Genomic DNA, 43,679 nt, shown 5'->3' on the forward strand with positions numbered 1-43,679 from the left:
CAGATGCGCTGATCCTCCGAGGGCGCCAGATAGCCGCGCCACTTCCCGGAATGCGCCAGCGAGCCGACCAGCAGGTGCGCGGTCTTGCCCCAGCCCCACGACTGCGGTGGATCGGGCAATTCCAGCCAGTCCCATTGGGTTTCATCCCCGGGCTCGTGCGGGATCACCGCGTTCGGGCGCTGCGTGGCGGTCCGGCAAGCCTCACAGACCGGGCGCAGGCTGCGGGCGCGGATGTTGCGGGTCAGGCTCTGATACGACAACCCGAACCCCAGGTCCTCCAGTTCGTCGAACAGGGTGCGGGCCCACAGGTGCGGGTCCTCGGTCAGCCTCGCGGTGATGTAGTCGACGAACGGATCGAATGGATCCGGGTCGGGCCGGGCGCGGACCCCGGGCGTGCCGTCACCGGCCAGATACTTGCGGACCGTCTTGCGGTCGAAGCCGGTGTGGCGGGCGATCGCCGAGATCGTCCAACCACGTTTGTGCAGGGCATGTACTTCCACATCGTCCTCCCATGTGAGCATGAGAAAGCGGGCCTCCTTCGATGGAGCAACTGGCGTCAGACACCAGCAGCTTCGAGGGAGGCCCGCCCTTCTCGGCGGAGCCACACGGGTGGGGAATTTCGATGAGCGTCAGTGGGGAAATTCAGTGAGCGCGGTCACTGAAGGGCGTGCGCAGCAGTGTGTTTGGCGCCGCGCCGGGCCACATGCATGTCGGTGTGGGGGGCGCTGTGTTCGTGGTCAGCTTCGCCGCTGGCTCGGGTGTAGAGGTAGGCGTGGTTGGTCTGGCGGCCGCGGCTGAGCCCGACGTAGGCCTGGGTGCGGGAGGCGGTCTCGCCGAGCACGGTATGGGCGGTGTCAACGGTGACACCTTGAGCGGCGTGCACGGTGACCGCATATCCAAGGTGGACATGCTGGCGCAGATAGTCACCCTCGAACAGGACGCGGGCTTTGTCGGTGAGCCGTTCAGCAGCGACACGGTTGGTGGTTTCGTCGACGCCGGCCACCCGCCACCGGTTGCCGTTGCGCACCTGATCCACCGCCTGGCCCTCACGGTGGTGGGGGCCGGGGTGCACGGTGATGGTGGGGTCGTTGTCGCGGCTGACGATGATGTCACCGACCCGCACCGTCTGGTCGCGGGCCACCTGCGCAGCGGGTCCCTGAGTGCTGAGGGTGTCGTGGAGGCGCTGGTTGAGGGCATCAGCGATGTCCCAGGTATCGCAGACGAGCAGGGTGTTCTTTCCGGCGGCGCGGTCGTCGAGGTAGGCCGCGAGTGCGTCGGCGGCCATGCTGACCTGATCGCCGGTGTGCAGACGGTCGTGGCTGCGGTACCAGCCGACTGCTCTGCGGAGTCGGTTGCCGCGCCCGTTGCGGATCGCTAGCGAGGCGTCGCGTTCGGCCGGATCGCGCATGCGCCACACCTGCGAGAGGCGCTGAGTCCAGGGCAGCTCGGTGCACAGTTGGTCGAACATGCCGCCGCGGGCTTTGACCGGGGCAAGCTGGTAGGGGTCCCCGACCAGCACGGTTTTCGCCCGGGCGGCGGTGGTGGCCTCCAACAGTTGGCCCAGCTTGGGGGTGGCCACCATGGAGGCTTCATCGACGACCACCACGGTGCGCTGATCGAGTTGCAGGGTGCCGTTGTCGAGCTGGTGCAGCGCTTTGTCGAGGGTCATCCCGTGATCGCCGGCACCGTCAGCGAGTGCTTGGTCGACCGCCGTCCCGGTGGGAGCGAGGACCAGCACCTCTTTGTGGACTCGGTGGGCGGCGGCGCGCAGGGCTTGCAGGGAGTGCGTTTTCCCCGCACCCGCGGGTGCGGACAGCGGATTGACCAACCACTGCGACATGCCGATCGCGGTCACCGCGCGCGCCTGATCCGGTGACAGCGCGGCCAGGTCGCTCGAGCGCACACCCAGGCGCGCACGCGCATCGGTGACACCCGCGGCCTCGAGGACGCGCATCTCCTCCTTGAGGATCGCGGTCAGCGTGTATTTCTCGTGTCCTTCGCGCTCATGTGCGGCGCGCGGTGCGCTCACCCGCAGGCCGATGCGCGCGGCGAGGTCCTCGATGCGCGCCCGCACATCCCGGCCCTCACCAGGATCTTCGTCATACGGCATGACCGCGCCGATCAGCTCGACGACATCGGCGCGCGTGAACGCGGCCTTATCGATGTGCGCTAGCGCGGCAGCGATACGCGCCCGCCCGGGGATGCGCGCTTGTGCGCGCCGCTCAGCGCGCGCGGCGAAGTGCGCATCGCGGTCCAAGTCCAGACCGCGCGCATCAGCGCGCCACGTTGCTTTGAGTTCTTCCCAGGCGAGCTGCTCGGGTTTGGAGGGCCGCGTCGCTTTCTGCGCGGTGGCCAACTGCGCGGCGGTGGGTTCACCGTCGACGACGACGAGGTTGTCTTTGGCCCATTCCCGCAGTCGGGTCGACCGCTGCGACCACGCCTTGATGCTCGCCGCGGTGACGCCGGCGATCTCGGCCATGCCGGAATGCTCATCGACGCGCTGCCATTCGAAGCCGCGCTCGGCGTGCAGCTCGTGACGCAGGGTGGCTTGGTAGATGATCCCGGCGGCCTTGGCTTCGTGATACAGCGACTTGGAGTCGATCGACACCAACCGGCCATCGGCCCTGGCCTGGCGGTTGGGCACGATGACGTGGGTGTGTAGGTGCGGGTCCCCGCACCGGCTCGTCTCATGCTGGTAGGCGATCGCCACCAGCCCGGGCAGCCGTTGGAGGTCTTTGTTGCTGGTCAGCGGGTTGTGCACCCGCGTGTAGCCGGCGTGCTCGTGCAGGTAGGTCATCGCGGCTTCGACGGCTTTGACGTGGGCGTTCTGCATGACCTTCTCGGACACGTCGTCAGTCAGCGACCGCAGCAGCGACACACTCTTGGGCGCGGCGAACATCAGGTCAAACCCGTGCACCCCGTTGGTCCCGAACGCCCGCCCCGCCTCCCCGCTGGGCGTCACGCCGTCGTCGAGCCACCGTGCCGCTACCTCGGTGTCAGCAAACCCGCCGTCGAGGGCAGCCCCGTCCAGTCCGGTGGCCTCACCGACGGTGGCCTTGTCGCCGACCACGACCCAGGTCGGGACCCGGGTATCGCCTTCGGAGTAGTACTCGCCCAGGCCGCCGCCGGCGGCCTGACGGTCCATCGACGCTTGCCGGGCCTGATTGGCGGTGTCGTTGTAGTAGCCGATGCTCCAGCGCGACAACCGCGAGATCGTCAGGTCAAGTCCAGGGACGTGGTGTACGACGTCGTCGTGTGATTCTTCGAGGTAGTTGGGTCAGGCGGTCAGTGCCGCTGGGGTGGCCTCCTGTTCTGTCGGTGTGTCGTTGACGGTGCGTGATTTGCTGAGGACGTCGAGGCCGAGGTAGCGCCGCGATTCTGCCCATTCGTCGTGTTGTTCGGCCAGGACGGCGCCGACGAGGCGGATCAGAGCGTTTCGGTCGGGGAAGATGCCGACGACGTCGGTGCGTCGGCGGATCTCCTTGTTGAGGCGTTCCTGGGGGTTGCTCCAGATCTGGCGCCAGATCTGCTTGGGAAACGCAGTGAACGCCAGCAGGTCCGCCCGGGCTTCTTCCAGGTGGTCGGCGACCTTGGGGAGCTTGTCCGCGAGGGCCTCGATGATCCGATCATATTGCGCAGCAACCGATTCAGCGTCTGGTTGATCGAACACCGGAATGCAACAATGTCCGACCCACGGCCCACGACGGACTTGGGAGTGACGGCCATCAGGTGGTCGTGTAATGCGTTCTGCACCGCTGCCAGGCCGCCCCGGGCAGCGTCGCCCCAATGGCCGCTACCAGCCCGGCATGGGCGTCGCTGGTGACCAATTTGACCCCGGACAGGCCGCGGGCGGTCAGCGACCGCCAGAACGTCAACCAGCCCGCTCCGTCCTCGGCGGTACTGACGTCAATACCCAGGATTTCGCGATGGCCCTCGGCGTTGACCCCGACCGCGATCAGGGCGTGCACGTTGACCACCCGCCCGCCCTCGCGGACCTTGAGCACCAGGGCGTCGGCGGCCACGAACGTGTACGGGCCGGCGTCCAAGGGCCGGGTGCGGAAGGCTTCGACGGCGGCGTCGAGTTCCTTAGCCATCACGCTGACCTGGGACTTCGACAGCGACGTGATCCCCAGGGTCTCCACCAGCTTGTCCATCCGCCGCGTCGAGACCCCCAGCAGGTAGCAGGTCGCGACTACCGTGGTCAGAGCCCGTTCGGCGCGTTTGCGGCGTTCCAGCAGCCAGTCCGGGAAGTAGGAGCCGTGGCGCAGCTTCGGGATCGCGAGATCCAATGAGCCTGCGCGGGTGTCGAATTGGCGGTGCCGGTAGCCGTTGCGGGAGTTGGTGCGCTCGGTGCTGCGTTCGCCGTATCCGGCGCCGCACAGGGCGTCGGCCTCAGCGCCCATCAGGGTGTGGATGAATGTGGCGAGCAGCTCGCGCAGCACGTCGGGATGGGCGGTGGTGAGTCGTTCGGCCAGCACGGTGGGCAGGTCGATATTGTGGGCAGTGGTCATCGCGTCGGTTCCTTTGCTCGAGAAACTTTGGTCGGTCTCTCGAAGAATCACGCGATGACCTTCAATCATTCGGCTACGACACGCCGGTACCGCTGATCAGGTCCGACTCGTACACCACCTTGGTGGACGCAACCGATCGTCAGCACGGTCGCACCGCCACCAGACCACCTCACCAAGCCGGACAGGCCGCCGCCAGGCGGCCGGGGTTCGGGCGCGCCAGCGCCCGAAGCCGAGTATTGCACAACTTGTGCCAATGTGCCGTGATTGTAGTTGTGTGGAAGAGGGAGGGAGTGGCCGGGTGAGGCGTTGGTTGCTGGTGATGGGCGGTGGGGAAGTTGCGGAGGGGTAGCAGTGGAGATGGAGTTGAAAGGGCTGGTGCGGGTTGGGTGATGCGGAGGAACGTGGAGAGGCGGCTGCTAGAGCTGTTGGTGCGCCGCGATAGCGGCGCCTCAGAACAGGTCCTCGCTTGGCTTGTGGACGGCGATTTACCCCCGGCGATGGGGCGCGATATCGCATGGCTCGACGTGCCGACCGAGTAGCGAAGGCCCCGAGCCAGATGCCTGATCAATGTTTGGGGAGCAAACAGCTACATCGGGTAGCGGCGGGCGTGAAACGCCCGCACGGCCCGCTTCGGTAGAAGTCGTTAGCGCAGCGCGGCGGGCGCGGCGTGCGTGGGTGATGAGCTCGTCGCGGCGGCTTGTTCGGCGGCGGCCGCGACGGTGCGCCGGTGTGCGGCGCGTTGCCGCGCTGTGGCCAGCGCCTCAAACGCCGCGGCGCGGCCCGGTCCGGTGGCGGCGGCTTTCCGCGCGCTCGGCCTTCAGCGTGTTCACGGCGGGCCTGTTCGGCGGCCGCGGCGCGCGCTTGTTCGGCGGCACGTGCCTGAGCTTCGCGGGCTTCGTCGAGCGCGGCGGGTCGGTCGCTCAGGCTGTTGTGGCTGGTGTGCCAGGCCAGCAGTGTTCCAAGCAGGGCGATAGGCCGGGCCGGCGCGTCGGGAATCCAATGTCCGGTGCCGAGCAGTCGGCCACCAACGCGGTCAGGTCAGCCGGTGTCCAGCCGGCGGCCGCCGGCGCGGCCAGCATCCCCGCCCAGCTGCCGGTGGTGTACATCCGTGCCCACGGCGGGTATCCGGTCAGCGCGCCACCTGGCGGCCAGCCGACGTCCCTGCTCGTCGGGGGCTCGGCGGCGCGCAGCGCCGTGGTGCCGGGCGGCGTGCGCCCGTGCGGGTAGTAACCGGATCTCTAAAACAGGGGGAGGTGGTGGTTACTGGGGACCGTTCCAGATGGGGTGACAAGCTGTGGATTACTCGGTTGATCTGGGGGTTTATCGTGCAGCGCCCACACCGAAGCCAGCCGCGGTGCCGGTCGCCCATCCGCCAGGAGGCCATCCGCTCGATGTAGGTGCGTTGGCGGCCGCGCAGAAGCCTCGTGGCCACGCCGAGCAGGCGTAGGCACTCGTGGGCCCGCTGGATGGTGCGCTCACAGAACCCGGTGGCGGCCGCCAGTTGGTCATTGGTGGGTCGGCAGTTTGCGGCCGGTGCTCCAGTCGGCGTAGCGCGCCATGGCCGCAGCGATCACGATGAGCGTCTTTTTCCGATCCCGCCGTCACACACATGCGGCGGCGCACCTCGGTGGCCGTAGTGCGCAGCTCGTACGCCACCGCGACGGTGGTGTGCGCCCAGTAGGACGGTCCCCCGCTCCAGCACGGCACACCGGCATAGGCGTCAGCATCAAGCTCCAAGCCGACGAACACACTCGGCGCCGGCATGTCCCGGCCCGAAAAGCCGGCGGCCGCGGCGGATCGCCAGGACCTCGGCGGTTGCCGGTGGTGCGGATAACACCGCGCCGGCGCACGACCGGGTACACCCCACGATACGTCGGCGGTGGTGCGGTGACCGGACCGCCGCCTCGAAAACGGCCGGTAATGGTTGCTATCTGATAAACCACGGTGCGCGTCATCTAGAACTGCAGACGGGTGTGCGCTACCGTGAGACCTGTCCAGCAAGACAGTCCCTTCGGGGATGGTGCGAAAGCACCGCAGAGTCGAGACTCCCAACTCGACTCGACGCGGCCCCTGGTTCCAGCCGGGGGCTTTCGTCGTTTAGCGGGTCATCCGCGCGTTATTGAGATGTGCGTAAGGTGGCTAGACCGCCCTCCCACTGCGGTCTGGCGCTGTATCTCAGATCGCTAGCGGCAGGACCTCCTTCTCAGATTTCGTGTCGAGTTCGCGGACAAGATGGGGGAAACCCATGTGTCGGCAGATGATGTCGGCCAGGTAGGGTGGACCGCTGCATTCCGAGTCGCTGATGGTCGCGCTCGACGAGCTCGGCTATTGGCAGCGGCAGACGCACTTTTGCGTGCGGGCCGATGACATCGTCGGCATGCGCCATGGTGGGCTGCGTTTCGAATAACAGCTGCTGCGGTAAGTGGCGCATCAGATCAGGCCGGCCGTAGTGGAAGCACACGATGTCAGTCAGCACAGCTGACCGGTCGACGCCGTAATCGGCCGCGGCTGCGGTCGCGGTGGTGAGAACGGTGACGGGAAGGGTTTGCGGTCATGACGGCTCGCTCCCCCAAGGACGGGCGGCCTCGACGAGTTGGTCCGGTCATATGCGCGATCCTGCCCGTAGCTTTGCCGGAAACGGCGCAGGCGCGCCGGTCCGCGCGGGCGGATTTCCGGCAAAACCAACCTCCCCACCCAGCGCGGTTATCGGGCCTCCTTCGCGGCATGTCCTTCCTCGTAGTGGCCGGGTTCGTGCGTGTGGGGGTGGCTGTCAAGGCTCGACCGGAGTTCGACCGCGTAGCGGCGTGGCCTTGACAGCCACCCCCACACGTTCACCACAAATCTGCGGCGAGGAAGGAGTTGCTGCGCTCTCCCCCACCCAGGCGCTTCTGACCTGCGCGTTTATAGCAGTCAGTGGTTTAGCCGCCGGGCTTCTGCACGGTGCCCCTGTAGAACGTGGCCTGCCATCCCTTAAGGGGTGAAGGCATGTTTCTACGAGCAATAGGGGCAATTGTGGCACCACAAAAGAAGGACCCGCCGCCACTGCTGACGGTGCGCAGCACCGTCGTGTTCTCGGGCGGCCGCCGTGGCCGCCTGGGGCTAGCGGGATCGGAACGTACATCGGCACCCGTGAGCCGCTAACGGCAGCAGTGACAGGCGGAGGGGTCTTCTTTCGCGGCGGCTGCCTGGCTGAATAAGCACGTTGGCACTTAGGCTGCCCCGTTCATCGGGCACGTTCAACGTAAAGACGCAATTCCGTCATTGCGTTGTTACGTTCTAACGTAGTTATGTTATTACGTCATGACGTAAGGTCTCGTATATGCCGATTCTTTCGTTGGTTCACACCAAAGGTGGTGTCGCCAAGACCACCAGCGCGATGTATCTCGCGACGGGCCGGCGTCTCGCGCGGTCTGGACGTGGTGCTCATTGACGCCGATCCCCAGGGCTCGGCGTTGGAATGGGCAGCCGATGCCAGCGCCGACGGTCCGATGCCGTTCCCGGTGGTGCCGGCCAGTCGAACCACTGACGGCGGAACGCGATCGAGATTTGACGATCGTTGACACCCCGCCTGGAACAGCGCAGGTGATTCAGGAGGCTATTGACGTTGCGGATCTGGTCGTCGTGCCGACTGGGGCGTCCCCCGCTGGACGTTCGCCGTGTCTGGCCGACTCTGGAGATCACCGCTCACCGGCCCACTGCTGTGCTGCTGACCAGTGTGGATCTACGCACCCGTCTTGCCGATGAAGTCCGTGCACTCTTGGAAGCGGAGGGCGTGCCGGTCATCGGGACCCCGATCCTGCGGCGCGAGGACGTGCGCCGCGCCTATGGCGCCACCCCTACTCGTTTGCACGGCTATGACGATGTACTGACCGAACTCCTGGAAGCGATGGGCCCATGTCTGATCTGACCTCGAAGATGGCCGCCCGTGTGCGCACTGAGCCCGCAAAGCGGGCGGCCGAAGCGTTCCGGTCGCCGGCAGATGACATGCAGCGGGCGACGGTCTACCTGCCCCGTTCCACTGTTCGCCGTCTCAGCAAGCCGCCCTCGATGGCGACACCAGCATGAGCAAGATCCTTACCGATTTGGCTGATCGGTGGCTTGCTGACAACGTAAAGACGTAATTACGTCTTTACGTCTAAAGCGTCTTGCACAACTTATGAAGTAGACCGGACTCGGGACGCCCTCGATCCGGCAAAAAGAAGATGGCTCCAACTCCGAAGAGTTGAAGCCATCTCCATGTAAATCGTGTGTCGACGGGGGGAGGCTTTACAGCCAGCGAGTCCCGAAGCGCGTGATAGATAGGCTACATGCCGGGACCGACCTACGCAATGACCGAGGCTGATGCGCAGAAGATCACCAGCTGCCTACAACTCCGCGGATGACCACCTATCGCCAGGTAGTCACGCACAAGCCGCAGCATGAGCAGACCCTCGCAGCCCTCGCGCTGTACCGCTGGAAACGTGGAGGTCTCGGCAGCGTTCATGGCGCCAATACATCTATGCGAGGTCGTGGTAAGGAATGCCGCCTCGGACGCGCTGACAGCCGTCCTACGGTCCACGGTGGGTGTGGGACCCCAGTTTCACCGGAGCGTTACCCGACCCTCCAAGACCCGTCTACAGCCCCAAACGGGACCTCATTCAGGTCAGACAGCATCACGCCACGGTGGGCAAGGTCATCCCGGAACTCAAATTTGTGTTCTGGGAAAATCTGTTCACGCGCAGACACGACGGCCGGCTGTGGAACCGCCATCTCCGTACCGTGCTGCCCAACCTCGATGCGAGCCAACCAACGAAACGTTCTTAGAAACACCGTTCGCTCGGAGATCGAGACCCGTACGCCACATCAGACATCGCGTCGCGCACCACGAGCCGATCTTCGCCCGCAACCTCCCAGGTGAATTGCAAAGCATGCAACGGCTGGTTCAGTGGCGATCTGCCGAAGCCGCGGCCTGGTTCAACGACATGGAAAAAAGTCACTGACCTGCTCAATGCCCGCCCCTAACTCCGTTAGCGCACCAAGACGCATTGACGCAATTACGTTAAGACGTAATTGCGTCAATGCGGTAGTACGTCATAACGTCATAACGTCATCTCGTTATCTCAGACGCTTGCCTACGTTTGTGGCTGGAAGCGTTTTGACCAGGCTGGGTAGCTGCCGAGGCTTCGAAGCAGCGGAAGCAGTGAGGGCCGCGGCGACCTGGCCGGGTCGTTGTCGAGGTCCTCTAGCGAAGCTTCAGTGACCCGCTCATAGATGTTCTCGGTGTAGGTCGGCCCTCGGTCCCCAAAATGCTGGTCAGTGAGGGTCCCATGACACCGCGTCGCGAAGGCCGTTCATCGAGAGTGCGAACCGCCAACTGCCGGTGTATCCCCAATGGTGCGAGACCGCCGCGGACAGTCGGGCTAGCAAGCTGACGTGACCGATGATCAACGCCTCGAACACCACGGTGGAGTCGGGTGGGGGGGGTAGACGTTGCTGAACGATCGTGTGGTCACGGCTCGCTCAGATGCTAGAACGAGTCGCCCGGATTCGGCGAAGACGATTTCGGCGGCGCGGTCGTTGCCCGTAAAACGTTGTCCGTCGTGCATGCCGGTGGTGAGTGCGACGCCGCCGGGTCGCCGGGCGAATCCGCTGGCCTGGACCAGTGTTGGTGCGTACGTCTGGTGTTGAGCGTCCGCAGCTGAGTGCACCAGTTGAAGCACTGTTTCTTGCCACGTCGATGATTCAGACAAGGCGACGAGCATGTCCTTCACGGGCGCCGAGCGGATCGGCCACCGCTACGAACAGGCGTTGGTCCTGGCCTGCGAGGTCGGTGCGGATGGTGCGCGCCTCTGCTCGCAGGTCGCGCCGATCAGCCAGTCGCCGGTCCAGGAGCCGCACGACCTCGGTGTTGGAGAGCATTCGATTGGTTTTGTCCCCGCCGGCCGTAATAGCGACCATCGACCATGTGCGGCGCTCGAACTGACTGCCGGAACGTGAACGACGAGGTAACCGAGGGTGGGATCGCCGGCGGAGTTTATGACGGTAGTGCGGATCTGTACCGCCTCGTCAACCCTCATTCGTGCAATCTGCTCGATGCGTTCGGCGAGTCCGTCGACAGGAACGGGCCACAGACCGGGCGGAGTGGTGTCCCTCGTCGACGCCGATCAGGATCGTTCCACCATCCAGAGCGAACGCAGCGATGTCTTTGGCTAGGTCTTTGTTCGCGGCGTTTCCGGATCCCAGCTCGCGCTTGAGGTCCAACCAGTGGGTTTCTTCCAGCAAGCCATTCAACGCTAACCGCTGCAGTTCTTCCTCCGTACGGGCGGGGATCGCATTCATGGGGTTCCTCGAACGGTCGGTCGCGACTAGCGGCTGAGCAGTTCGCGTAGGCGCTTCGCCCCGCGGTCAGACACCGACTGCGACGACAGGACGTAGGCGGCGGCCTGATCGGGAGTGAGCCGGCCGCCGCTGACGTGGGCGTTGAGAAATCGCCGTGCTTGGGCTTTGTCATCTGCTCCGGTCCAGCCGTTGCGACCGCCGTAGAAAATGACGGAATCAAGGTCTTTGCGCACGTCATCGCCCATCTCGGAGGTGGCGGCCTCTCCTGTCAGCAGGTTGATGGCGGCCGCGCCAGCAGCCCAGTCGGCCAAGGGTGTGGAACCCTCGACGACAGCAAGCGAATGACCGCGCGCGAGGCCCATCGCGAAGTGCAATGACCGTTCATCTGGCACGAAGGCGAGGACCGGTCCACGATCGGGCCGGCTGCGGCTTTGCGGAGTGGTGTGCCCACCCGCTCGGATGATCTCGTCGAGGTCGGCATAACCGAAGCTCCCGGCATTTTGAGCGTTGCTCACCAGCAGCGGGACGAGATCCTCGTCCTGGCTGCGTTCCCAGATCCAATCGGCGGCCAGGGCGATGGCGTCCTCATAAGGCCGATCTTCGACGTCATCGGGGACCCAGGCCGCGGCTCGCAGATGAGTCGACGGGTGCAGATCGGCGCTGGTCATGAGGCGGCTCCTGATGGCGAACTGAGTTTGGCCAGGTAGCGGTACGCCGTGGCGCGACTGATCCCGAATGCTTGAGCGAGTTCAGGGACTGGTTCGCCGGTTGCGGCGAGCCGGCGCAGCTGTTCTTGGCGTTCCGGGGTTAGCTTGGCCGGCTTGGTGGCGGGCAGTTGGCGAACGCGGCGGGAGTCACGCGAGGCGGCGCGGCGCTCGCGACCGAGCTCGAGCTCGAGTTCGGCGAGCGTCGCCATTATGGTGGCCACCGCGCGCCCTGTCGGTGTGCCGGTGTCGACGCCTTCGCGTAAGGCGCGCAATAGAATTCGGCGCTGGCCGAGATCGGCGATGGTGCGGGTTATTTCTACGACAGATCGGCCTAGTCGATCGATGGCGGTGACGACTACGGTGTCACCTTCGCGGGCGTAGTGAAGCAAGCCCGTCAGGCCTGGCCGATCGGTGTTCACTGCGCCGGAGATTTTGTCGGTGAAGACATGGTCCGATTCGACCCCCTCGGCGGCGAGCGCGGCGAGCTGCGCATCGAGGTCTTGGCCCAGAGTGCTCACCCGCGCGTACCCGAGGATCGTTGTCACAGCATCTACGGTCTCATTGCCCTCCGACAATGAGGATCTGAGACACGCGGTGTGAGACGAGAAATGAGATTGCACGACCAGCGGTTATGCGGCAGGGGAGGAGCGTCCGACGGGCTGTCTCGATTCTTTAGATACGAGACGGACGTCTATCCGCGCGCCAGAGCCTGGTCAAGGGCCGTGGTGAGGTCTTCGTAGCTGCGTGGCTGGATGCGTTCCCCGTTGAGGAAGAAGGTGGGCGTTCCTGAACACCCAGTGCGGTGCCGTCGGCGATGTCGAGCTGGATGCGTTCCAGGGTGGCCGGGTCGTTGTAGGTGGCGTCGAAGGCGCTCATGTCGAGGTCGAGTTGCTGGGCAAAGCCGCGGAACACGTCATCGGCGGCAGTCTGCTGCTCGCCCCATTCTGTTTGTGTGTCGTACATTTTGCGGTACATGGGTTCGAGTTGGCCTTGCTGGGCGGCGGCTTCCACCGCGCGGGCGGCGCGCTCGGCGTTGAAGTGCGAGCGCAGCGGGAAGTAGCGCAGCACGAAGTTCACCCGGGTGCCGTATTCGGCGCGGAGCTGCTCGATGGCGGGATACACCGCGCGGCAGCCCTCGCACTCGAAGTCGAGGAACTCGACGAAGTAGATATCGCTGTCGGGCACCGAGTTGAGCCGGTGGCTGTTCTCTCTGACCGTCTGACCGGCTGGTGACCCGTCAAGTGCAATGTCGGAAGTTGAGCCCGCGTCGCGGACGGAGAGAAACACCACGGTCCCCACGGTGGCCACCGCGATGACGAAAAGCGTGAGGAGCACGCGGGTGTTGGCCAGGATCGAGCCGAGGCCTTTCATCTTCATATCAACGTATTTTAGTATATGAATATGGCCGAGCCGCTCGATACCTGCGATCTTCTGTGTTTGGACCTGCTCCACGCGGAGGAGATCCGCGCCGCGGTGCCCGACAGCGCCACTGTGCAGGCCGCCGCTGCAGCTGCGCGTGGGTTGGGGGATGGCACTCGGCTGTCCATTGCGGCCGCGTTGGCCACTGGCGAGGAGTTGTGTGTCTGTGACATGGCCTGGGTGGTCGGGTTGTCTCAAGGTCTGGTGTCACACCATCTGCGCCAGCTCAAGAATGCGTCCCTGGTGTCCTCGCGGCGCCAGGGGAAGTTGGTCATGTATCGGCTGACCGAGCGGGGTCGCCAGTTGACGGCTTCGGTGCTGACCGGCGTGGCCGCGGTTGCTGAAGGAAGTCCGTTGTCGACTTCCAGGCGGAACGTGAAAAGCGTTGGCCAGCAACGCAATGCAACTGGTCTCGGTGGCAGTGTTGCTGTCGGTGACCGATCTCCGACCGCAGGACAGGAGCCAGTGTGATGCCAAGGATCAGTGCGCAGGCCCGGCTGGTGTATCGACGCGAGATGGAGGCGGCCAGGAAGGCCGACGATGCGCTGGTGCGGTGGCGACATCTGGAGCGGGCTCATATCGTGTCGCAGCCAGATCCGTGGCTGCACACCTGCAACCACGCCGCGATGCTGGTGTTGGCCGTGCGTCAGCGCGATCGCCGCGAAGCACTTGGGCAGGTGCTGCGCCTCATTGTCGCCGCCCCCGGGTCGATGAGCGGTCGGTATCCCGTCGGCAACACCGGCCGCGTCACGGCAGGGTTGATGACGCCGATGCCCATTCCCGACGATCTCGCCGCAGCCGTCACCAGTAGATGAGCGCCGCCACGGCGACCGGGCAGGCAAAGCTGCTGTCTTCGTGGAGGTGTCAGGGTTCGGTGGTGAGCCGGTCGAGTAGCGGCCGTAGGTCTTCGGCCAGTAGTGCCATGAGGTATACCGCTGCGACCCTGTGGTGGCGGTCCAGGACCATCGTGGTGGGCACCACGCTGGTCGGATAGTTACGTCCCAGGGTGATGAGGCTGCGCAGTGAGGGGTCGAAGATGGAGGGATATTGCACGTTGCGGTCGGTGACGAAATCGCGTGCAGTGTCCCGGTTATCGCGGACGTCGATGCCAAGGAATTGCACGCCCCGATCGCGGTACTCGGTGTACACCGTTTCCAGTTCCGGTGTTTCGGTGCGGCAGGGCGCACACCAGGAGCCCCACACGTTGATGACGACGACCTTGCCGGTGAAATCGGACAGCTGGATCGGTTCGTCGGTGAACAGATCAGGTCCGGTGAGATCGCCGATCGTGCCCCGTGTCGAGGGTGGGTCGTAGAAGATCGCGGTTTGGCCGCCGGGTGAGACGAAGTCGAAGGTGCCGCCTTGGGCCACGGCATCTTCGCCGGTGGTGCAGCCGGTGACCGAGGCTGCGGCGACGACAACGGCTGCCACGACGGCGATACATCGACTGAGGCTCGGCACGAAAATTCCTTTCGATGACCACGTTTGTCGCCGATTGCATCGCCGGTGTTCCTGGCTGCCTAGTTTTCAAAGGCGAGGCCGCTGACCAGGATGAAGATGCCCAGTCCGATCAAGACGATCGGGAACAGGACGTGTTCCCAGCGTTCGAGGACTTCGGCGATCGGGCGGCGGGTGGCGACGAATCGGGCGGCGAGGACGAGGACCGCGACGAGGGCGAGGAAGACGATGCAGTAGGCCACCACGGCCGCAGGTCCCACGCTCAAGAAGACCGGGACGTAGACCCCGATGTTGTCTCCGCCGTTGGCGAAGGTGACTGCTGCGACGGTTAAGACACCGACGTTCTTGCCGGCCACCTTGTCGTCGTCGTCATCGTCATCGTTGCCACGCCAGGCTTCCCAGGCCGCCCACAGTCCCAGGGCCAGGGGTATGAGCCCGAAGTACGGGATGACCTCTGGGGGAAGGAACGCTCCGGCGCCCAGTGTCACCACCACCGCCGCGCCCAGAATCCCCGCAAATCCGAGGTATTGGCCTGCGGTGATCCGGGCCGTGGTGCCGCGTTGTCCCGCGCCGCGGGCGAAGAACAGCGAGAGCACGATGATGTCGTCGATGTTGGTGACGATGAACAGGCCGATGGCGGGCAGAACAGACGACACGATCATGCGCCTGCCCCCGTGTCTGCGGTGTCGTTTACCCGCCCATAAGTCACCACGCCGGTGTGGCCGGCGGTCACGACGGCGCGCCGACCGGCGCCGCGCGAGTGGGGCTGGCTGCCGGATCGGCCGGCGCGCCGGCCAGCGGTGTGCTGCGTCCGGCCCGCACGCCGTTGGCGATGACCACGATCTCGGCAAGTTCGTGGACCAGCACCACGGCGGCCAGCCCGAGCACCCCGAACAAGGCCAGCGGCATCAACACGATGATCAGGCCCAGAGACAGGCCGACGTTTTGCAGCATGATCCGCCGCGCCCGGCGGGCATGACTGAACGCTTGGGGAAGGTGGCGCAGGTCTTCACCCATCAACGCCACGTCGGCGGTTTCGATGGCCACGTCGGTGCCCATCGCGCCCATCGCGATCCCCACGTCGGCGGTGGCCAGCGCGGGAGCGTCGTTGACGCCATCACCGACCATCGCGGTGGGGCGCTGAGCCCGGAGCTGTTCGATCAGCCGCGCTTTGTCTTCGGGGCGCAGCTCGGCGTGCACGTCCTCGATCCCGACATCGCGGGCCAGCGCCGCGGCGGTGGCCGTGTTGTCGCCGGTGAGCATCGCCACGTGATAGCCGTCGCGGCGCAACCGGGCGACCACCTCGGCGGCCTCAGGCCGCAGCTCGTCGCGCACGGCGATGGCGCCGATCACTTCGCCGTCGTCTTCGACGAGGACCGCGGTGGCCCCGGTCCGCTGCATGCGGGCGACGTCACCGGCGAGCGGGCCGGGGTCGAGCCAGCCGCTCGCGGACCCTGCGTGATTCAGCGGTCGAGACTCCCGGCGCCAGGCCCTCGTCAATGTCGGCCTGACGCACCCAGGAGCGCACCGACTCCAGTCCGTAGCCGAGCTGGCGGGCCACCCGCGCGACCGTGCCCTGCTCAGTCCCCAACTCCGCCCTCAGGGTCCGGACCATCCGCACCGCGGCGGCCTTCTCCTCCGGGCTATAGCGGCGAGTGGTCGGTTTCCCCGGCGACTGCTCCTTCGGCATGACTCCATCCTCGTTTCCAAGGTCAGGAGCCTCCGGATTTCCCAGAGCGTGTCAAATCTGGATCTGGCGTCAGCCGCGAGACACCCCACGGCGGCAACGCCGAATCAAATGAGCAGAGCGGTAGTAAGGGGAACCCAGCTACTACGCCGAGCACAGAAGGTTCCGGCGCACCGAGTCCCCCCGATCCCAGTTCACTCGAAAACGCTTACGCGGCAACTGGAACACCGACGCCAATGCCAGCGCCGATGACACCCGCTAGCGGTGGGTTGTCGGCTACGGGCAGTAGCGGCGGCGGGTTGAAGATGCCGGGTGCGGGTGGTTTGTCGGGGGCTGGTTCTGTCTCCCCGGAGAGCGGTGCTGGGGGGTTGAATCCGGCTGCGGCGGCGGGGTTGTCGCCTGGGTCGGGAGGTGCTGGTCTGCCTGCGGCCGCGGCGGGTGGGGGTGCGTCGACTCCTTCTTCTGACTTTTCGCGGGGATTCAACGCGGGTCTGGCGGGTGGTGGTTCGGTGTTGCCGCCGCCTGTGACCCCGCCGCCGGCGCAACCGGCGAGTTCGACGGTTGGTGCGTATGGGTCTCCGAGTGCTGGGGGTGCGCCATCGGTGCCGGCTGGCGGCGGTCCGGTGGCGCAGAGCGCACCTGCTGCTGCGGGCGGATCAGCGGCACCAGCTGGGCCGGTGGGGACACCGATGGTGTCGCCGACACCTGCGCCCGGGGGCCCGTTACCACCCTTCAATTCCGACATTGCCCCGCGCCAGGTGTCTGCGGCGTCTGCGTCGTCGGCCCCACCTGGTGCACCAGCAGCCCCGGCGTCGCCGGCTGCGGGTGGGCCGGGAACACCGCTGCCTCCTGGAGTGGTGGCGTCGGGAGGTGCCGCGGCTGCTGCGGGTGCGGTGGCGGGAGTGAGATCGGCCGCGCCTGATCCGTTGCTGGCCAACGCGTGCGCGTTGGTGGAGGAGCTGATGAAGGCTTCTCGCCATTACGGCACCATCGACTGGTGTGTGGGGGTGTTCAAGACACCTGCGAGAACCCGGACCGTGGTGACGTCCGGCGAAGGCGCGGGGTTCATCCCGGCGGGGGTGCATCTGCCTAAAGGGGTGGAGTCGTTGTTCTCAGATTCTGGTTTGGACAACGCTTTTCGGCGTCGCTGGTTCGGCTGGATCAATCCGGCGCAGACCATGGTGGCTTACGGGAACTCGGTGACCGCGCTGGACCCGAATATTGAGCTGTGGGCGGTGGCGGTCTCGACGGGCTTCGGCGGATCAGCACAGCCGGCCCGGGCCGCTGGGGTGCCGCACTATGCCGACTGCTCCATGCACACCACCGATACGCCCCTGGGTGGGGGCGTGGTGCAGCCGCCGTTGGATGAGACCCGGTTACACCGCTTACAGGCCCTCAATCCGGCCGCCTACGCGCAGTTGAACACCGCAACCCCGGTCGACGTGCGCGAATCACTGGCCATCACCAGACAGACTGCGCACGTCACGTTCACCCAGGCCGGTGAACTCCTGACGCTGCCGATACCGCCGCTGCTGCGCGAGATCGCCACCCACCTCGACCGCGGCACCGCCATCACCGAATCGCAGTGGGACGAACTCGCTAGTGCCGTGCTACCGATGGCGATCACCGACAGCTCGGGTCAGCGGCCCGGCCGGATCGGCACCGACACTGAGGCGTCGTCGTACGCGCGAGTGCAGCACAATGTGGCCCGGCTCGCGGAGATGCTGCTGTTGTGGCGCCGCGGCGCCCCAGATCACCGGGAGGTGGTCTATCTGGCCCACCATGTCGCCGCTGAACGCCAACTTTGGGTTGGCCACGAGGATGGCGGTGTTCGATGAATGCAGACGTGTCAGTCAACGAGTGGAATCCGTTAGAGGTAGCCGCTGAGGCGACAATTGCTGCCGCCACGGCCGCGTTGGTGTGGGAAGGCCAAGACAGCTACGGGGTACTGGAACGGGTAGCCGGAGCCACAGCGAAAGGCATCGCAACAGCTCGGATTGCCGCCGAAATTATGGCTGACGTCACCACCTCAGTTCAGTTCACTGCGGCCGACGAAGATGCGCGCGGCGGCGCTGTAGCGGGGCTTCCGGGGTGGCTGGCGCCGCGGTGGGCGGCGTCCGTGCGTGGCGCACTGGACGAACTCGAAGCCGCCGGGCGGCCCGGCTACGCCATGGTCAAGGCGATCACCTGGCCTGCCTTGCGCAGCGTCGCGGTGTGGACCCAAGACGGGCCGCTGCAGACATGGCAGACGGCTCTGATTGTGAGCGAGGCGCGGACTGCTCTGGCTCACCGCGTAGGCGTCTGGGCATAGGGCTGAATCAGAGTTCGAGGCCGTCGACGTCGCGGCCACGACCTCGGCCGCGTGACTGTTCGGCGCTGTGTTCCAGTCCGGCGCGGAAACGTTCGTAGGCCTGGTGGAGGCTCTGTTGAGCGTGGGCATGCTCGCGCCAGGCGGACCGCCAGGTGCCGCGGCGTTGCTCATGGCGGTCGAGGACCTGGCCGATGATGTCGGGGAGGTGTTCGCGGGCGGTGTGTTCGGCTTCGACGTGCATGGTGCGGGGGCGGTCGTCGTTGGCCAGGATCATCTGATGACGGCGCTCATCGAAAATCCCCGGCTGTGCTCGCCGAAATTCCTCACCTGTGAGCAGCGGTCAGTGTAGTTGTTGGCGGGTGCCGGTGGTGGTCCGGCGTAGGGTTTCAGCGGCAGCGTGATGGTCGCGTAGCCGGTAGGACTCGCCGTCGAGGTTGATGACGACCGAGCGGTGCAGCAGGCGGTCGAGCATGGCGGCGGCCACGGTGGTGTCGCCGAGGATCTCACCCCAGGCTCCCACCCCGCGGTTGGTGGTGATGACGATGCTGGTCTTCAAATACCGTTGGGAGACAACCTGAAACAACGCCGAGGCGGCTTCGGCGGGCAACGGCAAGTACCCCAGCTCATCGATCACCAGCAGCGTCGGACCGGCGAAGAACCGCATCGTGGTGGCCCAGCGCCCCTCGATCGCTGCGCGATGACACCGGGCGGCCAGGTCGGCGGCGGTGGTGAAGTAGGTCCGGTAGCCGGCGTGTGCTGCAGCGCGGGCCAATCCGACGGACAGATGCGTCTTGCCGGTGCCCGGTGGCCCGATGAGCAGGATGTTGGTCGCCGATTCCAGGTAGCGGCAGGTGCCCAGTTCGTCGATGAGCTTGCGGTCGATCCCGGCAGCGGAGTCGACGTCGAAGTCGGCCAGGGTGGCCGGTGTGGGCAGGCAGGCGAACCGCAACCGGCCGGCCAGTCGGCGGGCGGTGGAGGCCTCGACTTCCACGGCCAGCAGCCGCTCCAATGCGACGGTCAGGGACAGGCCTTCGGCGGTGGCCTGGTCGAGCACCGCGGGCAGCGCTTCGGCGGCCGCGGTGAGTTTGAGTTCGGCCAGGTGTGAGCGCAGCTGCTGATAGCGGCTCGCCGCCGCCGACGGCGACTCCTGGGTGGCGGTTGTGGTGGTGGTCGTGGCGTTGGGCGGCGTGGCGGTCATTGGATGGTCCTGTTCTGGGCGGCCCGCTCGTAGGCGGACAAGTCGATGACGGTGGAATCGGTTGACGGAGTCGATGTTTCAATTGCGGTGGTGGATGGCCGCTTGATTGCAAGCAGTTGCGCGGCAGCGGCTTTGGCGGCCGGTCCCGGTGGGATGCGTTCCTTGCGGCGATGCGGACGCCCGGTGGCTGCGGTGGCCATCGCCGCGGTGTCCAAGGCGATGACATGCCCGCTGTCACGCACCATCACCCCAAGCCCGTCGGCGGCCATCCGGTGGCGAGCGACGATGATCCCGCTCGTGGTGGCGATGTCGCAGAACTCGCCGCCGACCGGATGGGACACCACGACCTGGGCGGCGGCCAGTTCCGGGGGCACCGAGTAGCGATTGCCGCGGTAGGGCACCAATGCCTGCCGGGACGCGGTCCGACGCTCGGAGACGATGACGGGATACGCCTGCGCCGGCGCCGGGTGTAGCGGTTCGGCCTTGGCCACGACAGCGACCGAGGACCGCCCGTCAGCGGTGGCCCGCATTCGGGTGTCACCACGGACCCGGGCGAAGCGATCCACGCTGGCCTGGGCCGCCTCCACGGTGGCCTCGTCGGCCAGGGTGCGCCACCAGCGTTGCGCGGCGGTGTGATTGACCTTCTCCACCACGCCCTTGCGGTTGCCGCGCCGGGCCGGGCAGATCGCCACCGCGACGCCGTAGTGCTTGGCCACCCCGGCGAACGATGCCGTCACCCGACCCGAGCCGGGGTCACACACGGTCGCCATCCGATCGAAGCGCCACACTCGCGTGAGTCCACCGAGGCCGCGGGTGACGCGGTCCAGGCCGGCGACCAGATGCGGCTGATCCTCCGAGGGCGCCAGATAGCCGCGCCACTTCCCGGAATGCGCCAGCGAGCCGACCAGCAGGTGCGCGGTCTTGCCCCAGCCCCACGACTGCGGTGGATCGGGCAATTCCAGCCAGTCCCATTGGGTTTCATCCCCGGGCTCGTGCGGGATCACCGCGTTCGGGCGCTGCGTGGCGGTCCGGCAAGCCTCACAGACCGGGCGCAGGCTGCGGGCGCGGATGTTGCGGGTCAGGCTCTGATACGACAACCCGAACCCCAGGTCCTCCAGTTCGTCGAACAGGGTGCGGGCCCACAGGTGCGGGTCCTCGGTCAGCCTCGCGGTGATGTAGTCGACGAACGGATCGAATGGATCCGGGTCGGGCCGGGCGCGGACCCCGGGCGTGCCGTCACCGGCCAGATACTTGCGGACCGTCTTGCGGTCGAAGCCGGTGTGGCGGGCGATCGCCGAGATCGTCCAACCACGTTTGTGCAGGGCATGTACTTCCACATCGTCCTCCCATGTGAGCATGAGAAAGCGGGCCTCCTTCGATGGAGCAACTGGCGTCAGACACCAGCAGCTTCGAGGGAGGCCCGCCCTTCTCGGCGGAGCCACACGGGTGGGGAATTTCGATGAGCGTCAGTGGGGAAATTCAGTGAGCGCGGTCACTGAAGGGCGTGCGCAGCAGTGTGTTTGGCGCCGCGCCGGGCCACATGCATGTCGGTGTGGGGGGCGCTGTGTTCGTGGTCAGCTTCGCCGCTGGCTCGGGTGTAGAGGTAGGCGTGGTTGGTCTGGCGGCCGCGGCTGAGCCCGACGTAGGCCTGGGTGCGGGAGGCGGTCTCGCCGAGCACGGTATGGGCGGTGTCAACGGTGACACCTTGAGCGGCGTGCACGGTGACCGCATATCCAAGGTGGACATGCTGGCGCAGATAGTCACCCTCGAACAGGACGCGGGCTTTGTCGGTGAGCCGTTCAGCAGCGACACGGTTGGTGGTTTCGTCGACGCCGGCCACCCGCCACCGGTTGCCGTTGCGCACCTGATCCACCGCCTGGCCCTCACGGTGGTGGGGGCCGGGGTGCACGGTGATGGTGGGGTCGTTGTCGCGGCTGACGATGATGTCACCGACCCGCACCGTCTGGTCGCGGGCCACCTGCGCAGCGGGTCCCTGAGTGCTGAGGGTGTCGTGGAGGCGCTGGTTGAGGGCATCAGCGATGTCCCAGGTATCGCAGACGAGCAGGGTGTTCTTTCCGGCGGCGCGGTCGTCGAGGTAGGCCGCGAGTGCGTCGGCGGCCATGCTGACCTGATCGCCGGTGTGCAGACGGTCGTGGCTGCGGTACCAGCCGACTGCTCTGCGGAGTCGGTTGCCGCGCCCGTTGCGGATCGCTAGCGAGGCGTCGCGTTCGGCCGGATCGCGCATGCGCCACACCTGCGAGAGGCGCTGAGTCCAGGGCAGCTCGGTGCACAGTTGGTCGAACATGCCGCCGCGGGCTTTGACCGGGGCAAGCTGGTAGGGGTCCCCGACCAGCACGGTTTTCGCCCGGGCGGCGGTGGTGGCCTCCAACAGTTGGCCCAGCTTGGGGGTGGCCACCATGGAGGCTTCATCGACGACCACCACGGTGCGCTGATCGAGTTGCAGGGTGCCGTTGTCGAGCTGGTGCAGCGCTTTGTCGAGGGTCATCCCGTGATCGCCGGCACCGTCAGCGAGTGCTTGGTCGACCGCCGTCCCGGTGGGAGCGAGGACCAGCACCTCTTTGTGGACTCGGTGGGCGGCGGCGCGCAGGGCTTGCAGGGAGTGCGTTTTCCCCGCACCCGCGGGTGCGGACAGCGGATTGACCAACCACTGCGACATGCCGATCGCGGTCACCGCGCGCGCCTGATCCGGTGACAGCGCGGCCAGGTCGCTCGAGCGCACACCCAGGCGCGCACGCGCATCGGTGACACCCGCGGCCTCGAGGACGCGCATCTCCTCCTTGAGGATCGCGGTCAGCGTGTATTTCTCGTGTCCTTCGCGCTCATGTGCGGCGCGCGGTGCGCTCACCCGCAGGCCGATGCGCGCGGCGAGGTCCTCGATGCGCGCCCGCACATCCCGGCCCTCACCAGGATCTTCGTCATACGGCATGACCGCGCCGATCAGCTCGACGACATCGGCGCGCGTGAACGCGGCCTTATCGATGTGCGCTAGCGCGGCAGCGATACGCGCCCGCCCGGGGATGCGCGCTTGTGCGCGCCGCTCAGCGCGCGCGGCGAAGTGCGCATCGCGGTCCAAGTCCAGACCGCGCGCATCAGCGCGCCACGTTGCTTTGAGTTCTTCCCAGGCGAGCTGCTCGGGTTTGGAGGGCCGCGTCGCTTTCTGCGCGGTGGCCAACTGCGCGGCGGTGGGTTCACCGTCGACGACGACGAGGTTGTCTTTGGCCCATTCCCGCAGTCGGGTCGACCGCTGCGACCACGCCTTGATGCTCGCCGCGGTGACGCCGGCGATCTCGGCCATGCCGGAATGCTCATCGACGCGCTGCCATTCGAAGCCGCGCTCGGCGTGCAGCTCGTGACGCAGGGTGGCTTGGTAGATGATCCCGGCGGCCTTGGCTTCGTGATACAGCGACTTGGAGTCGATCGACACCAACCGGCCATCGGCCCTGGCCTGGCGGTTGGGCACGATGACGTGGGTGTGTAGGTGCGGGTCCCCGCACCGGCTCGTCTCATGCTGGTAGGCGATCGCCACCAGCCCGGGCAGCCGTTGGAGGTCTTTGTTGCTGGTCAGCGGGTTGTGCACCCGCGTGTAGCCGGCGTGCTCGTGCAGGTAGGTCATCGCGGCTTCGACGGCTTTGACGTGGGCGTTCTGCATGACCTTCTCGGACACGTCGTCAGTCAGCGACCGCAGCAGCGACACACTCTTGGGCGCGGCGAACATCAGGTCAAACCCGTGCACCCCGTTGGTCCCGAACGCCCGCCCCGCCTCCCCGCTGGGCGTCACGCCGTCGTCGAGCCACCGTGCCGCTACCTCGGTGTCAGCAAACCCGCCGTCGAGGGCAGCCCCGTCCAGTCCGGTGGCCTCACCGACGGTGGCCTTGTCGCCGACCACGACCCAGGTCGGGACCCGGGTATCGCCTTCGGAGTAGTACTCGCCCAGGCCGCCGCCGGCGGCCTGACGGTCCATCGACGCTTGCCGGGCCTGATTGGCGGTGTCGTTGTAGTAGCCGATGCTCCAGCGCGACAACCGCGAGATCGTCAGGTCAAGTCCAGGGACGTGGTGTACGACGTCGTCGTGTGATTCTTCGAGGTAGTTGGGTCAGGCGGTCAGTGCCGCTGGGGTGGCCTCCTGTTCTGTCGGTGTGTCGTTGACGGTGCGTGATTTGCTGAGGACGTCGAGGCCGAGGTAGCGCCGCGATTCTGCCCATTCGTCGTGTTGTTCGGCCAGGACGGCGCCGACGAGGCGGATCAGAGCGTTTCGGTCGGGGAAGATGCCGACGACGTCGGTGCGTCGGCGGATCTCCTTGTTGAGGCGTTCCTGGGGGTTGTTGCTCCAGATCTGGCGCCAGATCTGCTTGGGAAACGCAGTGAACGCCAGCAGGTCCGCCCGGGCTTCTTCCAGGTGGTCGGCGACCTTGGGGAGCTTGTCCGCGAGGGCCTCGATGATCCGATCATATTGCGCAGCAACCGATTCAGCGTCTGGTTGATCGAACACCGAATGCAACAATGTCCGGACCCACGGCCACGACGACTTGGGAGTGACGGCCATCAGGTTGGTCGTGTAATGCGTTCTGCACCGCTGCCAGGCCGCCCCGGGCAGCGTCGCCCCAATGGCCGCTACCAGCCCGGCATGGGCGTCGCTGGTGACCAATTTGACCCCGGACAGGCCGCGGGCGGTCAGCGACCGCCAGAACGTCAACCAGCCCGCTCCGTCCTCGGCGGTACTGACGTCAATACCCAGGATTTCGCGATGGCCCTCGGCGTTGACCCCGACCGCGATCAGGGCGTGCACGTTGACCACCCGCCCGCCCTCGCGGACCTTGAGCACCAGGGCGTCGGCGGCCACGAACGTGTACGGGCCGGCGTCCAAGGGCCGGGTGCGGAAGGCTTCGACGGCGGCGTCGAGTTCCTTAGCCATCACGCTGACCTGGGACTTCGACAGCGACGTGATCCCCAGGGTCTCCACCAGCTTGTCCATCCGCCGCGTCGAGACCCCCAGCAGGTAGCAGGTCGCGACTACCGTGGTCAGAGCCCGTTCGGCGCGTTTGCGGCGTTCCAGCAGCCAGTCCGGGAAGTAGGAGCCGTGGCGCAGCTTCGGGATCGCGAGATCCAATGAGCCTGCGCGGGTGTCGAATTGGCGGTGCCGGTAGCCGTTGCGGGAGTTGGTGCGCTCGGTGCTGCGTTCGCCGTATCCGGCGCCGCACAGGGCGTCGGCCTCAGCGCCCATCAGGGTGTGGATGAATGTGGCGAGCAGCTCGCGCAGCACGTCGGGATGGGCGGTGGTGAGTCGTTCGGCCAGCACGGTGGGCAGGTCGATATTGTGGGCAGTGGTCATCGCGTCGGTTCCTTTGCTCGAGAAACTTTGGTCGGTCTCTCGAAGAATCACGCGATGACCTTCAATCATTCGGCTACGACACGCCGGTACCGCTGATCAGGTCCGACTCGTACACCACCTTGGTGGACGCAACCGATCGTCAGCACGGTCGCACCGCCACCAGACCACCTCACCAAGCCGGACAGGCCGCCGCCAGGCGGCCGGGGTTCGGGCGCGCCAGCGCCCGAAGCCGAGTATTGCACAACTTGTGCCAATGTGCCGTGATTGTAGTTGTGTGGAAGAGGGAGGGAGTGGCCGGGTGAGGCGTTGGTTGCTGGTGATGGGCGGTGGGGAAGTTGCGGAGGGGTAGCAGTGGAGATGGAGTTGAAAGGGCTGGTGCGGGTTGGGTGATGCGGAGGAACGTGGAGAGGCGGCTGCTAGAGCTGTTGGTGCGCCGCGATAGCGGCGCCTCAGAACAGGTCCTCGCTTGGCTTGTGGACGGCGATTTACCCCCGGCGATGGGGCGCGATATCGCATGGCTCGACGTGCCGACCGAGTAGCGAAGGCCCCGAGCCAGATGCCTGATCAATGTTTGGGGAGCAAACAGCTACATCGGGTAGCGGCGGGCGTGAAACGCCCGCACGGCCCGCTTCGGTAGAAGTCGTTAGCGCAGCGCGGCGGGCGCGGCGTGCGTGGGTGATGAGCTCGTCGCGGCGGCTTGTTCGGCGGCGGCCGCGACGGTGCGCCGGTGTGCGGCGCGTTGCCGCGCTGTGGCCAGCGCCTCAAACGCCGCGGCGCGGCCCGGTCCGGTGGCGGCGGCTTTCCCGCGCGCTCGGCCTTCAGCGTGTTCACGGCGGGCCTGTTCGGCGGCCGCGGCGCGCGCTTGTTCGGCGGCACGTGCCTGAGCTTCGCGGGCTTCGTCGAGCGCGGCGGGTCGGTCGCTCAGGCTGTTGTGGCTGGTGTGCCAGGCCAGCAGTGTTCCAAGCAGGGCGATAGGCCGGGCCGGCGCGTCGGGAATCCAATGTCCGGTGCCGAGCCAGTCGGCCACCAACGCGGTCAGGTCAGCCGGTGTCCAGCCGGCGGCCGCCGGCGCGGCCAGCATCCCCGCCCAGCTGCCGGTGGTGTACATCCGTGCCCACGGCGGGGTATCCGGGTCAGCGCGCCACCTGGCGGCCAGCCGACGTCCCTGCTCGTCGGGGGCTCGGCGGCGCGCAGCGCCGTGGTGCCGGGCGCGTGCGCCCGTGCGGGTAGTAACCGGATCTCTAAAACAGGGGGAGGTGGTGGTTACTGGGGACCGTTCCAGATGGGGTGACAAGCTGTGGATTACTCGGTTGATCTGGGGGTTATCGTGCAGCGCCCACACCGAAGCCCAGCCGCGGTGCCGGTCGCCCATCCGCCAGGAGGCCATCCGCTCGATGTAGGTGCGTTGGCGGCCGCGCAGAACCTCGGTGGCCACGCCGAGCAGGCGTAGGCACTCGTGGGCCCGCTGGATGGTGCGCTCACAGAACCCGGTGGCGGCCGCCAGTTGGTCATTGGTGGGTCGGCAGTTGCGGCCGGTGCTCCAGTCGGCGTAGCGCGCCATGGCCGCAGCGATCACGATGAGCGTCTTTTTCCCGATCCCGCCGTCACACATGCGGCGGCGCACCTCGGTGGCGTAGCGCAGCTCGTACGCCACCGCGACGGTGGTGTGCGCCCAGTAGGACGGTCCCCCGCTCCAGCACGGCACACCGGCATAGGCGTCAGCATCAAGCTCCAAGCCGACGAACACACTCGGCGCCGGCATGTCCCGGCCCGAAAGCCGGCGGCCGCGGCGGATCGCCAGGACCTCGGCGGTGCCGGTGGTGCGGATAACACCGCGCCGGCGCACGACCGGGGTACACCCACGATACGTCGGCGGTGGTGCGGTGACCGGCCGCCGCCTCGAAAACGGCCGGTAATGGTTGCTATCTGATAAACCACGGTGCGCGTCATCTAGAACTGCAGACGGGTGTGCGCTACCGTGAGACCTGTCCAGCAAGACAGTCCCTTCGGGGATGGTGCGAAAGCACCGCAGAGTCGAGACTCCCAACTCGACTCGACGCGGCCCCTGGTTCCAGCCGGGGGCTTTCGTCGTTTAGCGGGTCATCCGCGCGTTATTGAGATGTGCGTAAGGTGGCTAGACCGCCTCCCACTGCGGTCTGGCGCTGTATCTCAGATCGCTAGCGGCAGGACCTCCTTCTCAGATTTCGTGTCGAGTTCGCGGACAAGATGGGGGAAACCCATGTGTCGGCAGATGATGTCGGCCAGGTAGGTGGACCGCTGCATTCCGAGTCGCTGATGGTCGCGCTCGACGAGCTCGGCTATTGGCAGCGGCAGACGCACTTTTGCGTGCGGGCCGATGACATCGTCGGCATGCGCCATGGTGGGCTGCGTTTCGAATAACAGCTGCTGCGGTAAGTGGCGCATCAGATCAGGCCGGCCGTAGTGGAAGCACACGATGTCAGTCAGCACAGCTGACCGGTCGACGCCGTAATCGGCCGCGGCTGCGGTCGCGGTGGTGAGAACGGTGACGGGAAGGGTTGCGGTCATGACGGCTCGCTCCCCCAAGGACGGGCGGCCTCGACGAGTTGGTCCGGTCATATGCGCGATCCTGCCCGTAGCTTTGCCGGAAACGGCGCAGGCGCGCCGGTCCGCGCGGGCGGATTTCCGGCAAACCAACCTCCCCACCCAGCGCGGTTATCGGGCCTCCTTCGCGGCATGTCCTTCCTCGTAGTGGCCGGGTTCGTGCGTGTGGGGGTGGCTGTCAAGGCTCGACCGGAGTTCGACCGCGTAGCGGCGTGGCCTTGACAGCCACCCCCACACGTTCACCACAATCTGCGGCGAGGAAGGAGTTGCTGCGCTCTCCCCCACCCAGGCGCTTCTGACCTGCGCGTTTATAGCAGTCAGTGGTTTAGCCGCCGGGCTTCTGCACGGTGCCCCTGTAGAACGTGGCCTGCCATCCCTTAAGGGGTGAAGGCATGTTTCTACGAGCAATAGGGGCAATTGTGGCACCACAAAAGAAGGACCCGCCGCCACTGCTGACGGTGCGCAGCACCGTCGTGTTCTCGGCGGCCGCCGTGGCCGCCTGGGCTAGCGGGATCGGAACGTACATCGGCACCCGTGAGCCGCTAACGGCAGCAGTGACAGGCGGAGGGGTCTTCTTCGCGGCGGCTGCCTGGCTGAATAAGCACGTTGGCACTTAGGCTGCCCCGTTCATCGGGCACGTTCAACGTAAAGACGCAATTCCGTCATTGCGTTGTTACGTTCTAACGTAGTTATGTTATTACGTCATGACGTAAGGTCTCGTATATGCCGATTCTTTCGTTGGTTCACACCAAAGGTGGTGTCGCCAAGACCACCAGCGCGATGTATCTCGCGACGGCCGGCGTCTCGCGCGGTCTGGACGTGGTGCTCATTGACGCCGATCCCCAGGGCTCGGCGTTGGAATGGGCAGCCGATGCCAGCGCCGACGGTCCGATGCCGTTCCCGGTGGTGCCGGCCAGTCGACCACTGACGGCGGAACGCGATCGAGATTTGACGATCGTTGACACCCCGCCTGGAACAGCGCAGGTGATTCAGGAGGCTATTGACGTTGCGGATCTGGTCGTCGTGCCGACTGGGGCGTCCCCGCTGGACGTTCGCCGTGTCTGGCCGACTCTGGAGATCACCGCTCACCGGCCCACTGCTGTGCTGCTGACCAGTGTGGATCTACGCACCCGTCTTGCCGATGAAGTCCGTGCACTCTTGGAAGCGGAGGGCGTGCCGGTCATCGGGACCCCGATCCTGCGGCGCGAGGACGTGCGCCGCGCCTATGGCGCCACCCCTACTCGTTTGCACGGCTATGACGATGTACTGACCGAACTCCTGGAAGCGATGGCCCATGTCTGATCTGACCTCGAAGATGGCCGCCCGTGTGCGCACTGAGCCCGCAAAGCGGGCGGCCGAAGCGTTCCGGTCGCCGGCAGATGACATGCAGCGGGCGACGGTCTACCTGCCCCGTTCCACTGTTCGCCGTCTCAAGCAAGCCGCCCTCGATGGCGACACCAGCATGAGCAAGATCCTTACCGATTTGGCTGATCGGTGGCTTGCTGACAACGTAAAGACGTAATTACGTCTTTACGTCTAAAGCGTCTTGCACAACTTATGAAGTAGACCGGACTCGGGACGCCCTCGATCCGGCAAAAAGAAGATGGCTCCAACTCCGAAGAGTTGAAGCCATCTCCATGTAAATCGTGTGTCGACGGGGGGAGGCTTTACAGCCAGCGAGTCCCGAAGCGCGTGATAGATAGGCTACATGCCGGGACCGACCTACGCAATGACCGAGGCTGATGCGCAGAAGATCACCAGCTGCCTATCAACTCCGCGGATGACCACCTATCGCCAGGTAGTCACGCACAAGCCGCAGCATGAGCAGACCCTCGCAGCCCTCGCGCTGTACCGCTGGAACGTGGAGGTCTCGGCAGCGTTCATGGCGCCAATACATCTATGCGAGGTCGTGGTAAGGAATGCCGCCTCGGACGCGCTGACAGCCGTCTACGGTCCACGGTGGGTGTGGGACCCCAGTTTCACCGGAGCGTTACCCGACCCTCCAAGACCCGTCTACAGCCCCAAACGGGACCTCATTCAGGTCAGACAGCATCACGCCACGGTGGGCAAGGTCATCCCGGAACTCAAATTTGTGTTCTGGGAAAATCTGTTCACGCGCAGACACGACGGCCGGCTGTGGAACCGCCATCTCCGTACCGTGCTGCCCAACCTCGATGCGAGCCAACCAACGAACGTTCTTAGAAAACACCGTTCGCTCGGAGATCGAGACCGTACGCCACATCAGAAATCGCGTCGCGCACCACGAGCCGATCTTCGCCCGCAACCTCCCAGGTGAATTGCAAAGCATGCAACGGCTGGTTCAGTGGCGATCTGCCGAAGCCGCGGCCTGGTTCAACGACATGGAAAAAGTCACTGACCTGCTCAATGCCCGCCCCTAACTCCGTTAGCGCACCAAGACGCATTGACGCAATTACGTTAAGACGTAATTGCGTCAATGCGGTAGTACGTCATAACGTCATAACGTCATCTCGTTATCTCAGACGCTTGCCTACGTTTTGTGGCTGGAAGCGTTTTGACCAGGCTGGGTAGCTGCCGAGGCTTCGAAGCAGCGGAGCAGTGAGGGCCGCGGCGACCTGGCCGGGGTCGTTGTCGAGGTCCTCTAGCGAAGCTTCAGTGACCCGCTCATAGATGTTCTCGGTGTAGGTCGGCCCTCGGTCCCCAAAATGCTGGTCAGTGAGGGTCCATGACACCGCGTCGCGAAGGCCGTTCATCGAGAGTGCGAACCGCCAACTGCCGGTGTATCCCCAATGGTGCGAGACCGCCGCGGACAGTCGGGCTAGCAAGCTGACGTGACCGATGATCAACGCCTCGAACACCACGGTGGAGTCGGGTGGGGGAGGGTAGACGTTGCTGAACGATCGTGTGGTCACGGCTCGCTCAGATGCTAGAACGAGTCGCCCGGATTCGGCGAAGACGATTTCGGCGGCGCGGTCGTTGCCCGTAAAACGTTGTCCGTCGTGCATGCCGGTGGTGAGTGCGACGCCGCCGGGTCGCCGGGCGAATCCGCTGGCCTGGACCAGTGTTGGTGCGTACGTCTGGTGTTGAGCGTCCGCAGCTGAGTGCACCAGTTGAAGCACTGTTTCTTGCCACGTCGATGATTCAGACAAGGCGACGAGCATGTCTTCACGGGCGCCGAGCGGATCGGCCACCGCTACGAACAGGCGTTGGTCCTGGCCTGCGAGGTCGGTGCGGATGGTGCGCGCCTCTGCTCGCAGGTCGCGCCGATCAGCCAGTCGCCGGTCCAGGAGCCGCACGACCTCGGTGTTGGAGAGCATTCGATTGGTTTTGTCCCCGCGGCCGTAATAGCGACCATCGACCATGTGCGGCGCTCGAACTGACTGCGGAACGTGAACGACGAGGTAACCGAGGGTGGGATCGCCGGCGGAGTTTTATGACGGTAGTGCGGATCTGTACCGCCTCGTCAACCCTCATTCGTGCAATCTGCTCGATGCGTTCGGCGAGTCCGTCGACAGGAACGGGCCACAGACCGGGCGGAGTGGTGTCCTCGTCGACGCCGATCAGGATCGTTCCACCATCCAGAGCGAACGCAGCGATGTCTTTGGCTAGGTCTTTGTTCGCGGCGTTTCCGGATCCCAGCTCGCGCTTGAGGTCCAACCAGTGGGTTTCTTCCAGCAAGCCATTCAACGCTAACCGCTGCAGTTCTTCCTCCGTACGGGCGGGGATCGCATTCATGGGGTTCCTCGAACGGTCGGTCGCGACTAGCGGCTGAGCAGTTCGCGTAGGCGCTTCGCCCCGCGGTCAGACACCGACTGCGACGACAGGACGTAGGCGGCGGCCTGATCGGGAGTGAGCCGGCCGCCGCTGACGTGGGCGTTGAGAAATCGCCGTGCTTGGGCTTTGTCATCTGCTCCGGTCCAGCCGTTGCGACCGCCGTAGAAAATGACGGAATCAAGGTCTTTGCGCACGTCATCGCCCATCTCGGAGGTGGCGGCCTCTCCTGTCAGCAGGTTGATGGCGGCCGCGCCAGCAGCCCAGTCGGCCAAGGGTGTGGAACCCTCGACGACAGCAAGCGAATGACCGCGCGCGAGGCCCATCGCGAAGTGCAATGACCGTTCATCTGGCACGAAGGCGAGGACCGGTCCACGATCGGGCCGGCTGCGGCTTTGCGGAGTGGTGTGCCCACCCGCTCGGATGATCTCGTCGAGGTCGGCATAACCGAAGCTCCCGGCATTTTGAGCGTTGCTCACCAGCAGCGGGACGAGATCCTCGTCCTGGCTGCGTTCCCAGATCCAATCGGCGGCCAGGGCGATGGCGTCCTCATAAGGCCGATCTTCGACGTCATCGGGGACCCAGGCCGCGGCTCGCAGATGAGTCGACGGGTGCAGATCGGCGCTGGTCATGAGGCGGCTCCTGATGGCGAACTGAGTTTGGCCAGGTAGCGGTACGCCGTGGCGCGACTGATCCCGAATGCTTGAGCGAGTTCAGGGACTGGTTCGCCGGTTGCGGCGAGCCGGCGCAGCTGTTCTTGGCGTTCCGGGGTTAGCTTGGCCGGCTTGGTGGCGGGCAGTTGGCGAACGCGGCGGGAGTCACGCGAGGCGGCGCGGCGCTCGCGACCGAGCTCGAGCTCGAGTTCGGCGAGCGTCGCCATTATGGTGGCCACCGCGCGCCCTGTCGGTGTGCCGGTGTCGACGCCTTCGCGTAAGGCGCGCAATAGAATTCGGCGCTGGCCGAGATCGGCGATGGTGCGGGTTATTTCTACGACAGATCGGCCTAGTCGATCGATGGCGGTGACGACTACGGTGTCACCTTCGCGGGCGTAGTGAAGCAAGCCCGTCAGGCCTGGCCGATCGGTGTTCACTGCGCCGGAGATTTTGTCGGTGAAGACATGGTCCGATTCGACCCCCTCGGCGGCGAGCGCGGCGAGCTGCGCATCGAGGTCTTGGCCCAGAGTGCTCACCCGCGCGTACCCGAGGATCGTTGTCACAGCATCTACGGTCTCATTGCCCTCCGACAATGAGGATCTGAGACACGCGGTGTGAGACGAGAAATGAGATTGCACGACCAGCGGTTATGCGGCAGGGGAGGAGCGTCCGACGGGCTGTCTCGATTCTTTAGATACGAGACGGACGTCTATCCGCGCGCCAGAGCCTGGTCAAGGGCCGTGGTGAGGTCTTCGTAGCTGCGTGGCTGGATGCGTTCCCCGTTGAGGAAGAAGGTGGGCGTTCCCTGAACACCCAGTGCGGTGCCGTCGGCGATGTCGAGCTGGATGCGTTCCAGGGTGGCCGGGTCGTTGTAGGTGGCGTCGAAGGCGCTCATGTCGAGGTCGAGTTGCTGGGCAAAGCCGCGGAACACGTCATCGGCGGCAGTCTGCTGCTCGCCCCATTCTGTTTGTGTGTCGTACATTTTGCGGTACATGGGTTCGAGTTGGCCTTGCTGGGCGGCGGCTTCCACCGCGCGGGCGGCGCGCTCGGCGTTGAAGTGCGAGCGCAGCGGGAAGTAGCGCAGCACGAAGTTCACCCGGGTGCCGTATTCGGCGCGGAGCTGCTCGATGGCGGGATACACCGCGCGGCAGCCCTCGCACTCGAAGTCGAGGAACTCGACGAAGTAGATATCGCTGTCGGGCACCGAGTTGAGCCGGTGGCTGTTCTCTCTGACCGTCTGACCGGCTGGTGACCCGTCAAGTGCAATGTCGGAAGTTGAGCCCGCGTCGCGGACGGAGAGAAACACCACGGTCCCCACGGTGGCCACCGCGATGACGAAAAGCGTGAGGAGCACGCGGGTGTTGGCCAGGATCGAGCCGAGGCCTTTCATCTTCATATCAACGTATTTTAGTATATGAATATGGCCGAGCCGCTCGATACCTGCGATCTTCTGTGTTTGGACCTGCTCCACGCGGAGGAGATCCGCGCCGCGGTGCCCGACAGCGCCACTGTGCAGGCCGCCGCTGCAGCTGCGCGTGGGTTGGGGGATGGCACTCGGCTGTCCATTGCGGCCGCGTTGGCCACTGGCGAGGAGTTGTGTGTCTGTGACATGGCCTGGGTGGTCGGGTTGTCTCAAGGTCTGGTGTCACACCATCTGCGCCAGCTCAAGAATGCGTCCCTGGTGTCCTCGCGGCGCCAGGGGAAGTTGGTCATGTATCGGCTGACCGAGCGGGGTCGCCAGTTGACGGCTTCGGTGCTGACCGGCGTGGCCGCGGTTGCTGAAGGAAGTCCGTTGTCGACTTCCAGGCGGAACGTGAAAAGCGTTGGCCAGCAACGCAATGCAACTGGTCTCGGTGGCAGTGTTGCTGTCGGTGACCGATCTCCGACCGCAGGACAGGAGCCAGTGTGATGCCAAGGATCAGTGCGCAGGCCCGGCTGGTGTATCGACGCGAGATGGAGGCGGCCAGGAAGGCCGACGATGCGCTGGTGCGGTGGCGACATCTGGAGCGGGCTCATATCGTGTCGCAGCCAGATCCGTGGCTGCACACCTGCAACCACGCCGCGATGCTGGTGTTGGCCGTGCGTCAGCGCGATCGCCGCGAAGCACTTGGGCAGGTGCTGCGCCTCATTGTCGCCGCCCCCGGGTCGATGAGCGGTCGGTATCCCGTCGGCAACACCGGCCGCGTCACGGCAGGGTTGATGACGCCGATGCCCATTCCCGACGATCTCGCCGCAGCCGTCACCAGTAGATGAGCGCCGCCACGGCGACCGGGCAGGCAAAGCTGCTGTCTTCGTGGAGGTGTCAGGGTTCGGTGGTGAGCCGGTCGAGTAGCGGCCGTAGGTCTTCGGCCAGTAGTGCCATGAGGTATACCGCTGCGACCCTGTGGTGGCGGTCCAGGACCATCGTGGTGGGCACCACGCTGGTCGGATAGTTACGTCCCAGGGTGATGAGGCTGCGCAGTGAGGGGTCGAAGATGGAGGGATATTGCACGTTGCGGTCGGTGACGAAATCGCGTGCAGTGTCCCGGTTATCGCGGACGTCGATGCCAAGGAATTGCACGCCCCGATCGCGGTACTCGGTGTACACCGTTTCCAGTTCCGGTGTTTCGGTGCGGCAGGGCGCACACCAGGAGCCCCACACGTTGATGACGACGACCTTGCCGGTGAAATCGGACAGCTGGATCGGTTCGTCGGTGAACAGATCAGGTCCGGTGAGATCGCCGATCGTGCCCCGTGTCGAGGGTGGGTCGTAGAAGATCGCGGTTTGGCCGCCGGGTGAGACGAAGTCGAAGGTGCCGCCTTGGGCCACGGCATCTTCGCCGGTGGTGCAGCCGGTGACCGAGGCTGCGGCGACGACAACGGCTGCCACGACGGCGATACATCGACTGAGGCTCGGCACGAAAATTCCTTTCGATGACCACGTTTGTCGCCGATTGCATCGCCGGTGTTCCTGGCTGCCTAGTTTTCAAAGGCGAGGCCGCTGACCAGGATGAAGATGCCCAGTCCGATCAAGACGATCGGGAACAGGACGTGTTCCCAGCGTTCGAGGACTTCGGCGATCGGGCGGCGGGTGGCGACGAATCGGGCGGCGAGGACGAGGACCGCGACGAGGGCGAGGAAGACGATGCAGTAGGCCACCACGGCCGCAGGTCCCACGCTCAAGAAGACCGGGACGTAGACCCCGATGTTGTCTCCGCCGTTGGCGAAGGTGACTGCTGCGACGGTTAAGACACCGACGTTCTTGCCGGCCACCTTGTCGTCGTCGTCATCGTCATCGTTGCCACGCCAGGCTTCCCAGGCCGCCCACAGTCCCAGGGCCAGGGGTATGAGCCCGAAGTACGGGATTGACCTCTGGGGGAAGGAACGCTCCGGCGCCCAGTGTCACCACCACCGCCGCGCCCAGAATCCCCGCAAATCCGAGGTATTGGCCTGCGGTGATCCGGGCCGTGGTGCCGCGTTGTCCCGCGCCGCGGGCGAAGAACAGCGAGAGCACGATGATGTCGTCGATGTTGGTGACGATGAACAGGCCGATGGCGGGCAGAACAGACGACACGATCATGCGCCTGCCCCCGTGTCTGCGGTGTCGTTTACCCGCCCATAAAGTCACCACGCCGGTGTGGCCGGCGGTCACGACGGCGCGCCGACCGGCGCCGCGCGAGTGGGGCTGGCTTGCCGGATCGGCCGGCGCGCCGGCCAGCGGTGTGCTGCGTTCGGCCCGCACGCCGTTGGCGATGACCACGATTCTCGGCAGTTCGTGGACCAGCACCACGGCGGCCCAGGCCCGAGCACCCCGAACAAGGCCAGCGGCATCAACACGATGATCAGGCCCAGAGACAGGCCGACGTTTTGCAGCATGATCCGCCGCGCCCGGCGGGCATGACTGAACGCTTGGGGAAGGTGGCGCAGGTCTTCACCCATCAACGCCACGTCGGCGGTTTCGATGGCCACGTCGGTGCCCAATCGCGCCCTACGCGATCCCCACGTCGGCGGTGGCCAGCGCGGGAGCGTCGTTGACGCCATCACCGCCCATCGCGGTGGGGCGCTGAGCCCGGAGCTGTTCGATCAGCCGCGCTTTGTCTTCGGGGCGCAGCTCGGCGTGCACGTCCTCGATCCCGACATCGCGGGCCAGCGCCGCGGCGGTGGCCGTGTTGTCGCCGGTGAGCATCGCCACGTGATAGCCGTCGCGGCGCAACCGGGCGACCACCTCGGCGGCCTCAGGCCGCAGCTCGTCGCGCACGGCGATGGCGCCGATCACTTCGCCGTCGTCTTCGACGAGGACCGCGGTGGCCCCGGTCCGCTGCATGCGGGCGACGTCACCGGCGAGCGGGCCGGGGTCGAGCCAGCCGCTCGCGGACCCTGCGTGATTCAGCGGTCGAGACTCCCGGCGCCAGGCCCTCGTCAATGTCGGCCTGACGCACCCAGGAGCGCACCGACTCCAGTCCGTAGCCGAGCTGGCGGGCCACCCGCGCGACCGTGCCCTGCTCAGTCCCCAACTCCGCCCTCAGGGTCCGGACCATCCGCACCGCGGCGGCCTTCTCCTCCGGGCTATAGCGGCGAGTGGTCGGTTTCCCCGGCGACTGCTCCTTCGGCATGACTCCATCCTCGTTTCCAAGGTCAGGAGCCTCCGGATTTCCCAGAGCGTGTCAAATCTGGATCTGGCGTCAGCCGCGAGACACCCCACGGCGGCAACGCCGAATCAAATGAGCAGAGCGGTAGTAAGGGGAACCCAGCTACTACGCCGAGCACAGAAGGTTCCGGCGCACCGAGTCCCCCCGATCCCAGTTCACTCGAAAACGCTTACGCGGCAACTGGAACACCGACGCCAATGCCAGCGCCGATGACACCCGCTAGCGGTGGGTTGTCGGCTACGGGCAGTAGCGGCGGCGGGTTGAAGATGCCGGGTGCGGGTGGTTTGTCGGGGGCTGGTTCTGTCTCCCCGGAGAGCGGTGCTGGGGGGTTGAATCCGGCTGCGGCGGCGGGGTTGTCGCCTGGGTCGGGAGGTGCTGGTCTGCCTGCGGCCGCGGCGGGTGGGGGTGCGTCGACTCCTTCTTCTGACTTTTCGCGGGGATTCAACGCGGGTCTGGCGGGTGGTGGTTCGGTGTTGCCGCCGCCTGTGACCCCGCCGCCGGCGCAACCGGCGAGTTCGACGGTTGGTGCGTATGGGTCTCCGAGTGCTGGGGGTGCGCCATCGGTGCCGGCTGGCGGCGGTCCGGTGGCGCAGAGCGCACCTGCTGCTGCGGGCGGATCAGCGGCACCAGCTGGGCCGGTGGGGACACCGATGGTGTCGCCGACACCTGCGCCCGGGGGCCCGTTACCACCCTTCAATTCCGACATTGCCCCGCGCCAGGTGTCTGCGGCGTCTGCGTCGTCGGCCCCACCTGGTGCACCAGCAGCCCCGGCGTCGCCGGCTGCGGGTGGGCCGGGAACACCGCTGCCTCCTGGAGTGGTGGCGTCGGGAGGTGCCGCGGCTGCTGCGGGTGCGGTGGCGGGAGTGAGATCGGCCGCGCCTGATCCGTTGCTGGCCAACGCGTGCGCGTTGGTGGAGGAGCTGATGAAGGCTTCTCGCCATTACGGCACCATCGACTGGTGTGTGGGGGTGTTCAAGACACCTGCGAGAACCCGGACCGTGGTGACGTCCGGCGAAGGCGCGGGGTTCATCCCGGCGGGGGTGCATCTGCCTAAAGGGGTGGAGTCGTTGTTCTCAGATTCTGGTTTGGACAACGCTTTTCGGCGTCGCTGGTTCGGCTGGATCAATCCGGCGCAGACCATGGTGGCTTACGGGAACTCGGTGACCGCGCTGGACCCGAATATTGAGCTGTGGGCGGTGGCGGTCTCGACGGGCTTCGGCGGATCAGCACAGCCGGCCCGGGCCGCTGGGGTGCCGCACTATGCCGACTGCTCCATGCACACCACCGATACGCCCCTGGGTGGGGGCGTGGTGCAGCCGCCGTTGGATGAGACCCGGTTACACCGCTTACAGGCCCTCAATCCGGCCGCCTACGCGCAGTTGAACACCGCAACCCCGGTCGACGTGCGCGAATCACTGGCCATCACCAGACAGACTGCGCACGTCACGTTCACCCAGGCCGGTGAACTCCTGACGCTGCCGATACCGCCGCTGCTGCGCGAGATCGCCACCCACCTCGACCGCGGCACCGCCATCACCGAATCGCAGTGGGACGAACTCGCTAGTGCCGTGCTACCGATGGCGATCACCGACAGCTCGGGTCAGCGGCCCGGCCGGATCGGCACCGACACTGAGGCGTCGTCGTACGCGCGAGTGCAGCACAATGTGGCCCGGCTCGCGGAGATGCTGCTGTTGTGGCGCCGCGGCGCCCCAGATCACCGGGAGGTGGTCTATCTGGCCCACCATGTCGCCGCTGAACGCCAACTTTGGGTTGGCCACGAGGATGGCGGTGTTCGATGAATGCAGACGTGTCAGTCAACGAGTGGAATCCGTTAGAGGTAGCCGCTGAGGCGACAATTGCTGCCGCCACGGCCGCGTTGGTGTGGGAAGGCCAAGACAGCTACGGGGTACTGGAACGGGTAGCCGGAGCCACAGCGAAAGGCATCGCAACAGCTCGGATTGCCGCCGAAATTATGGCTGACGTCACCACCTCAGTTCAGTTCACTGCGGCCGACGAAGATGCGCGCGGCGGCGCTGTAGCGGGGCTTCCGGGGTGGCTGGCGCCGCGGTGGGCGGCGTCCGTGCGTGGCGCACTGGACGAACTCGAAGCCGCCGGGCGGCCCGGCTACGCCATGGTCAAGGCGATCACCTGGCCTGCCTTGCGCAGCGTCGCGGTGTGGACCCAAGACGGGCCGCTGCAGACATGGCAGACGGCTCTGATTGTGAGCGAGGCGCGGACTGCTCTGGCTCACCGCGTAGGCGTCTGGGCATAGGGCTGAATCAGAGTTCGAGGCCGTCGACGTCGCGGCCACGACCTCGGCCGCGTGACTGTTCGGCGCTGTGTTCCAGTCCGGCGCGGAAACGTTCGTAGGCCTGGTGGAGGCTCTGTTGAGCGTGGGCATGCTCGCGCCAGGCGGACCGCCAGGTGCCGCGGCGTTGCTCATGGCGGTCGAGGACCTGGCCGATGATGTCGGGGAGGTGTTCGCGGGCGGTGTGTTCGGCTTCGACGTGCATGGTGCGGGGGCGGTCGTCGTTGGCCAGGATCATCTGATGACGGCGCTCATCGAAAATCCCCGGCTGTGCTCGCCGAAATTCCTCACCTGTGAGCAGCGGTCAGTGTAGTTGTTGGCGGGTGCCGGTGGTGGTCCGGCGTAGGGTTTCAGCGGCAGCGTGATGGTCGCGTAGCCGGTAGGACTCGCCGTCGAGGTTGATGACGACCGAGCGGTGCAGCAGGCGGTCGAGCATGGCGGCGGCCACGGTGGTGTCGCCGAGGATCTCACCCCAGGCTCCCACCCCGCGGTTGGTGGTGATGACGATGCTGGTCTTCAAATACCGTTGGGAGACAACCTGAAACAACGCCGAGGCGGCTTCGGCGGGCAACGGCAAGTACCCCAGCTCATCGATCACCAGCAGCGTCGGACCGGCGAAGAACCGCATCGTGGTGGCCCAGCGCCCCTCGATCGCTGCGCGATGACACCGGGCGGCCAGGTCGGCGGCGGTGGTGAAGTAGGTCCGGTAGCCGGCGTGTGCTGCAGCGCGGGCCAATCCGACGGACAGATGCGTCTTGCCGGTGCCCGGTGGCCCGATGAGCAGGATGTTGGTCGCCGATTCCAGGTAGCGGCAGGTGCCCAGTTCGTCGATGAGCTTGCGGTCGATCCCGGCAGCGGAGTCGACGTCGAAGTCGGCCAGGGTGGCCGGTGTGGGCAGGCAGGCGAACCGCAACCGGCCGGCCAGTCGGCGGGCGGTGGAGGCCTCGACTTCCACGGCCAGCAGCCGCTCCAATGCGACGGTCAGGGACAGGCCTTCGGCGGTGGCCTGGTCGAGCACCGCGGGCAGCGCTTCGGCGGCCGCGGTGAGTTTGAGTTCGGCCAGGTGTGAGCGCAGCTGCTGATAGCGGCTCGCCGCCGCCGACGGCGACTCCTGGGTGGCGGTTGTGGTGGTGGTCGTGGCGTTGGGCGGCGTGGCGGTCATTGGATGGTCCTGTTCTGGGCGGCCCGCTCGTAGGCGGACAAGTCGATGACGGTGGAATCGGTTGACGGAGTCGATGTTTCAATTGCGGTGGTGGATGGCCGCTTGATTGCAAGCAGTTGCGCGGCAGCGGCTTTGGCGGCCGGTCCCGGTGGGATGCGTTCCTTGCGGCGATGCGGACGCCCGGTGGCTGCGGTGGCCATCGCCGCGGTGTCCAAGGCGATGACATGCCCGCTGTCACGCACCATCACCCCAAGCCCGTCGGCGGCCATCCGGTGGCGAGCGACGATGATCCCGCTCGTGGTGGCGATGTCGCAGAACTCGCCGCCGACCGGATGGGACACCACGACCTGGGCGGCGGCCAGTTCCGGGGGCACCGAGTAGCGATTGCCGCGGTAGGGCACCAATGCCTGCCGGGACGCGGTCCGACGCTCGGAGACGATGACGGGATACGCCTGCGCCGGCGCCGGGTGTAGCGGTTCGGCCTTGGCCACGACAGCGACCGAGGACCGCCCGTCAGCGGTGGCCCGCATTCGGGTGTCACCACGGACCCGGGCGAAGCGATCCACGCTGGCCTGGGCCGCCTCCACGGTGGCCTCGTCGGCCAGGGTGCGCCACCAGCGTTGCGCGGCGGTGTGATTGACCTTCTCCACCACGCCCTTGCGGTTGCCGCGCCGGGCCGGGCAGATCGCCACCGCGACGCCGTAGTGCTTGGCCACCCCGGCGAACGATGCCGTCACCCGACCCGAGCCGGGGTCACACACGGTCGCCATCCGATCGAAGCGCCACACTCGCGTGAGTCCACCGAGGCCGCGGGTGACGCGGTCCAGGCCGGCGACCAGATGCGGCTGATCCTCCGAGGGCGCCAGATAGCCGCGCCACTTCCCGGAATGCGCCAGCGAGCCGACCAGCAGGTGCGCGGTCTTGCCCCAGCCCCACGACTGCGGTGGATCGGGCAATTCCAGCCAGTCCCATTGGGTTTCATCCCCGGGCTCGTGCGGGATCACCGCGTTCGGGCGCTGCGTGGCGGTCCGGCAAGCCTCACAGACCGGGCGCAGGCTGCGGGCGCGGATGTTGCGGGTCAGGCTCTGATACGACAACCCGAACCCCAGGTCCTCCAGTTCGTCGAACAGGGTGCGGGCCCACAGGTGCGGGTCCTCGGTCAGCCTCGCGGTGATGTAGTCGACGAACGGATCGAATGGATCCGGGTCGGGCCGGGCGCGGACCCCGGGCGTGCCGTCACCGGCCAGATACTTGCGGACCGTCTTGCGGTCGAAGCCGGTGTGGCGGGCGATCGCCGAGATCGTCCAACCACGTTTGTGCAGGGCATGTACTTCCACATCGTCCTCCCATGTGAGCATGAGAAAGCGGGCCTCCTTCGATGGAGCAACTGGCGTCAGACACCAGCAGCTTCGAGGGAGGCCCGCCCTTCTCGGCGGAGCCACACGGGTGGGGAATTTCGATGAGCGTCAGTGGGGAAATTCAGTGAGCGCGGTCACTGAAGGGCGTGCGCAGCAGTGTGTTTGGCGCCGCGCCGGGCCACATGCATGTCGGTGTGGGGGGCGCTGTGTTCGTGGTCAGCTTCGCCGCTGGCTCGGGTGTAGAGGTAGGCGTGGTTGGTCTGGCGGCCGCGGCTGAGCCCGACGTAGGCCTGGGTGCGGGAGGCGGTCTCGCCGAGCACGGTATGGGCGGTGTCAACGGTGACACCTTGAGCGGCGTGCACGGTGACCGCATATCCAAGGTGGACATGCTGGCGCAGATAGTCACCCTCGAACAGGACGCGGGCTTTGTCGGTGAGCCGTTCAGCAGCGACACGGTTGGTGGTTTCGTCGACGCCGGCCACCCGCCACCGGTTGCCGTTGCGCACCTGATCCACCGCCTGGCCCTCACGGTGGTGGGGGCCGGGGTGCACGGTGATGGTGGGGTCGTTGTCGCGGCTGACGATGATGTCACCGACCCGCACCGTCTGGTCGCGGGCCACCTGCGCAGCGGGTCCCTGAGTGCTGAGGGTGTCGTGGAGGCGCTGGTTGAGGGCATCAGCGATGTCCCAGGTATCGCAGACGAGCAGGGTGTTCTTTCCGGCGGCGCGGTCGTCGAGGTAGGCCGCGAGTGCGTCGGCGGCCATGCTGACCTGATCGCCGGTGTGCAGACGGTCGTGGCTGCGGTACCAGCCGACTGCTCTGCGGAGTCGGTTGCCGCGCCCGTTGCGGATCGCTAGCGAGGCGTCGCGTTCGGCCGGATCGCGCATGCGCCACACCTGCGAGAGGCGCTGAGTCCAGGGCAGCTCGGTGCACAGTTGGTCGAACATGCCGCCGCGGGCTTTGACCGGGGCAAGCTGGTAGGGGTCCCCGACCAGCACGGTTTTCGCCCGGGCGGCGGTGGTGGCCTCCAACAGTTGGCCCAGCTTGGGGGTGGCCACCATGGAGGCTTCATCGACGACCACCACGGTGCGCTGATCGAGTTGCAGGGTGCCGTTGTCGAGCTGGTGCAGCGCTTTGTCGAGGGTCATCCCGTGATCGCCGGCACCGTCAGCGAGTGCTTGGTCGACCGCCGTCCCGGTGGGAGCGAGGACCAGCACCTCTTTGTGGACTCGGTGGGCGGCGGCGCGCAGGGCTTGCAGGGAGTGCGTTTTCCCCGCACCCGCGGGTGCGGACAGCGGATTGACCAACCACTGCGACATGCCGATCGCGGTCACCGCGCGCGCCTGATCCGGTGACAGCGCGGCCAGGTCGCTCGAGCGCACACCCAGGCGCGCACGCGCATCGGTGACACCCGCGGCCTCGAGGACGCGCATCTCCTCCTTGAGGATCGCGGTCAGCGTGTATTTCTCGTGTCCTTCGCGCTCATGTGCGGCGCGCGGTGCGCTCACCCGCAGGCCGATGCGCGCGGCGAGGTCCTCGATGCGCGCCCGCACATCCCGGCCCTCACCAGGATCTTCGTCATACGGCATGACCGCGCCGATCAGCTCGACGACATCGGCGCGCGTGAACGCGGCCTTATCGATGTGCGCTAGCGCGGCAGCGATACGCGCCCGCCCGGGGATGCGCGCTTGTGCGCGCCGCTCAGCGCGCGCGGCGAAGTGCGCATCGCGGTCCAAGTCCAGACCGCGCGCATCAGCGCGCCACGTTGCTTTGAGTTCTTCCCAGGCGAGCTGCTCGGGTTTGGAGGGCCGCGTCGCTTTCTGCGCGGTGGCCAACTGCGCGGCGGTGGGTTCACCGTCGACGACGACGAGGTTGTCTTTGGCCCATTCCCGCAGTCGGGTCGACCGCTGCGACCACGCCTTGATGCTCGCCGCGGTGACGCCGGCGATCTCGGCCATGCCGGAATGCTCATCGACGCGCTGCCATTCGAAGCCGCGCTCGGCGTGCAGCTCGTGACGCAGGGTGGCTTGGTAGATGATCCCGGCGGCCTTGGCTTCGTGATACAGCGACTTGGAGTCGATCGACACCAACCGGCCATCGGCCCTGGCCTGGCGGTTGGGCACGATGACGTGGGTGTGTAGGTGCGGGTCCCCGCACCGGCTCGTCTCATGCTGGTAGGCGATCGCCACCAGCCCGGGCAGCCGTTGGAGGTCTTTGTTGCTGGTCAGCGGGTTGTGCACCCGCGTGTAGCCGGCGTGCTCGTGCAGGTAGGTCATCG

General features: G+C 66.2%; 36 protein-coding genes and 10 pseudogenes. 17 read left to right on the forward strand and 29 right to left on the reverse strand.

Annotation, left to right across the window (positions count from 1 at the left end; translation table 11 throughout):
• Positions 1-8: 8 nt before the first annotated feature.
• The 3 genes and pseudogenes from FZ046_RS27710 to FZ046_RS26960 all read right to left on the reverse strand — a co-directional run.
• A pseudogene (locus FZ046_RS27710) lies at positions 9-521 on the reverse strand (IS21 family transposase); the annotation flags it as partial.
• A 134-nt stretch (positions 522-655) separates the two neighbouring features.
• Positions 656-3,205, reverse strand: a complete 2,550-nt coding sequence (gene mobF, locus FZ046_RS26955) for a MobF family relaxase (protein WP_246183112.1) — start codon at positions 3,203-3,205, stop codon at positions 656-658.
• Positions 3,206-3,277: 72 nt separating this feature from the next.
• Positions 3,278-4,511, reverse strand: a pseudogene (locus FZ046_RS26960) (IS256 family transposase).
• 999 nt (positions 4,512-5,510) lie between these two features.
• Between FZ046_RS26960 and FZ046_RS27585 the strand changes: the two are divergent.
• The 4 genes from FZ046_RS27585 to FZ046_RS28075 all read left to right on the forward strand — a co-directional run bounded on the left by FZ046_RS27585 (position 5,511) and on the right by FZ046_RS28075 (position 10,487).
• Positions 5,511-5,738 (forward strand): hypothetical protein, encoded by a 228-nt coding sequence (locus FZ046_RS27585; RefSeq protein WP_170292540.1) that lies wholly within the window; start codon positions 5,511-5,513, stop codon positions 5,736-5,738.
• 2,371 nt (positions 5,739-8,109) lie between these two features.
• Positions 8,110-8,418 (forward strand): hypothetical protein, encoded by a 309-nt coding sequence (locus tag FZ046_RS28065; protein WP_246183113.1) that lies wholly within the window; start codon positions 8,110-8,112, stop codon positions 8,416-8,418.
• Between the two features lie 755 nt (positions 8,419-9,173).
• On the forward strand, positions 9,174-9,314 hold the full coding sequence (locus FZ046_RS28070) for a hypothetical protein (RefSeq protein WP_246183114.1): 141 nt from the start codon (positions 9,174-9,176) through the stop codon (positions 9,312-9,314).
• 936 nt (positions 9,315-10,250) lie between these two features.
• Entirely contained in the window at positions 10,251-10,487 is a 237-nt protein-coding gene (locus tag FZ046_RS28075; RefSeq protein WP_246183115.1) for a hypothetical protein, read from the forward strand.
• A gap of 69 nt (positions 10,488-10,556) precedes the next feature.
• On the opposite strand, the gene FZ046_RS28080 is transcribed toward FZ046_RS28075, so the two are convergent.
• The 4 genes and pseudogenes from FZ046_RS28080 to FZ046_RS27005 form a co-directional block, all read right to left on the reverse strand.
• Positions 10,557-10,829, reverse strand: a complete 273-nt coding sequence (locus FZ046_RS28080) for an AlbA family DNA-binding domain-containing protein (protein ID WP_246183116.1) — start codon at positions 10,827-10,829, stop codon at positions 10,557-10,559.
• 26 nt (positions 10,830-10,855) lie between these two features.
• The gene (locus FZ046_RS27715) at positions 10,856-11,497 is read right to left on the reverse strand and encodes a hypothetical protein (RefSeq protein ID WP_176749671.1); all 642 of its coding nucleotides are present in this window, start codon (positions 11,495-11,497) and stop codon (positions 10,856-10,858) included.
• Positions 11,494-12,081: a recombinase family protein gene (locus FZ046_RS27000; protein WP_070356066.1), complete on the reverse strand. Its 588-nt coding sequence runs from the start codon at positions 12,079-12,081 to the stop codon at positions 11,494-11,496. Before FZ046_RS27000 ends, FZ046_RS27715 begins: the two co-directional genes overlap by 4 nt.
• Before the next feature lie 146 nt (positions 12,082-12,227).
• Positions 12,228-12,913: pseudogene (locus FZ046_RS27005) on the reverse strand (DsbA family protein).
• Positions 12,914-12,937: 24 nt separating this feature from the next.
• On the opposite strand from FZ046_RS27005, the pseudogene FZ046_RS27010 reads away from it, so the two are divergent.
• Both FZ046_RS27010 and FZ046_RS27015 read left to right on the forward strand, forming a co-directional pair.
• Positions 12,938-13,297, forward strand: a pseudogene (locus FZ046_RS27010) (ArsR/SmtB family transcription factor); the annotation flags it as partial.
• Positions 13,298-13,425: 128 nt separating this feature from the next.
• Positions 13,426-13,770: a DUF3703 domain-containing protein gene (locus FZ046_RS27015; protein ID WP_070356074.1), complete on the forward strand. Its 345-nt coding sequence runs from the start codon at positions 13,426-13,428 to the stop codon at positions 13,768-13,770.
• A 49-nt stretch (positions 13,771-13,819) separates the two neighbouring features.
• Here FZ046_RS27015 and FZ046_RS27020 read toward each other — a convergent pair whose 3' ends face one another.
• The 4 genes and pseudogenes from FZ046_RS27020 to FZ046_RS27035 form a co-directional block, all read right to left on the reverse strand.
• Positions 13,820-14,416, reverse strand: a complete 597-nt coding sequence (locus FZ046_RS27020) for a TlpA family protein disulfide reductase (RefSeq protein WP_070356068.1) — start codon at positions 14,414-14,416, stop codon at positions 13,820-13,822.
• 59 nt (positions 14,417-14,475) lie between these two features.
• Positions 14,476-15,075, reverse strand: coding sequence for a cadmium resistance transporter (locus FZ046_RS27025; RefSeq protein ID WP_070356069.1), 600 nt, complete (start codon positions 15,073-15,075; stop codon positions 14,476-14,478).
• Positions 15,076-15,142: 67 nt separating this feature from the next.
• Positions 15,143-15,856 (reverse strand): annotated as a pseudogene (locus FZ046_RS27030) (HAD-IC family P-type ATPase); the annotation flags it as partial.
• Positions 15,828-16,103: pseudogene (locus tag FZ046_RS27035) on the reverse strand (transposase); the annotation flags it as partial. The pseudogenes FZ046_RS27030 and FZ046_RS27035, both read right to left, overlap by 29 nt.
• Positions 16,104-17,002: 899 nt before the next feature.
• On the opposite strand from FZ046_RS27035, the gene FZ046_RS28085 reads away from it, so the two are divergent.
• From FZ046_RS28085 to FZ046_RS27050, 3 genes are all read left to right on the forward strand, one after another.
• A complete protein-coding gene (locus tag FZ046_RS28085; RefSeq protein WP_246183110.1) occupies positions 17,003-17,938 on the forward strand; it encodes an EspK C-terminal domain-containing protein in 936 nt (311 codons plus the stop codon).
• Positions 17,935-18,411: a hypothetical protein gene (locus FZ046_RS27045; protein WP_070356070.1), complete on the forward strand. Its 477-nt coding sequence runs from the start codon at positions 17,935-17,937 to the stop codon at positions 18,409-18,411. Before FZ046_RS28085 ends, FZ046_RS27045 begins: the two co-directional genes overlap by 4 nt.
• A 67-nt stretch (positions 18,412-18,478) precedes the next feature.
• Positions 18,479-18,760 carry a hypothetical protein gene (locus FZ046_RS27050; protein ID WP_149484379.1) on the forward strand — a complete coding sequence of 94 codons (282 nt, stop codon included), beginning with the start codon at positions 18,479-18,481 and terminating at the stop codon, positions 18,758-18,760.
• On the opposite strand, the gene istB (FZ046_RS27055) is transcribed toward FZ046_RS27050, so the two are convergent.
• The 6 genes from istB (FZ046_RS27055) to FZ046_RS27080 all read right to left on the reverse strand — a co-directional run bounded on the left by istB (FZ046_RS27055) (position 18,752) and on the right by FZ046_RS27080 (position 27,506).
• The gene (gene istB / locus FZ046_RS27055) at positions 18,752-19,609 is read right to left on the reverse strand and encodes an IS21-like element helper ATPase IstB (RefSeq protein WP_070356438.1); all 858 of its coding nucleotides are present in this window, start codon (positions 19,607-19,609) and stop codon (positions 18,752-18,754) included. The two genes, FZ046_RS27050 and istB (FZ046_RS27055), sit on opposite strands and share 9 nt — an antisense overlap.
• Positions 19,606-20,967, reverse strand: a complete 1,362-nt coding sequence (locus FZ046_RS27060; protein ID WP_070356439.1) for a Mu transposase domain-containing protein — start codon at positions 20,965-20,967, stop codon at positions 19,606-19,608. The genes istB (FZ046_RS27055) and FZ046_RS27060 overlap by 4 nt, the downstream gene beginning before the upstream one ends.
• A 134-nt stretch (positions 20,968-21,101) precedes the next feature.
• Complete coding sequence (gene mobF / locus FZ046_RS27065; RefSeq protein WP_246183112.1) at positions 21,102-23,651, reverse strand: MobF family relaxase; 2,550 nt, start codon at positions 23,649-23,651, stop codon at positions 21,102-21,104.
• 72 nt (positions 23,652-23,723) lie between these two features.
• The gene (locus tag FZ046_RS27070; protein WP_070356446.1) at positions 23,724-24,959 is read right to left on the reverse strand and encodes an IS256 family transposase; all 1,236 of its coding nucleotides are present in this window, start codon (positions 24,957-24,959) and stop codon (positions 23,724-23,726) included.
• 643 nt (positions 24,960-25,602) lie between these two features.
• On the reverse strand, positions 25,603-26,805 hold the full coding sequence (locus FZ046_RS27075; protein WP_238958595.1) for a helix-turn-helix domain-containing protein: 1,203 nt from the start codon (positions 26,803-26,805) through the stop codon (positions 25,603-25,605).
• Between the two features lie 323 nt (positions 26,806-27,128).
• Entirely contained in the window at positions 27,129-27,506 is a 378-nt protein-coding gene (locus FZ046_RS27080; RefSeq protein ID WP_070356062.1) for a hypothetical protein, read from the reverse strand.
• Between the two features lie 759 nt (positions 27,507-28,265).
• Here FZ046_RS27080 and FZ046_RS27085 point away from each other — a divergent pair.
• From FZ046_RS27085 to FZ046_RS28090, 3 genes are all read left to right on the forward strand, one after another.
• Entirely contained in the window at positions 28,266-28,844 is a 579-nt protein-coding gene (locus FZ046_RS27085; RefSeq protein WP_070356063.1) for a nucleotide-binding protein, read from the forward strand.
• On the forward strand, positions 28,837-29,064 hold the full coding sequence (locus FZ046_RS27090) for a hypothetical protein (RefSeq protein WP_070356064.1): 228 nt from the start codon (positions 28,837-28,839) through the stop codon (positions 29,062-29,064). Before FZ046_RS27085 ends, FZ046_RS27090 begins: the two co-directional genes overlap by 8 nt.
• A gap of 652 nt (positions 29,065-29,716) precedes the next feature.
• Positions 29,717-29,941: an Abi family protein gene (locus FZ046_RS28090; protein ID WP_246183107.1), complete on the forward strand. Its 225-nt coding sequence runs from the start codon at positions 29,717-29,719 to the stop codon at positions 29,939-29,941.
• Between the two features lie 93 nt (positions 29,942-30,034).
• Here FZ046_RS28090 and FZ046_RS27100 read toward each other — a convergent pair whose 3' ends face one another.
• The 5 genes from FZ046_RS27100 to FZ046_RS27115 all read right to left on the reverse strand — a co-directional run bounded on the left by FZ046_RS27100 (position 30,035) and on the right by FZ046_RS27115 (position 33,341).
• Positions 30,035-30,883: a hypothetical protein gene (locus FZ046_RS27100; RefSeq protein ID WP_246183117.1), complete on the reverse strand. Its 849-nt coding sequence runs from the start codon at positions 30,881-30,883 to the stop codon at positions 30,035-30,037.
• Positions 30,789-31,256: an AlbA family DNA-binding domain-containing protein gene (locus tag FZ046_RS28095; RefSeq protein ID WP_246183108.1), complete on the reverse strand. Its 468-nt coding sequence runs from the start codon at positions 31,254-31,256 to the stop codon at positions 30,789-30,791. Before FZ046_RS28095 ends, FZ046_RS27100 begins: the two co-directional genes overlap by 95 nt.
• Positions 31,257-31,282: 26 nt before the next feature.
• Positions 31,283-31,924, reverse strand: a complete 642-nt coding sequence (locus FZ046_RS27720) for a hypothetical protein (RefSeq protein ID WP_176749671.1) — start codon at positions 31,922-31,924, stop codon at positions 31,283-31,285.
• On the reverse strand, positions 31,921-32,508 hold the full coding sequence (locus FZ046_RS27110; protein WP_070356066.1) for a recombinase family protein: 588 nt from the start codon (positions 32,506-32,508) through the stop codon (positions 31,921-31,923). The genes FZ046_RS27720 and FZ046_RS27110 overlap by 4 nt, the downstream gene beginning before the upstream one ends.
• 146 nt (positions 32,509-32,654) lie before the next feature.
• On the reverse strand, positions 32,655-33,341 hold the full coding sequence (locus tag FZ046_RS27115) for a DsbA family protein (protein ID WP_070356067.1): 687 nt from the start codon (positions 33,339-33,341) through the stop codon (positions 32,655-32,657).
• Positions 33,342-33,365: 24 nt separating this feature from the next.
• Between FZ046_RS27115 and FZ046_RS27120 the strand changes: the two are divergent.
• Both FZ046_RS27120 and FZ046_RS27125 read left to right on the forward strand, forming a co-directional pair.
• Positions 33,366-33,725: pseudogene (locus FZ046_RS27120) on the forward strand (ArsR/SmtB family transcription factor); the annotation flags it as partial.
• Between the two features lie 128 nt (positions 33,726-33,853).
• Entirely contained in the window at positions 33,854-34,198 is a 345-nt protein-coding gene (locus tag FZ046_RS27125) for a DUF3703 domain-containing protein (protein ID WP_070356074.1), read from the forward strand.
• A 49-nt stretch (positions 34,199-34,247) separates the two neighbouring features.
• Here FZ046_RS27125 and FZ046_RS27130 read toward each other — a convergent pair whose 3' ends face one another.
• The 4 genes and pseudogenes from FZ046_RS27130 to FZ046_RS27145 form a co-directional block, all read right to left on the reverse strand.
• Positions 34,248-34,844 carry a TlpA family protein disulfide reductase gene (locus FZ046_RS27130; RefSeq protein ID WP_070356068.1) on the reverse strand — a complete coding sequence of 199 codons (597 nt, stop codon included), beginning with the start codon at positions 34,842-34,844 and terminating at the stop codon, positions 34,248-34,250.
• A gap of 59 nt (positions 34,845-34,903) precedes the next feature.
• Positions 34,904-35,504: pseudogene (locus FZ046_RS27135) on the reverse strand (cadmium resistance transporter).
• Positions 35,505-35,591: 87 nt separating this feature from the next.
• Positions 35,592-36,290 (reverse strand): annotated as a pseudogene (locus FZ046_RS27140) (HAD-IC family P-type ATPase); the annotation flags it as partial.
• A pseudogene (locus FZ046_RS27145) lies at positions 36,262-36,537 on the reverse strand (transposase); the annotation flags it as partial. The pseudogenes FZ046_RS27145 and FZ046_RS27140, both read right to left, overlap by 29 nt.
• Before the next feature lie 899 nt (positions 36,538-37,436).
• On the opposite strand from FZ046_RS27145, the gene FZ046_RS28100 reads away from it, so the two are divergent.
• The 3 genes from FZ046_RS28100 (at position 37,437) to FZ046_RS27160 (ending at position 39,194) form a co-directional block, all read left to right on the forward strand.
• Positions 37,437-38,372 carry an EspK C-terminal domain-containing protein gene (locus FZ046_RS28100; protein WP_246183110.1) on the forward strand — a complete coding sequence of 312 codons (936 nt, stop codon included), beginning with the start codon at positions 37,437-37,439 and terminating at the stop codon, positions 38,370-38,372.
• Positions 38,369-38,845 carry a hypothetical protein gene (locus FZ046_RS27155; RefSeq protein WP_070356070.1) on the forward strand — a complete coding sequence of 159 codons (477 nt, stop codon included), beginning with the start codon at positions 38,369-38,371 and terminating at the stop codon, positions 38,843-38,845. The genes FZ046_RS28100 and FZ046_RS27155 overlap by 4 nt, the downstream gene beginning before the upstream one ends.
• Positions 38,846-38,912: 67 nt before the next feature.
• Entirely contained in the window at positions 38,913-39,194 is a 282-nt protein-coding gene (locus FZ046_RS27160) for a hypothetical protein (RefSeq protein WP_149484379.1), read from the forward strand.
• Here the strand turns inward: FZ046_RS27160 and istB (FZ046_RS27165) are convergent.
• The 3 genes from istB (FZ046_RS27165) to mobF (FZ046_RS26950) all read right to left on the reverse strand — a co-directional run bounded on the left by istB (FZ046_RS27165) (position 39,186) and on the right by mobF (FZ046_RS26950) (position 43,677).
• The gene (istB, locus tag FZ046_RS27165) at positions 39,186-40,043 is read right to left on the reverse strand and encodes an IS21-like element helper ATPase IstB (protein WP_070356438.1); all 858 of its coding nucleotides are present in this window, start codon (positions 40,041-40,043) and stop codon (positions 39,186-39,188) included. The two genes, FZ046_RS27160 and istB (FZ046_RS27165), sit on opposite strands and share 9 nt — an antisense overlap.
• Positions 40,040-41,401 (reverse strand): Mu transposase domain-containing protein, encoded by a 1,362-nt coding sequence (locus FZ046_RS27170; RefSeq protein ID WP_070356439.1) that lies wholly within the window; start codon positions 41,399-41,401, stop codon positions 40,040-40,042. Before FZ046_RS27170 ends, istB (FZ046_RS27165) begins: the two co-directional genes overlap by 4 nt.
• Before the next feature lie 134 nt (positions 41,402-41,535).
• Positions 41,536-43,677, reverse strand: a complete 2,142-nt coding sequence (gene mobF / locus FZ046_RS26950; RefSeq protein ID WP_246183111.1) for a MobF family relaxase — start codon at positions 43,675-43,677, stop codon at positions 41,536-41,538.
• Between the last annotated feature and the right edge of the window lie 2 nt (positions 43,678-43,679).

The sequence above is a fragment of the Mycolicibacterium grossiae genome, from assembly GCF_008329645.1.
Classification (GTDB): domain Bacteria; phylum Actinomycetota; class Actinomycetes; order Mycobacteriales; family Mycobacteriaceae; genus Mycobacterium; species Mycobacterium grossiae.

Coding starts and splice junctions, on each gene's coding strand:
- FZ046_RS27585 (WP_170292540.1), top strand. CDS start 5,511: ATGTCCGGTGCCGAGCAGTCGGCCACCAACGCGGTCAGGTCAGCCGGT.
- FZ046_RS28075 (WP_246183115.1), top strand. CDS start 10,251: ATGTCCTTCACGGGCGCCGAGCGGATCGGCCACCGCTACGAACAGGCG.
- FZ046_RS28080 (WP_246183116.1), bottom strand. CDS start 10,829: ATGAATGCGATCCCCGCCCGTACGGAGGAAGAACTGCAGCGGTTAGCG.
- FZ046_RS27715 (WP_176749671.1), bottom strand. CDS start 11,497: ATGACCAGCGCCGATCTGCACCCGTCGACTCATCTGCGAGCCGCGGCC.
- FZ046_RS27015 (WP_070356074.1), top strand. CDS start 13,426: ATGCCAAGGATCAGTGCGCAGGCCCGGCTGGTGTATCGACGCGAGATG.
- FZ046_RS27025 (WP_070356069.1), bottom strand. CDS start 15,075: ATGATCGTGTCGTCTGTTCTGCCCGCCATCGGCCTGTTCATCGTCACC.
- FZ046_RS27045 (WP_070356070.1), top strand. CDS start 17,935: ATGAATGCAGACGTGTCAGTCAACGAGTGGAATCCGTTAGAGGTAGCC.
- istB (WP_070356438.1), bottom strand. CDS start 19,609: ATGACCGCCACGCCGCCCAACGCCACGACCACCACCACAACCGCCACC.
- FZ046_RS27060 (WP_070356439.1), bottom strand. CDS start 20,967: ATGCTCACATGGGAGGACGATGTGGAAGTACATGCCCTGCACAAACGT.
- FZ046_RS27070 (WP_070356446.1), bottom strand. CDS start 24,959: ATGACCACTGCCCACAATATCGACCTGCCCACCGTGCTGGCCGAACGA.
- FZ046_RS27080 (WP_070356062.1), bottom strand. CDS start 27,506: ATGACCGCAACCCTTCCCGTCACCGTTCTCACCACCGCGACCGCAGCC.
- FZ046_RS27085 (WP_070356063.1), top strand. CDS start 28,266: ATGCCGATTCTTTCGTTGGTTCACACCAAAGGTGGTGTCGCCAAGACC.
- FZ046_RS27090 (WP_070356064.1), top strand. CDS start 28,837: ATGTCTGATCTGACCTCGAAGATGGCCGCCCGTGTGCGCACTGAGCCC.
- FZ046_RS28090 (WP_246183107.1), top strand. CDS start 29,717: ATGCGAGCCAACCAACGAACGTTCTTAGAAAACACCGTTCGCTCGGAG.
- FZ046_RS27100 (WP_246183117.1), bottom strand. CDS start 30,883: ATGGTCGATGGTCGCTATTACGGCCGCGGGGACAAAACCAATCGAATG.
- FZ046_RS28095 (WP_246183108.1), bottom strand. CDS start 31,256: ATGAATGCGATCCCCGCCCGTACGGAGGAAGAACTGCAGCGGTTAGCG.
- FZ046_RS27720 (WP_176749671.1), bottom strand. CDS start 31,924: ATGACCAGCGCCGATCTGCACCCGTCGACTCATCTGCGAGCCGCGGCC.
- FZ046_RS27115 (WP_070356067.1), bottom strand. CDS start 33,341: ATGAAGATGAAAGGCCTCGGCTCGATCCTGGCCAACACCCGCGTGCTC.
- FZ046_RS27125 (WP_070356074.1), top strand. CDS start 33,854: ATGCCAAGGATCAGTGCGCAGGCCCGGCTGGTGTATCGACGCGAGATG.
- FZ046_RS27155 (WP_070356070.1), top strand. CDS start 38,369: ATGAATGCAGACGTGTCAGTCAACGAGTGGAATCCGTTAGAGGTAGCC.
- istB (WP_070356438.1), bottom strand. CDS start 40,043: ATGACCGCCACGCCGCCCAACGCCACGACCACCACCACAACCGCCACC.
- FZ046_RS27170 (WP_070356439.1), bottom strand. CDS start 41,401: ATGCTCACATGGGAGGACGATGTGGAAGTACATGCCCTGCACAAACGT.
- mobF (WP_246183111.1), bottom strand. CDS start 43,677: ATGACCTACCTGCACGAGCACGCCGGCTACACGCGGGTGCACAACCCG.